This window comes from Thalassobaculum fulvum (assembly GCF_014652915.1).
GTDB lineage: Bacteria > Pseudomonadota > Alphaproteobacteria > Thalassobaculales > Thalassobaculaceae > Thalassobaculum_A > Thalassobaculum_A fulvum.
Genome location: NZ_BMZS01000001.1, coordinates 644,061 through 687,776, shown reverse-complemented (window position 1 = coordinate 687,776; position 43,716 = coordinate 644,061). Strand labels below are relative to the sequence as shown.

Sequence of the window (43,716 nt, the reverse complement as noted above, 5' to 3'; positions counted from 1 at the left end):
TCACCCTCAACGCGATGGTCCGTGACGACACCGAATTCCAGGCCGCATGATCGTCGACAACACAGTTGCCGGGTCGCGCTACGCTTGCCCGGAATGACGACGTATTGAGAGAGCGGACCGCCTACTTTCTTCTCTCGTCATTCCGGACGGACGCGCCGCCCCGGCGCGGCCGAGCCGGAACCCATGACGCGACGGGCAGCCCTCGGCTTCCCTACCGCCCCAGCATCCAGTCGCGGAACGCCACGAAGGCCGGCTCGGCGGCGCGAGCCGGGCGGTACACGAGGTACCAGCCCTTGCCTTTCGACACCGTCAGGTCGAACGGCGCCACCAGCCGGCCGGCCGCCAGGTCGTCGTCGACATAGGGCCGGATGCCCATGGCCACGCCGACCCCGTCGACCGCCGCCTGCAGGGCCTGGCCGTAGACCTCGAACACCGGCCCGGCGGCCGCGGTGCCCGCCAGCCCGGCGGCCTGCAGCCAGCGCGGCCAGTCCTCCGGCGCATGCGCCACCCGCAGCAGCGTCCCGGCGTCCAGGTCGGCCGGCCGCGACAGCGAACGGGCGGTCTCCGGGCGGCAGACCGGCAGCAGGTCGGCGGCGAACAGCGGCTCGGCGGTCAGCCCCGGCCAGTTTCCGTCGCCGAGCGCGATGCCGCAGCTCCAGTCCGGGTCGAACGGTACCGCCGCACCGCCGGTGGTGATCCGCACGTCGACCTCGGGCGCGTGCCGGCGGAAGTCGGCCAGCCGCGGGATCAGCCAGCGGATCGCGAAGGTCGGCCCGACGCCGACGGTCAGCACCCGGCGCCGGCCGGTGGCGGTCACCTGGTCGGTCAGCAGCGCCAGTTCGTCGAGGATCCGGGTCAGCCCGGCCTGATAGGTCCGGCCGGCCGGCGTCAGGCTCAGCCGGTTGGCGCCGCGCTCGAACAGGGCGAGGCCGAGCCGCTCCTCCAGCAGCTTCACCATGCGGCTGACAGCCGCCGGCGAGACGTGCAGTTCCGCCGCCGCGCCCGCGAAGCTGCCGGCCCGGGCCGCCGCCTCGAACGCCCGCACCCCGTTCAGGAACGGCAACCGGCGCATGTCACCCTCAGGAAAACTGATGCCGAGGCGAACATATCTCGGTTTGCCAGCACCCCTCAACAGGCGCAGAAGAAAGCGGAACATCGAGGAGAGCCAACGTGTCGCCACTGCTGATCGCGGGCATCTGTGCCGTCATGGTCGGGACGTCCTTCCTGTCCGGCGTGTTCGGCATGGCCGGCGGGATGGTGCTGATCGGCGTGCTGCTGACCGTGCTGCCGGTGCAGACCGCGATGGCGCTGCACGCGGTCACCCAGATCGCCTCGAACGCCTGGCGGGCGATGCTGTGGTGGCGGCACGTGCGCTGGCGGCCGGTCGCCGCCTACCTCGTCGGCTGCGCCATCGCGCTGGCAGTCTGGACGATCTGGCTGTTCGTGCCGAGCAAGCCGCTGGCGCTGCTGTTCCTCGGCGTGACCCCGTTCCTGGCGCGGCTGATCCCGGAGGGCCGGCGCCTGACGCCGCACAGCTTCCCGCACGGCGTGACCATCGGCGTCACCTGCATGAGCCTGCTGCTGCTGACCGGCGTGGCCGGCCCGCTGCTCGACCAGTACTTCCTGGGCGGCACCCTGGAGCGCCGGCAGATCATCGCCACCAAGAGCACCTGCCAGATCTTCGGGCACGGCATCAAGCTGCTGTACTTCGGCGCCCTGATCGACCAGGTCGGCACCGTCGACCCGACCCTGGCCGGGCTGGCGATCGCCTCGGCGATGCTCGGCACCCTGCTGTCGAAGAAGGTGCTGGAGGCGATGAGCGACACCACCTACCGGCGCTGGGCCGGTCACCTCATCACCGCGGTGAGCGGCTTCTACGTGATCCAGGGCAGCTGGCTGCTGGCGACGGGGTGACCGCCAAACACCTTCATCCCGGCCGTAGCGGCAGCGCCGCGGAGAGCCGGGACCCAAAGGGCGCCACTGGGTCCCGGGTCGCGCTGCGCTTGCCCGGGATGAGGTAAGATTGAGTGCTTCCGCCGCAGGCTGGGAAGGAGACCCGCGATGACCGAGACCCACGAACCGTTGATCCTCGACCTGGTGGCCTGGGTGGCCGAGCGGCCACGGCCCTATGCCGAGGTGATGGACGCCTGGCGTACCTCGTGCCCGCGCCTGCCGGTGTGGGAGGACGCGGTCGACCGCGGGCTGGTCCGCCGGATCGCTCGGCACGGCAGCGGCCCGGTGGTCGAGGCGACCGCGGCCGGCCTGGCCAAGCTGTGCGCGGCCGGTCGCCTGCCTCGCCCGACGGTCAGCCGCCCGCCACGCCCTGCGTGTTGACGTAGACCGCGTACAGCGACTGGCTGGCGGCCATGAACAGGCGGTTGCGCTTGGCTCCGCCGAAGCAGACGTTGGCGCAGCGTTCCGGCAGCCGGATCCGGCCGATCGGGGTGCCGTCGGGCGCAAACACCATCACCCCGTCCAGCTCCTCGCTGCCCATCCCCCAGCCGCACCAGAGATTGCCGTCGACGTCGCAGCGCATGCCGTCCGGCGTGCCGCCCGGGCCGGCGTCGATCAGCACCCGCTTGTTGGCGATGGCCCGACCGCCGTCGACGACGTCGTAGGCCAGGATCTTGCGGTAGGGCTGGCCGCGCGACTCGACCAGGTAGAGCACGCTCTCGTCCGGCGAGAAGCACAGCCCGTTCGGCCCCAGCACGTCGTCGGCGAGCAGGGTCGCCTCGCCGGTCTCGCCGTCGATCCGGTACACCGCCGCCGGCGTCTCCGACTCCGCCTTGTTGCCCTCGTAGTTACCGAGCAGGCCGAAATACGGGTCGGTGAACCAGACCGAGCCGTCCGACTTGACCACCACGTCGTTCGGCGAGTTCAGCCGCCTGCCCTGCCAGTTGTCCATCAGCACGGTGATCGAGCCGTCGTACTCGGTGCGGGTGACCCGACGGCCGCCGTGCTCGCAGGTGACCAGCCGGCCCTGGCGGTCGCGGGTGTTGCCGTTCGGGAAGTCGGTGGAGTGCCGGTAGACGCTGACCGCGCCGGTCTCCTCCTCCCACTTCAGCATCCGGTTGTTCGGGATGTCGCTCCACAGCAGGTAGCGGCCGTCGCCGAACCACACCGGACCCTCCGACCAGCGGCAGCCGGTGTGCAGCCGCTCGACCGCCGCGCTGAAGATCCGGTACTGGTCGAACCGCGGGTCGAGGCTCTCGATCAGCGGGTCGGGATAGCGCGGATGCGGGCGCCAGCCGGCGCTGGCGGGTGTGTCGGTGGTCATCGGCTCGGCCCCCCGGATGTGGCGCCCCGGTCGAACGCCGGGCTCGGTGCGGCGAGCCTAGGCCGCGGCGGCGGCGCTCGGCAAGCCGCCAGGGATTCGCTTGCGCCACCCCTCCGCTGGCTGTATATCCCCGCCTTCCTCTCGGACCAGCGGGTCCGGGAAGGAGCGCCGCGTCCGGGCCAAAAGGGCTGCCCGGCCGGTGCACTGTCGATCACGACAACCCAGGAGCGACGAAATGCCCAAGATGAAGACCAAGAGCAGCGTGAAGAAGCGCTTCCGGCTCACCGGCACGGGCAAGGTCCGCGCCAACGTGGGCTACAAGCGCCACCAGCTCAGCGCCAAGACCCAGAAGATGAAGCGCAAGGCCCGCGGGACCATGATCCTGTCCGAGGCCGATGCGAACATCGTCAAGCAGTTCATGCCGTACGGCGGCTGAGGGAGGCTGAGCAATGGCACGTGTGAAGCGCGGTACGACCGCCCACGCCAAGCATAAGAAGGTCATCGACAAGGCCGCCGGCTACTACGGCCGCCGCAAGAACGTCTTCCGGGTCGCCGTCCAGGCGGTCGAGAAGGCGCAGCAGTACGCCTACCGGGATCGCCGGGCCAAGAAGCGCGACTTCCGCGGTCTCTGGATCCAGCGCATCAACGCCGGCGTGCGGCAGTACGGCATGACCTACTCCGTGTTCATGAACGGCCTGAAGCTGGCCGGCATCGATCTCGACCGCAAGGTCCTCTCGGACCTGGCGATCCGCGAGCCGGAGGCTTTCAAGCAGATCGTCGACCAGGCGAAGGCGGCCCTGCCGGCCTGACGCCCGAAGACATCGACGAGCAGACGGGGACGGCCGGTCGCGAGACCGGCCGTTTCGCGTTCCGGCACCCGCTACAGTGTCTCGCTCGCCACCCGCAGCGTCAGGTGGTCGCTGGACCGGTACTGCTCGTGCTCGACCGACCGGCAGAGATGGCGCAGCAGGCGCAGCGACGCCTCGTCGGGCACGAACGCGCCATCGTCGTGCAGCTGCGCCATGGCGTCGTCGATATGCGGGCCGTCCAGCGGGGCCGACGCGATGTCGAGCTCGGCGACCCCGTCGACCGCCCGCGCCACGACGCGCACCTTGCGCGCCCCTTGGGAGTCGTCGGCGGCGTCCCGGTCGATCAGGTAGATCAACGCCTCCTCGGCCGCCAGCAGCAGCCGCTCGACCGCCGGCCGGTCCCAGCCCAGCCGGGTCGAGAACTCCTGCAGGTAGGCATGCACCTTCGGAACCGCCGCCGGCCCCAGTTCGGCCGTCACGCCGCCGCGCGCCCGGCTGCGCAGCCCGATCAGCGTCGTCAGCACGATCGCGCAGAGGCCGCCCGAGGTCATGCCGTTGTCGACGATGGCGCGCAGCCACTGCGGCAGCTGGTCGTGGAACAGCGCCTGGTCCTGGAAGCCGATCCCGAGCCAGAACGACAGCCCGACCGCCAGACCGGTCTCGTAGGTCAGCCCGGCCTCGGCCACCAGCTTGACGCCGTGGATGAACAGCAGGGTCAGCAGCACCACGATGTAGGCGCCGGCCACCGCGTCCGGCACCGACAGCAGGGCCGCCGCCAGCTTCGGCGAGAACGCCAGCACGAACAGGATGCCGCCGCCCCAGACCCCGACCCGGCGCGCCGCCACGCCGGTGATGTCGATCACCGCGATGCTGGTCGAGTAGGTGGTGTTCGGCAGGGTCCCGGCGAGGCCCGACAGCAGGTTGCCGAGCCCGTCGGCATAGACCGCGCCCTGCACGACCCGGAAGTCGATCGGCCGCCGGCGCCGCCACGACACCCGCTGCACGGCGATGGCGTCGCCGTAGGTCTCGACCGCACCGATCACGGTGACCAGCACGAACGGCAGCAGCAGCAGCCAGAAGCCGGTCCCGAACCGCAGGTCGAGCCCCGGCCAGTCGCCGGTCGGCAGGCCGATCCAGGCGGCCTCGGCCAGCCGGTCGGTCGCCACGATCCCGAAGCCGGCGGCGACCGCGACGCCGATGGCGATGCCGATCAGCGGCGCCCAAAGCCGCAGCCGGGCGCTGCCGAACAGCGCCAGCAGCACGATCGCCCCCAGGGTCGCGGCGGCGGTGACCGGCCCGGCCGCCGCCGGTGCCGAGGGATCCGGCGGCGGTCGCGAGATCATCCCGAAGGCGATCGGCATGACCGTCACCGCGATCAGCATGACCACCGTGCCGCCGACCGCCGGGGTGATGATCCGGCGCAGCGCGGCCAGCCGATAGGCCAGCAGGAACTGAACCAGCGAGGACGCGACCACCAGGGTGCCGAGCAGCGCCAGCCCGCCGTCCTCGACCGCCGCGATGCCGACCGCGATGAACGCGCCGGACGTCCCCATGAACAGGATGTGGCCGGAACCCAGCACCCCGACCCGCATAGCCTGCACCACCGTGACCAGGCCGCTGATCGCCATGGCCGAGAACACCACCCAGGTCGAATCGGCGTCGCCCAGGCCGGCGGCGCGCAGCACGATCAGCGGGGTCAGCACCACGCCGGCCAGGATCAGCGCCACGGTCTGGAACCCCAGCGCCGCCGCCAGCGCCGGCGGCGGTGCCTCGTCCGGCTCGAAGCGAAGCGTGTCTGCACGAGCCGCGTCTGCGGTCTCGGTCTGCAGCGCGGCCATGCCCCTACCCCCGGTCGCCATGCCTTCCGTCGCCGTCATCATGCCGAACCGGGGCGCCGGCCCCAATCCCGGCCGCAATCCTGGCGGCCCGACGGCAAACCATTACACCGCCCGCAGCTTCTCCACGAAGCCAGCGACCGCGGTGCGCAGCTGCTGGGCGTCGCCGACGAAGGTGCCGGCGGTCGTCGCCACCGTCCCGGCCACCGCCGTCGCCTGGTCGATGGTCGACCCGACGGTCCCGAGGCCCTCGGACATCCGGCCGGTCCGCTGGGCGCTGTCCTGGATGGTGCGGCTGATGTCGGCGGTGGTCGCGGACTGCTCCTCGGCGGCGACCGCCACCGAGGAGATGCGCTCGTTGATCTCGCCGATGATGCGCCCGATCTCAGCCATGGATTCCGACGTCGCGCGCGTCACCTCCTGCATCCGGCCGATCTGCTCGGAGATGTCGACGGTCGCCTTGGCGGTCTGGGTGGCCAGGGTCTTCACCTCGGACGCGACCACCGCGAAGCCCTTGCCGGCCTCGCCGGCCCGGGCCGCCTCGATGGTGGCGTTCAGCGCCAGCAGGTTGGTCTGCTCGGCGATGTCCTGGATCAGCGCCACGACCGCGCCGATCTGCTCGGCCGCGTCGCTGAGCTGGCCGACCGTGCCGGTCGTCGCCTCGGCCTGCCGGACCGCCGAGCCGGACATCGCCGCCGACTGCGCGATCTGGCCGGTGACCTCCTGGATCGAGGCCGTCAGCTGCTCGAGCGCGGCCGAGACGCTCTGCACGTCGGCCGAGGCCTGCTGCGCATTGTCGCCGGCCGCCCGGGCCTGCGCGCCGGCATCGCCGGCGGCCTGCTGCAGCGCCTCGGCGTCGCGCCGCATCTCCTCGGCCGACCCGGCCACCCGATGGGCGACCGTCGAGATCATCCGCTCGATCTCGTTGGCGAGGCCGGCCATGGCCTCGCGCTGGCCCTGCTCGGCCCGCCGCTCGATCGCCTCCTGCTCCTCGCGCAGCCGGGCGTTCTCGACCGCATTGGTCTTGAACACCTCGACCGCCCGCGCCATCTCGCCGACCTCGTCGCCGCTGCCGGTCGCCGGCACCGCGGTCTCGAGGTCGCCGTCGGCGAGCCGGCGCATCGCCACGGTCAGCGCCGCCAGCGGCCGGGTGACGCTGCGGGTCGCCAGGGCGGCCGCCGCCAGCCCGAGCAGGATGGCCGCGCCGAGGCCGACGGCCAGCCACCGGGTGAGCCCGGCCGACACCCGCGTCGAGTTCGCCATGTAGTCGGCCGCCTGCGCCCGGGTGATCCCGATCAGCCCGGTCATCGCCTGGTCGATCCGGGCGATCAGCGGGTCGCCCCGCTCGCGCGTCAGGGTATCGGCGGCGAGCCGCTTGCCGGCGCCGACCAGTTCGATCACCTCCGCCCGGACCGGCGCCCAGGCGGCGAACGCCTCGCGGGCCTCGACGACCAGGGCCGGGTCGCCGAGGAACCGCTCCTCGACCACCGCCATCGCGTCGAACGCCCGCTCCTCGCCCTCCGCCAGTTCCGCGGCCAGCCGTTCCAGCAGCGCCTTGTCCCGCCGCACCTCGAGGACCGCCGCCATGGCGCGCCGCATGTCCAGGATCTCGCCGTTCGCCTCGAGGGCGGCATTGGTCACCGCCAGCGAGTGCCGGTAGAGCTTCTCGGTCATCGAGAACAGCGACTGCGACGCCCAGAACGCCAGGCCGCCGATGACGAGCAGCCCCAGCAGCACCACCGCGAAGCCACCGGCGATCCGGCCGCCGACCCGCAAACCCGTAGCCCGCATCGAAACCCCCAATTTTCTTTAAAATGTCAATTATTTAGGTCATTCGGATATTATTCATGCTGCGCTGCAATATGCCAAACCGTAAGCGACGCTCGGTGTCGTGCCCGGAGCATCGCGAAACCCGGGTCGAATCCGCCATGTCATCGTATTGCCAGCTGACATTGTAAACGTTTACGCTACCCCCGCCGGCTCCCCGCCGGCACAACCGCCGGCCGGATCGAGATCGGCGGACACGGCCTTTCGTCGCCAAGGGAGAGAAACATGACGCACCGCATCCGCCTCGCCGGCGCGCTGGTCGCCGCCGGCCTTCTCGCCGCCGCCACGGTTCCCGCCGCAGCCGAGGAGATCGAGCTGCACGGTGCCGTGCAGTTCGACGACAACCACGCCTTCAACAAGGCGCTGCTGAAGTTCGAGGAGCTGACCAAGGCCTGCTACGGCAAGCCGATCAAGTTCGTCCTGCACCGGAACAGCGAGCTCGGCCTCGAGAAGGACTACTTCAACTTCATGAGCAAGGGTGTGTCGGTCGACTACGCGATCGTCTCGCCGTCGCACATGTCGACCTACTCGAAGATGGCGCCGCTGATGGACATGCCGTTCCTGTTCCGCGACCTCGACCACTGGAACAAGGTGCTCGAGCAGGACGGTCTGGCGCCGATCGCCGAGGACGTGAAGAAGCGCGCCGACGTGATCCTGATCGGCTACGCCGGCGGCGGCACCCGCAACCTGATCGTCAAGCGCCCGATCACCAACATGGAAGAGCTGAAGGGCCTGCCGATGCGCGTCATGGGCGCGCCGATCCAGACCCGGATCTTCCAGGCGGTCGAGGCCGCCCCGACGGTGATCGCCTACTCCGAGGTCTACAACGCCATCCAGACCGGCGTGATCGACGCCGCCGAGAACGAGGCGGCCGGCATCGAGCAGATGAAGTTCTACGAGGTCGGTCCGGAGATCTCGCTGACCCAGCACGCCATCACGGTCCGGCCGATCGGCTTCAGCGGCAAGACCTTCCGCCGCCTGCCCGCCGACCTGCAGGACTGCATCATGAAGTCCGGCAAGGAAGCCGGGAAGCACGGCCGCGACATCGAGTCGTCGCAGGACGCCGCCAAGCTCGCCAAGATGGAGAGCGAGGGCAAGCTGAAGACCCACAAGTTCACCGAGCGCGGCAAGCTTCTGGAGCTGGCCGAGCCGGTGAAGAAGGCCTACGCCGAGGAGCTCGGGGCCACCGAGACGCTGGAGAAGATCAACAGCATCCAGTGACGGCGGACGACCGCCGCGTCGCCGGCAACATCCGCCCAGACAGCCGTCATCCCGGACGGCTTCCCCAGGGGAGCCGATCCGGGATCCACGGGGCGACGGGTGGGTCCCGGATGCGTGCCGCCGGTGGCGGCGCGCTCCGGGATGACGACAAAAGGGGGCGCATGCCTCCCGCCATTCTCGAACCCCGAGCGTCCGCTTCTCCATGACCCGAGTTCTCGACCACATCGACCGCGCCCTGCGGATCGCGATCACCGCGCTGATCGCGCTGCTGATCGTGCCGGTGACGCTGCAGATCCTGGCCCGCTACATCGACTTCGTGCCGCGCTACATCTGGACCGAGGAGGTCGCGCGGTTCTGCTTCGTTTGGATCATCATGCTGGGCGCGATGATCGCGGTGCGCGACGACAGCCATTTCGACGTCGACGTGCTGCCGCACCCGCGGACCGCCGCCGGCGAGGGCTGGGCCCGGCTGGTGGTCCACCTGATCATGTTCGCGCTGGCGCTGTGCTTCATCTGGTACGGCAAGCAGTTCGCCGACGAGGGCCTGCTGCAGTCGTCGGAGATCGCCGACCTGCCGATGATCGCGATCTACGCCGCCTGGCCGCTGGCCGGCGTGGTGTGGACCCTGTTCCTGATCGAAAAGCTGGCGACCGACATCCGCAAGATCCGTGGCGGCGGCGCGCAGGAGGATACCGATGTCGCCGGGTGAGGTCGCCGCCATCCTGTTCGGGACGTTCGGCGTCCTGGTGATCCTGCGGGTGCCGGTGGCGTTCGCGCTCGGGCTGGCCTGCGTGCCGGTGTTCTTCCTGTCGGACCGGCTGTCGCCGACCTTGCTGTTCGACCAGATGTTCGTCTCCTACAACTCGTTCGTGCTGCTGGCGGTGCCGTTCTTCCTGCTGGCCGCCAACCTGATGAACTCGGCCGGCATCACCCAGCGACTGATCGACCTGTCGAAGGCGCTGGTCGGCCATCTGCCGGGCGGGCTCGGGCACATCAACGTGGTGGTCTCGATGCTGTTCGCCGGCATCTCCGGCTCGTCGACCGCCGACGCCGCCGGCATCGGCTCGCTGCTGATCCCGCAGATGAAGAAGCAGGGCTACGATTCCAGCTTCTCGGTCGCCATCACCGCCTGCTCGTCGGTCATGGGCGTGATCATCCCGCCGAGCATCCTGATGGTGGTGTGGGGCGGGCTGATGTCGGTGTCGATCGGCGGCCTGTTCCTGGCCGGCGTGCTACCCGGCATCCTGATCGCCGGCTCGATGATGGGGCTGGTCTACATCTACGCGATCCGCCGCGGCTATCCGGTGTACGCCCGCTCGACCATGCCCGAGGTCGGGCGCGCGATCGGCAGCGCGGTACTGCCGCTGATGACCCCGCTGATCATCGTCGGCGGTATCGTCGGCGGGTTCTTCACCCCGACCGAGGCGTCGGTGGTGGCGGTGCTGTACGCCCTGGCGATCGGCCTGTTCGTGTACCGGACCGTGACCTTCCGGACCCTGCCGAAGGTGCTGTACGACAGCGCCCGGTTCGCCGCCATCTCGTTGTTCTGCATCGGCACCGCGTCGGCCTTCGGCTGGATCCTGGCGTTCTTCCAGATCCCGAAGGCGCTGGTGACGGTGATGGCGGCCTGGGGCAGCGGCCCGGTCGAGACCGGCCTGCTGGTCGCCGCCTCGTTCCTGATCGTCGGCATGTTCATCGACGCGATCCCGGCGATCATCATCCTCGGCACCGTGCTGTTCCCGGTGGCCCAGGCGGCCGGCATGCACCCGATCCACTTCGCGATCATCGGCGTCGTCTCGCTCGCCTTCGGGCTGGTGACGCCGCCCTACGGGCTGTGCCTGCTGATCGCCAGCTCGATCGGCCAGATCAAGCTGGTACACGCGCTGAAGGACGTCGGGATCATCCTGCTGCCGATGCTGGGCGTGCTGCTGTTCGTCATCCTGTTCCCCGAGGCGATCCTGGCGCTGCCCCGCCTGATCATGCCGAAGTTCATCGGCTGACCGCCGCACCGGGCACGTTTACCGGATCTTCACGACGACCTTACACCGGGGCTTAACGAACCGGGCGTAGGGTCACGGCGCTGGTATGGCAGCGTCGGGGGGCAGGCATGAAGCGCGGGCGGCGGGCGGACGGCGAAGGCACCCTGTCGCCGGACCTCCGGAAGGTCATCCGTGCGCACCGGCTGTGGCTCGATACCGACGGCCGCCGGGGCGCCCGGGCCGAGCTCCAGGACCATGACCTGCGCGACCAGGACCTGACCGGCGTTGAACTCAGCGGTGCCGACCTGACCGGCGCGGATCTCCGCGGCGCCCGCCTCGACCGGGCCCGGTTCCGGCTGGCTCGGCTGCGCGGCGCCCACCTGGACGGCGCCACCATCCGGGCCGCCTGTTTCGACGGCGCCGATCTCGGCCTGGCGGTGTTCGACCGGGCGCAGATCGCCGACACCCGCTTCGAGCCGATCCAGATCGTCGGCGACGACGGCGGTACGGTCCGCGCCGAATGGCCGGCCCGGCTCGGCGGCGCCCGGTTCCGGCGGGCCCGGATCACCGGCTGCTCGTTCCGGGGCGCCGACCTGCAGAACGTCAGCTTCAAGTCCGCCGAAATCGTCGACTGCGACTTCGAGAATGCCCGGCTGCAGCCGCCGAAGGCCGCCCCGGCCGCCAACCAGAACGGCAAGATCGGCCTCAGCGCGTGCGATCCGCGGGCGCTGCATGCCGCCCTCGGCCTGTCCGGCGCCGACCGCGCGACCGCCGCGATCCCGTCCGCGTCCATCCAGCACTCGCCTTGACGCGCGCGACCCGCTAAAACGGCGCCCTCGACAGAGGATGTCCGACATTCGGGGACGGCATGGATAACGTGGACGCGTTGCGCGCCGAGCTGCTGGCCGAGGTGGAGCAGGCCGGCGACCTGGAAGCGCTGGAGCAGGTGCGCATCGGCACCCTCGGCAAGAAGGGCCGGATCACCGAGCGCATGAAGACCCTGGGCGGGCTCGACCCGGACGCCCGGCGGGCCGCCGGCCAGGCGCTGAATGCCGTCAAGGACGCGGTCACCGCGGCGATCGAGACGCGCCGCGCGGCGCTGGCCGATGCCGCCCTGGACGCCCGCCTGGGGCGCGAGCGCATCGACGTCTCGCTGCCGCCCCGCCCGGAGCCGCACGGCCGCATCCACCCGATCACCCAGACCATCGACGAGCTGACGGCGATCTTCTGCCAGATGGGCTTCACGGTGGCCGAGGGCCCGGACATCGAGAGCGACTACTACAACTTCACGGCCCTCAACATCCCCGAGGACCATCCGGCGCGGCAGGAGCACGACACCTTCTACCTGCAGCCGGACGCCGAGGGCCGCCGCAAGGTGCTGCGTACCCACACCTCGCCGGTGCAGATCCGGGCGATGGAGAAATCGCCGCCGCCGATCCGCATCATCGTGCCGGGCCGCACCTTCCGCTCCGACCACGACGCCACGCACTCGCCGATGTTCCATCAGGTCGAGGGACTGGTGGTCGACAAGAAGACCCATATGGGCCACCTCAAGGGCTGCCTGATCGACTTCTGCCGGGCGTTCTTCGGGATCGACGACCTGCCGGTGCGGTTCCGGCCGTCCTACTTCCCGTTCACCGAGCCGTCGGCCGAGGTCGACATCGGCTGCTCGCGCAGGGGCGGCGAGCTGAAGATCGGCAACTACGGCGACTGGCTGGAGATCCTCGGCTCCGGCATGGTCAACCCGCGGGTGCTGGCGAACGCCGGCATCGACCCGTCCGAGTACCAGGGCTTCGCCTTCGGCATGGGGATCGAGCGCATCGCCATGCTGAAATACGGCATCCCGGACCTCAGGCCGTTCTACGACAGCGACCTGCGCTGGCTGCGCCACTACGGCTTCGTGCCGATCGCCCAGCCGACCATCGCGGGAGGGCTCTGAGCCATGAAGTTCACCTTGAGCTGGCTGAAGGCCCATCTCGACACCGACGCGTCGCTGACCGAGATCACCGACCGGCTGACCATGCTCGGACTCGAGCTGGAGGGCGTCGAGGACCGCGCGGCGGCGTTCAAGCCGTTCCGCATCGCCCATGTTGTCGAGGCGGTGCAGCACCCGAACGCCGACCGGCTGCGGGTCTGCAAGGTCGACGCCGGCGACGGGGTCGTGCAGGTGGTGTGCGGCGCCCCGAACGCCCGCACCGGCATGAAGGGCGTGTTCGCGCCGTCCGGCACCCACATTCCCGGCACCGGAATCGACCTGAAGAAGGGTGTGATCCGCGGCGAGGAATCCAACGGCATGCTGCTGTCCGAGCGCGAGCTCGGGCTGTCGGACGACCACGAGGGCATCATCGACCTTCCGGCCGACGCCCCGACCGGCGCGAACTGGGCCGAATGGGCCGGGCTGGACGATCCGGTGATCGACGTCGCGATCACCCCGAACCGCGGCGACTGCCTCGGCGTGCGCGGCATCGCCCGCGACCTGGCGGCCGCCGGCGTCGGCACCCTGAAGCCGCTCGACACCTCGCCGGTCGCGGGGACGTTCCAGAGCCCGCTGAAGTGGCGGATCGACCTGCCCTCCGGCCGCGAGCACCTCGCGCCGATCGTTGCGGGCCGCTACTTCCGCGGCGTCAGGAACGGTCCGAGCCCGAAATGGATGCAGGACCGGCTGCGGGCCGTCGGGCTGCGGCCGATCTCGGCGCTGGTCGACATCACCAACTACGTGATGCTCGACCTCGGCCGGCCGCTGCACGCCTACGACCCGGCCAAGGTGACCGGCGACCTGGTGATCCGGCTGGCCCGGCCCGGCGAGAAGTACCTGGCGCTGAACGGTCGCGAGTACGCGTTCGACGAGGACATGCTGGTCATCGGCGACGACCACGGCCCGGACGATCTGGCCGGCGTCATGGGCGGCGAGCGCTCGGGCGTGTCCGACGAGACCACCGACATGTTCCTCGAGGTCGCGATCTTCGACCCGACCTCGGTCGCCGCCACCGGGCGCAAGCTCGGCCTGCAGTCCGACGCCCGCTACCGGTTCGAGCGCGGGCTCGACCAGACCTCGCCGTTCTGGGGCGCCGAGGTCGCGACCCGGCTGGTGCAGGAGATCTGCGGCGGCGAGGCCAGCGAGCTGGTGGTCGCCGGCACCGAGCCGGACTGGCGCCGGCAGATCCCGCTGCGCCACTCGCGGATCGCCGGGCTGTGCGGCGTCGAGGTGCCGGAGGACGAGGCGAGGCGGATTCTCGGCGTGCTCGGCTTCGAGGTGTCGGGCGCCGGGGAGGCCACTTCCGTCACCCCGCCGCCCTGGCGCGGCGACATCGACGGCGAGGCCGACCTGGTCGAGGAAGTGGTCCGGGTGTTCGGCTACGACGAGATCCGGCCGGTGTCGCTGGAGCGCGACGGCAGCGTCCCGCACCCGGCACTGACCCCCGAGCAGAACCGGCGCCGGCTCGCCAAGCGGGCGCTGGCCGGCCGCGGCCTGATCGAGGCGGTGACCTTCTCGTTCCTGCCGGCGAAGCACGCCGCGCTGTTCGGCGGCGTCGGGGCGGAGCGCACCCTGGTCAACCCGATCAGCGCCGACCTGGACGTGATGCGGCCGGCGATCCTGCCGAACCTGCTGGCCGCCGCGGCCCGCAACGCCAACCAGGGCTATCCCGACCTGGCGCTGTTCGAGGTCGGCCCGGAATATGCCGGCGACCGCCCGGAGGACCAGGCCTGGGTCGCCGCCGGCCTGCGCCACGGCCGCACCGGCCCGCGCGACGTCCGCAAGGCCGACCGGGCGGTCGACGTGTTCGACGCCAAGGCCGACGCGGTCGAGCTGCTGGAGGCCCTGGAGGCCCCGACCGCCAACCTGCAGGTCACCACCGACGCGCCGTCCTGGTACCACCCGGGCCGCTCCGGCTGCCTGCGGCTCGGCCCGAAGGTGCTGGCCCGGTTCGGCGAGCTGCACCCGCGGATCCTCGAGGCCTTCGACCTGCGCGGCCCGGCGGTCGCCTTCGAGGTGCTGCTGGACGTGGTGCCGATGCCGAAGCGCAAGGGCCCGCAGAAGCCGCTGCTGGAGCGCATCCCGTTCCAGGCGCTGGTCCGCGATTTCGCCTTCGTGGTCGCCGAGGACGTCCCGGCCGACAAGGTGGCGCGGGCCGCCGCCGGCGCCGACAAGGCACTGATCGACGGGGTGCGGGTGTTCGACGAGTACCGGGGCAAGGGCCTGCCGGAGGACTCCAAGTCGATCGCGATCGAGGTCACCCTGCAGCCGCGCACGGCGACCCTGACCGACGAGCAGATCGAGGCGGTGGCCAGGAAGATCGTCGAGGCGGTCGGCAAGCACACCGGCGGCACGCTGCGCGGCTGAGCCCGGGCCCCGGTCCGGATGGGCGGTTGGCGTTGCGCTCCGCCCCCCGGTGGCCGAGGATAGGCGCTGCGTGACCACCGGACACCGTCTGCCTGAAGGGGGCCGATGGGCAAGGACGCCGCAACCTCGACCGACTGGCACTACGCGAGGTGTCCCTTGGACACCGCGCCCTGGCGGCTGGGGCCGTTCGAGGATCTCGTCGGGCTCTGGCAGGACCGGCGCGGCGGACGCCGGCTGCCGGCCCGCGCGGATTTCGATATCGAGGACTTCGCGTCCTGGCTCGGCCGGGTATTCATCGCCCGGATCGAGCGCGACCCGTTCGATCTCCGCTTCACCCTCTGGGGCACGCAGCTCCGCGACTGGTGGCGGGTCGACTACACCGGCCGGACCCTCGGCGAACTGTCCTCCAGCCCGGAGGCCTGGCAGATCGAGCGGCGCTATTTCCAGGCCATGGACGACGATCCGTTCCTCGGCATCGCCTCGGGGTATCTCACGCTGCACGGACGCGAGCACGTCAAGGTGGTGGCGCTCGACCTGCCGATGTCGGACGGCGGCGACCTGACCCACGTGATGTCCGCCCACATGCAGATCGGCGTCGCCCGGACGTTGTCGAACGTCCTGCCGGACTGTCCGCTGGTCGCGGTCGCCGGCACCGAGCGCTGACGCCTCTCGCCGCCGTCAGGGCCAGGGCTGGTGCAGCCCGACCGAGAGCGCGTGGAAGTCCGGGTGCTCGGCGTCGATCCGGCCGGTGCGCATCAGCCAGTCGATGACCACCAGGTTGCAGTTGTACTTGAACTCGTCCGAGGTCTCGACGATCCGCGCCACCTCGTCGACCGGCATCAGCCGGAACTCGTGGACCTCGCCGTCGACCGGCACCGGCGTGAAGTCCTCGGGCACCTGCAGGTCGTAGGACCAGAAGGCGTGCCGGCGCAGCCCCTGCGGCACCTCCATGGTGTAGCTGACCATCGACACCGGCCGGGCGCGGGCCGCCAGGGTCTCGGGAATGCCGGCCTCCTCGGCGCATTCCTTCAGCAGGTTCTCGCGCGCCGACAGGCCGGCCGGGTGGCCGCCGGCGACCATGTTGTCCAGCCGGCCGGGATAGGTGCTCTTGGTCAGCGCCCGGCGTGCCACCCACATCCGGGTTTCGGCACCGTCGCCGACCAGCCCGTTCAGGTGGAAGCCGCGGTTGACGATGCCGAACTCGGTCGCCACGCCGCGGTCGATCTCGAACAGCGGCTCCGCTCCCAGGCGCTCGATCACCGGATAGGCCTCGCCGCGCAGCCGGCTGATCACGCCGTCCTCCGCCAGCGCGGCCAGCGCGTCGGCGACCGCCCTGGTCCGGTCCCCGGGCGTGGTCAGGTTCGGCTCCAGGTGGACGAGATCCTCGAACACGTGGAACAGCGAGCCGAACCGCATCAGCTCCAGGCTGAGCGGCCGGCGGATCCAGCCGACCTTGGCCGGCCCGACATGGAACGGCACGAAGTCGGCGAGCGAGAACGCGTTGCAGGCGCGGACGTGGTCGAGAAAGGCCATGCAGCGTCTATGCCCCGGCGGCGTCCCCGCCGCAACCCTGCCCGCCGTCGTCCCGGGCCGCACCCCAGCCCCTGCCCCTCATCCCGGACGCCCCCGGAGCCCCTGCCCCTCATCCCGGACGACCCCGGCTCTGAGCCGGGGGCGATCCGGGACCCATCCATCGGCCGCAGCATGGGTCCCGGCTCACCGCTGCGCGGCGGCCGGGATGAGGAAAATGGGGAAACGGCCGTCACGCCTCAGGCGTAGCTCTTCTCGCTGGTCAGCACGCTGGTCACGGTGACCATCTGGCGGATCGCGTGGGCGATCAGCTCGGCCTTGGCGCGGTCGAGGCCGTCGACCTGCAGGTCGATCGTCAGCTCGTCACGGCGGCGGCCGCCCAGATCGCTGTGCCAGCGCTGCGGGATCATGCCGCGCTTGGCGAACAGTTCGAGGACCCGCGGCATGACCGACGGATCGGCGCCCGCCTGGATCGAGAAGCAGGCGACGCGCGGCAGCGGCTCGGCGGAAGGGGAACGGGCGGTGGAGCGGTTCAGACGCTCGGAAAGCATGGGGAATCTCCAACGATGTCGGACGGACGAACAGCACGGTCCCGGCCCTCTACGAGGACCGGGCGGCTAATTCGCCGACCGATGCGGAGCGACGCCCGCAGCTGGAGATCCGAATTCATGGGCAAGATAATTACGCGCGGCGGGAGACCCGGTCAACCGGCATCGTCACCCCAGCAGCCGCGACAGGGCCAGGTTGAGCTGGCTCATGCGCTCGTGGTCGCCGAACGCGGAGTCCGGGTGGTAGATCATCGCCAGCCGCCGCCACCGGCGCTTGACGGTCGTCGGATCCGGCACCGCGGTCGGCGGGAATCCGAGCACGAACAGCGCGTCGGAGCGGCCGGTGATGCCGCGCTCGAGCACCGGGGTGGCGAGGTCGGAGACCAGCTGGCGGAGCGTGGCGTTCTCCTCCGCCAGGCCGTCGCGGGCCTTCTCGACCGCCGCCTCGGCCCGGCGATCGGACGCCGTCACCAGGGCGAGCTGCGCTTCGCCCTCCGCCATCTGCAGCGCCAGCGCCAGCGCCCGGCGCAGGTCGGAATCGCGGTAACCCGCCGGAAGTCGCATCTGGATCCGCGGCTTGCGCTTCAGCACCCGGCCCCGGGACGCCCCCGACCGCAGCTCGATCGCCTCGCGGTCGGCCGGATCCGGCTCGCCGGGGTCCGGAACCCGCGCCAGCTGGTCCGGCCCGACCAGCAGCAGTACCGCACGCGCGAGATCGGCCGCGCTGGCGCCGCGCCGGGCCGCCAGATCGGCCACCCGATCGCGGAACCGCGACGAGCAGGGGACGATATAGGAGGCCCCGCGGGTGCCGGCGGGAGCGGAGGCGTCGGGCATGGTCCTACCACTTGTAGAGGCTGAGGCGCGAAAAACCGCCATATCTGGCCGTCGAGGCACACGGTACTCCGCCCGGCACTTCCGCGCAACCGCGTTCGGAGTTACGGTTTTCCGAGTCCGTTCCGCTCCGTCACCAAGATCCTAACTGTTCCCTAAATTTTTTGGTTAATTCCTGCGCCGAACAGCCTGTAAACGCATATGAAACCCGTGCTTCACACAAGCTTTCATCAAATCCCGAATATTGGTTTTCATATTTTTCAATAGATTACGGAATGAAACTGCATTTGTGCATCAGAACCGCGTCGCTTCCGAACCGATCGTGTTGCAGCGCAACCTGGACCGGCCGCGAATTCCGCGCCAAGGTGATGCAGTCTCAGCTCGGAGCCCGCCGATGACCGATACCTCCACCGCCGCGGCCGCCAACCCGGCGGACCCGGACACCCGCGCCCCCGATACCCGTACCCTGGACACCCGCACCCTGGACACCCGCACCCTGGACACCCGCACCCTGGCCCGTGCCGCCCTGCCGGCCGCCGACTCCGTGCTGGAGGCCGCCCGCCGCAGCGTCGCGGCGCGCTTGGCGCCGGGCGGCCGCCTGGACGGTGCCGCGCTGGAGGCCGAGCAGACCATGGCGCACGGCTTCGCCTGGCTCGCCACCACCGTCGAAGCGCTGCGCCAGACCCTGGCCTGGGCGGACCGGCTGGTGGAGACCGGACGGTTCGGCGACGTCGAGGCGGCATTGCTGGGGGTCGCGTTCGGCGAGTATCTGGGGCAGATCGCCGGCGGCATCCCGATGGCCCAGACCGAGATCGTGCGGCCGCACGATCTCGGTCTGGAGCCGGCGGATCTGGCGCCGCTCGGTTCCGACGCCTGCCGGCGGCTGATGCGCGAGGGCAACGGCCAGGCCGCCCGGGTGGCGCTCGCCGCCCTGCTGCACGACGGTCTCGAGAGCGGCGACCCGGACGGACTCGGCGACCACGGCCTGGACGAGACCCTCGGCATGGTGCGCGAACAGTTCGCCCGGTTCGGCGGCGAGCGGGTCGAGCCGTTCGCCCACGACTGGCACCTCGAGGACCGGCTGATCCCGATCGAGGTGGTCGAGGCGATGGCCGAGCTCGGCACTTTCGGGCTGACCGTGCCGGAGGAGTTCGGCGGGCTCGGCATGGGCAAGGAGGCGCTGGTGGTGGTCTCCGAGACCCTCAGCCGCGCCTATATCGGCGTCGGCTCGCTCGGCACCCGCTCGGAGATCGCCGCCGAACTGATCCGGCTCGGCGGCACCGACGCGCAGAAGGCGCACTGGCTGCCGCGCATCGCCTCCGGCGAGATCCTGCCGACCGCGGTGTTCACCGAGCCGAACACCGGCTCCGACCTGGCCCGCCTGCGCACCCGCGCCGTGCGCGACGGCGACGGCTACCGGGTGCACGGCAACAAGACCTGGATCACCCACGCCGCCCGCACCGACCTGATGACGTTGCTGGTGCGGACCGACCCGGCCGAGCCCGGGTACCGGGGCCTGTCGATGCTGCTGGCCGAGAAGCCGCGCGGTACCGACGCCGATCCGTTCCCGGCGGCCGGCATGACCGGCGGCGAGATCCGCGTGCTCGGCTATCGCGGCATGAAGGAATACGAGATCGGCTTCGACGGGTTCGCCGTTCCGGCCTCGTCACTGCTCGGCGGGGTCGAGGGGCAGGGCTTCAAGCAGCTCATGGCGACCTTCGAGAGCGCCCGCATCCAGACCGCCGCGCGGGCCCTGGGCGTCGGCCGCAACGCCCTCGAGCTGGGCCTTCGTTACGCAGCCGAACGGATCCAGTTCGGCCAGGCGATCCGGCATTTCCCGCGGGTCGCCGCCAAGCTGGCGCGGATGGCGGCGGAGCTGGCGGCGGCGCGCGCGCTGACCCTGTACGCGGCGCGCGAGAAGGACAGCGACCGGCGCTGCGACATCGAAGCCGGAATGGCCAAGCTGCTGGCGGCACGGGTCGCCTGGGCGGCGGCCGACGACGCCCTGCAGATCCACGGCGGCAACGGCTTCGCGCTCGAGTATCCGATCAGCCGGGTCTTGTGCGACGCCCGGATTCTCAACATCTTCGAGGGAGCCGGCGAGATCCAGGCCGGCGTCATCGCCCGTGGCCTGCTGACCCCGGGCCGGAACTGATCGCAGCCCCTTCGGCGGATCCGGAGTGGAACCGATGTCGAAGCGAACCGAAGCCGACACGCAGACCGCGCACCGACTGGCCGAGTTGTGGGAGGCGAACGCCGCGCTCTGGGCGCGGGCGATCAGCGAGGGCCGCATCCCGAGCCGCCGGCAGACCGATACGGCGATCCTGACGTCGATCTCCCGGCACGGCGGCGGCCGCGTGCTGGACCTCGGCTGCGGCGAAGGCTGGCTGGTGCGTCGGCTCAGCTCGGAGGTCGGCTGCCAGGTCACCGGCATCGACGGCTCGCCCGCCCTGATCGGGGCGGCCCGTCGGGCCCATCCGGGCGGCGACTACCGCCACATGACCTATGCCGACTTCGTTGCGGCCCCGGAAGCGGTCGGCGGGTCGTACGACGCGGTGGTGGTCAACTTCGCGCTGTTCGACGACCTCGCCCACGAGCTGCTGGCCGCCGCCGCCTCGCGCCTGACCCTGGGCGGCGCCCTGATCGTGCAGACCCTGCATCCGTGGTCGAGCGCCGCCGACGACTACAGGCACGGCTGGCGCATCGAGAACTTCGCCGACATCGCGACCGAGGGCGAGGCCTGGGTGCCGGTGCCGTGGTACTTCCGCACCCTCGAGGGCTGGGTCGCCCTGGTCCGCGACGCCGGGCTGACGGTGGCGGACCTGCGCGAGCCGCGCGACGCCCAGGAGAAGCTGCTGTCGCTGCTGCTGGTCGGCCGGCGGACCCGGTGACCCGCCGGCGGCTGTCCCGCGCGCGACGATCCGCCACGCCGTTCGGTCGGTTTCGGTATCGCCGGCACCGGCCGCGGGTCTATATCTCTAAGCCATGAACACGATCTTCACCGTCTTCCTGTTCCTCGCCATGGCCGCGACCGTGGGCGCCCTGGTGTGGGGCATCGTCGCGATGGCCCGCGGCGGCGACTTCAACGCCAAGTGGTCGAACAGGATGATGCGCTACCGCGTCATCTTCCAGGCCATCGCCCTGCTGGTGTTCGCACTGCTGCTGTCGCTGACCAAGGGCTGAAGCGCTCCATGGTCCGACTGACCCGCATCTACACGCGCGGCGGCGATCAGGGCCTGACCTCGCTCGGCGACGGCACGCGGGTCGCCAAGCACTCGGCGCGCCCGGCCGCCTACGGCACCGTCGACGAGGCCAATGCCGTGATCGGCGTGGCCCGGCTGACCGCGGCGGCCGACGGCGGCGACGCGACCGACGCCATGCTGGCCCGCATCCAGAACGACCTGTTCGACCTCGGCGCCGATCTGTGCACGCCCGAGCAGGAGAGCCCCAAGTACCCGCCGCTGCGCATCGTCGCCGGGCAGGTCGCCCGGCTGGAGGCCGAGATCGACGCGCTGAACGCCGAGCTGGCGCCGCTCGACTCCTTCATCCTGCCGGGCGGCAGGCCGACCGCGGCGCAGCTGCACCTGGCGCGCACCGTGGTCCGCCGGGCCGAGCGCGAGATCACCGCGCTGGCCGAGAGCGAGCCGGTCAACCCCGAGGCGGTGCGCTACGTGAACCGGCTGTCCGACCACCTGTTCGTGCTGGCGCGCTGGGTCAACGACCGCGGCGGCGGCGACGTCCTGTGGGTGCCGGGAGGCAGCCGGTGACCGACCGCCGTCCCCCGGCGCGTCGCCGCGCTGCACAAAAACTTCCGCCGCGTCACCTTGACACGCTTGGGGGCGCTTTCTAAAGAGCGGGGTCGCCCGGCGGTGATCGGCCGAACCCCCCGTACACGATCGAGGGAACCCATGAAGGTACTCGTCCCCGTCAAGCGGGTGATCGACTACAACGTCAAGGTCCGCGTGAAGGCGGATCAGACCGGTGTCGAGCTCGCGAACGTCAAGATGTCGATGAACCCCTTCGACGAGATCGCCGTCGAAGAGGCGATCCGCATGAAGGAGGCCGGCAAGGCCGCGGAAGTCGTGGCGGTCTCGGTCGGCCCGGCCCAGGCGCAGGAGACCATCCGCACCGCGCTGGCCATGGGCGCCGACCGCGGCATCCACGTGCTGCACGACGGCGAGGTCGAGCCGCTGGCGGTCGCCAAGATGCTGAAGGCGCTGGTCGAGAAGGAGCAGCCCGGCATCGTGATCCTGGGCAAGCAGGCGATCGACGACGACTGCAACCAGACCGGCCAGATGCTGTCGGCCCTGCTCGGCTGGAGCCAGGCGACCTTCGCCTCCAAGGTCGAGATCGGCGACGGCGAGCTGACCGTGACCCGCGAGGTCGACGGCGGGCTCGAGACCGTCAAGGTCAAGACCCCGGCGATCGTCACCACCGACCTGCGCCTGAACGAGCCGCGCTACGCGTCGCTGCCGAACATCATGAAGGCGAAGAAGAAGCCGATCGACCAGTCGACCCCGGCCGAGCTGGGCGTCGACCCGGCGCCGCGCCTCGCCACCCTCAAGGTGACCGAGCCGCCGAAGCGCCAGGGCGGCGTCAAGGTCGCCGACGTGGCCGAGCTGGTGTCGAAGCTGAAGAACGAAGCGAAGGTGATCTGAGATGAGCGCGCTTGTCTTCGCCGAGCATGAGAACGGCGCCCTGCGGCCGGCGACCCTGAACGCCGTCGCCGCCGCCGCCCAGATGAGCGACCAGGTGGTCCTGCTGGTCGCCGGCAAGGACTGCGGTGCTGCGGCCGAGGCCGCGGCCAAGGTCGCCGGCGTCTCGAAGGTCGTGAAGGTCGACTCCGCCGAGTACGAGCACACCCTGGCCGAGAACCTGGCCCCGCTGATCGCCGAGCTGGCCAAGGATCACAGCCACGTGGTGGCGGCGGCGACCACCGTCGGCAAGAACATCATGCCGCGGGCCGCCGCCCTGCTCGACGTCGCGCAGGTCTCCGACATCATCGAGGTGGTCGACGCCGAGACCTTCGTGCGGCCGATCTACGCCGGCAACGCGCTGGCGACCGTGAAGTCGTCGGACGCCATCAAGGTGGTCACCGTGCGCGGCACCAACTTCGAGCCGGTCGCCGCCGAGGGCGGCTCCGCCAGCATCGAGGACGCCGGTGCGGCGGGCGACGCCGGGCTGTCGAGCTTCGTCGGCCAGTCGCTGTCGAAGTCGGACCGGCCCGAGCTGACCAGCGCCCGCATCGTGATCTCCGGCGGCCGCGGCATGCAGAACGGCGAGAACTTCAAGATGCTGGAGGAAGTCGCCGACAAGCTGAACGCCGCCGTCGGCGCCTCGCGCGCCGCGGTCGACGCCGGCTTCGTGCCGAACGAGTACCAGGTCGGCCAGACCGGCAAGGTGGTGGCGCCGGATCTGTACATCGCGGTCGGCATCTCGGGGGCGATCCAGCACCTGGCCGGCATGAAGGACAGCAAGGTGATCGTCGCCATCAACAAGGACGAGGAGGCGCCGATCTTCCAGGTCGCCGACTACGGCCTGGTGGCGGATCTCTTCAAGGCGGTGCCGGAGCTCAGCCAGGCCCTCGACTAGGCCTGGCGTTTCCGGCCGGACGGGCGCGGGGAGCAGGCTCTCCCGCGCCCGGACAGGAGGAGCAAATGCGGCGCATCGGCGTGATCGGAGCCGGCCAGATGGGCAGCGGGATCGCCCATGTCTGCGCGGTCGCCGGGCTGGACGTCCGAATGGTCGACCTGGCCGAGGACGTGCTGTCCCGCGCCGTCGCGCTGGTCGAGCGCAACCTCGGCCGGCAGGTCGCGCGCGGCAAGCTGGCCGACGCCGACATGCAGGCCGCACTCGGCCGGATCACCACCGGCACCGACTACGCGGCACTCGGCGACTGCGACCTGGTGATCGAGGCCGCGACCGAGAACGAGGAGGTCAAGCGGGAGATCTTCAAGCAGCTGGTCCCGCACCTGAGCGCCGAGGCGCTAGTCGCCACCAACACCTCGTCGATCTCGATCACCCGCCTCGCCGCCGCCACCGACCGCCCCGGCCGGTTCGTCGGCATGCACTTCATGAACCCGGTGCCGGTGATGCAGCTGGTCGAGCTGATCCGCGGCATCCAGACCGAGCAGGCGACCTTCGAGGCGGTCAAGGAACTGGCCGAGCGGCTCGGCAAGACCGTCTCGGTGGCCGAGGACTTTCCGGCGTTCATCGTCAACCGCATCCTGCTGCCGATGATCAACGAGGCGGTCTACACCCTGTACGAGGGCGTGGGCTCCGTGGAATCGATCGACACCGCGATGAAGCTCGGCGCCAACCACCCGATGGGGCCGCTGGAGCTGGCGGACTTCATCGGCCTCGACACCTGCCTGGCGATCATGCACGTGCTGTACGACGGCCTCGCCGACAGCAAGTACCGGCCGTGCCCGCTGCTGGTGAAGTACGTCGAGGCCGGCTGGCTCGGCCGCAAGACCAAGCGCGGCTTCTACGACTACGGCGGCGACACCCCGGTCCCGACGCGCTGAATCGGGCGCCGGGTCGGGCCCTGTGCCGTCCGGCAAATCCCGTTTGCCAATCCAAGAAAAATGCCCCAGCGTGACTTTGTCGATCGCTGGACGTCGTGACCGAAGCCTGTCGAGTTCAAGGACTCGGTGCGCAGAGGCGGTGCATTTTCTTGGGAGGCGGGAATGAATAGGCGCATCTGGCTCGGCTCGGTGGCGGTGGCGGCGAGCCTCGCCCTGTCGCCGGCGGCCTGGGCCCAGCAGGCCAAGCAGGACTTCACCCTGGTCAACAAGACCGGTTACGCGCTCAGCGAGGTCTACGTCTCGCCGACCAAGTCCGACGACTGGGAGGAGGACATCCTCGGCCGGGACGTGATGGAGAACGGCGACTCGGTGCATATCAGCTTCCGCCGGGCCGCCAAGTCCTGCCTGTGGGACCTCAAGGTGGTCTACCAGGACGACGACTCCGAGTCGTACTGGGAGGAGATCGACCTGTGCTCGGTGTCGCGGATCACCATCATGTACGACCGCAAGACCGACACCTCGACCGCCACCTTCGACTGAAGCGACCGACGGCGCGGCCGCCCCGTCAGCGGGGAGCCGCGCCGATCAGCGCGACGTTGCCGTGCAGGTGCAGGACCTGCGACGCCATGCCGAGCGCCTCGAACCACGCCCGGTAGTCGTCGAGCCGCGCCGGCCGGTTGGTCTCCGACAGATCCGACTCGTAGGCCGCGAAGCCGTCGGCGGTGCGCATCGCCGCGCCGTGCACCCGCTCGATCCGTCGCCAGATCGCCTGCTGGGCCGGGAACAGGGCCGGTTCGGTCAGCCGGATCCGGTCGTACAGCAGGATCATGCCGTCCGGCGCCAGCCGCTGCCGGGCCCAGGCCAGGACCGCCTGCTTCCGCTCGTCAGCGAGGTCGTGGAAGGTCAGCGCGCTGACCACGAACCGGGCCCTGTCGAACGGCAGCCGGATCGCCTCCGGGTCGCCGAGGTCTCCCTCCACGAAGGCCACCCGCTCGCTGAACCGCGCCCGCCCCTCATCGAGCGAGGCACCCTTGCGATCGACGCCGATCAGCTTGAGGTCGTGGCGGCGCGCCAGCAGCAGGTGCTCCAGGTAGCCGGTGCCGCAGCCGAGATCAAGGACCGTGTCGCCCGGCTCGGCCAGGTCGGTCACGATCTCGACGAGCACGTCGAGCTGTTCGCCGCGGGTCGGATGGCCACCAATCGGATCGTGCACGGATTCTCTCCTGAGTCTCAGAGGGTTGGGCGACGAGCTCGGGTTATCGGGATTTATTCTTGATTTTAGATAAAGTTTTTTGTATCTCCAGACTCGCCTAGAACTCCTTCAGAACGAGGGAATCATGATGACCAGAATGGTTACGGACAAGGCGCTCGCCTTGCTGACTCAATCGGTTGCCGACATCGTCGGCGACGAGACCAAGATCGCGACCGCCCTGTCGAGAGCGATTCACAGCGGAAGCCCGATGGACATGTTGATGGCCCAGGCTTCCTTCGACGACCTGGACTCGACGGTTCGCCGCCAGATCCAGGGCTACGCGCTGAAGCTGGCCGGTGGCACCATGCACTGAGCGGGCTCGGCGCCGGACCCGTCGCCGCGGAACTCCTGACACCGCGTCGGCTGTCCCCCCGGCCGGCCGACGCTCCGGCCGGGGGACACCCCCCGGGAAGGGCGCGAACCGGGCCGGCCGACAGGCCGTCACTGCGCCGCGATTTCGAGGCCGAGTTCCCGGTAGCAGCGGGCGGCGCCCGGGTGCAGCGGGACGTCCACGCCGTCCAGGGCGTTCTCCAGCCGGATCTGCCGGCCGGCGGGGTGGCCGCCGTCCAGCAGCACGCGGGTGGCATCGTTCCACAGCGCTCTGCAGATGGCGTAGACCTGCTCCTCGGGGGCGTCCGCCGACACCACCCACTGCGCACCGACCCCGATGCTCGGGATCTCCGGCGCGCCCGGCCAGTAGGTGTCGGCCGGGATCGGCGAGCGCGACAGGAACGGGTGCTTGGCCAGGATCGCCTCGACCGGCGGGCCTTCGATCGGCAGCAGGTCGACGATGCCGGGGGCCGCGAGGTCGGCCACCACGTTGGTCGGTACGCCGGCGACCAGGACGAAGGCGTCGAGCTCGTCGCGCTGGATCAGCGACGCCGCCGGCCCCGGCTTGAGATACTCGGCGACCACGTCGGTCTCCGCGACGCCGTACGCCTCCAGCACCATGCGGGCCATCAGCAGGGTCCCGGACCCGGGCTCGTCCAGCGACACCCGCTTGCCGGCCAGGTCCCCGACGCCGGTCACCCCGGCGCCGCGGCGGACCACGATCTGCATGCGCTCGGCATACAGGTTGGCGATGACGCGGAGCTTGTCCATCGGCGGCCGCCCGGCGAAGGTCCGCGACCCGTAGTAGGCGTCGTGCACCACGTCGGCCTGCGCGAACCCGGACTCGATCCCGCCGTTCTGGATCGCCTCGACGTTGGCGACCGAACCGTGCGACGAGACCGCCGCGGCGATCAGGTTCGGCACGCCGCAGCTGCCGCCCTGGCCGCACGGCCGAGACCCCGCCGGATTCGAGATCGCGTTCCCGATGATCGCCCCGATCGGGTAATAGGTGCCGTTGACCCCGCCGGTCGCGATCCGGAAGAAGGTCAGCTCCGTCTCCTGCGCGCTCGCCGCCCCGGCCGAGGCCGCCACCGCGCCCCCGAGCGCGCCCCCCAGCGCCAGCATGCGCCCCAGTCGGCCGAGCGCCCCCATCACGTCGCCTCCGGTTTGTCGAGATAGTGCAGGATCAGGGCCTTGGCCTCGGGCGAGTCCCATTCGGCATCGCCGAGCATACGGCCGACGACCCGGCCCTCGGCGTCGATCAGCACCGAGGTCGGCAGCCCCGAGGTTCCGAACGCCCGCGCCAGCTCGGACTTCGGATCGGCGGCGGTGCGCAGGGTCGCGATGCCGAGGCGCTCCAGGAACGGGGCGGCCACGTCGAGCCCCTTGCGATCGACCGAGACCAGCAGCACCTGGAACCGCTCGCCGCCGAGCGCGGCCTGCAGGCGATCGAGCGACGGCAGTTCCTTGACGCAGGGCGCGCACCAGGTGGCCCAGAGATTCAGCAGAACCAGCCGGCCGCGGTACGCGTCGAGCTTGATGGGCCGGCCGTCCGGGTCTAGGAAAGCGGTGCTCGGGGCGGGTTTCGGCTCGGCGAGCGGTTCGTAGGCGCCATAGCCCCCGGTCAGGGGCGGCGGGCCGCCGGCCGCTCCCACGGCCACCACCGCGCCCGCGAGCACCGCGGCGACCAGCGCGGCCGTCAGGCCGAGGCGCCACGGGGATCGAGCGATGCGCCAACCGGAACCCGTCATGACCGATCAATCTCCCGCCGCTAGCCAACCCGAAAGCCGGACGAACGAACTCTGGGGCGGGCGCTTCGCGTCCGGTCCCGCTGAGGTGATGGAGCGCATCAACCCGTCCATCGACTTCGACCGACGATTCTGGCGGGAGGACATCCAGGGCTCGAAGGCGCATGCCGAGATGCTGGTGGCCCAGGGCATCGTCTCGGCCGCGGACGGCGCCGCCATCGCCAAGGGTCTAGATGAGATTTGGGGCGAAATCGAGTCCGGGCGGTTCAAATTCTCGCGCGCGCTCGAGGACATCCACATGAACGTGGAGTCGCGCCTGCGCGAGGTCGTCGGCGAGCCGGCCGGCCGGCTGCACACCGCCCGCTCGCGCAACGACCAGGTCGCGCTCGACATGAAGCTGTGGTGCCGCGGCGCCATCGACGACCTGGAGGTCGAACTGAAGGCGCTGCAGGCCGCGCTGATCGACCAGGCCGAGCGGCACGCCGACGCCGTGATGCCCGGCTTCACCCACCTGCAGGTGGCGCAGCCGATCACCTTCGGCCACCACATGCTGGCCTATGTCGAGATGTTCGGGCGCGACCGCGGCCGCCTCGCCGACTGCCGCCGCCGCCTCAACGAGAGCCCGCTCGGCTCGGCGGCGCTGGCCGGCACGCCGTACCCGATCGACCGCTTCCGCACCGCCTCGGCCCTCGGCTTCGACCGGCCGACGGCGAACTCGCTGGACTCGGTGTCGGACCGCGACTACGCGATGGAGCTGATCGCCGCCGCCGGCATCTGCGCCGTCCACATGTCGCGGCTCGCCGAGGAGCTGGTGCTGTGGACCACCGCGCAGTTCCGGTTCGTCCGGCTGTCCGACGGGTTCTCGAGCGGCAGCTCGATCATGCCGCAGAAGCGCAACCCCGACGCCGCCGAGCTGGTGCGCGGCAAGGCCGGCCGGGTGCTGGGCGCCTTCACCGCGCTGTCGCTGGTCATGAAGGGCCTGCCGCTGGCCTACAGCAAGGACATGCAGGAGGACAAGGAGCCGGTGTTCGACGCGATCGACACCCTCGGCCTCTGCATCGCCGCCATGACCGGCATGATCGCCGACATGGAGGCCAATCCGGCGGCCATGCGGCGCGCCGTCGAGGCCGGCTTCCCGACCGCGACCGACCTCGCCGACTGGCTGGTGCGCGAGGCCGGCCTGCCGTTCCGCGACGCCCACCACGTCGCCGGCCGGCTGGTCAAGGAGGCCGAGACCCGCGGCTGCGGCCTCGCCGACCTGCCGCTCGACGTCATGCAGGCGGCACACCCGGCGCTCGACGAGCGGATCTACCAGGTGGTCTCGGTCGAGGCCTCGGTGAACGCCCGCACCAGCTACGGCGGCACCGCGCCGGAGCGGGTCCGCGAGCAGGTCGCCGAGGCCCGCCGGCGGTTCCTGGACGGGGGCGGGTCGTGACCCGGGTACTGGTGATGACCGCGGTGCTGGCGGCGCTGGCGCTGGCCGGCCCGATCGGCTGCGGGAAACGCGGACAGCTGGAGCCGCCGGCCGGCAAGCCGTCGACCTATCCGCGCTCCTATCCCGCCAACTAATCCCGCCGACCAACCGCCCAACCCTCACCGACGGGGACCAGCATGCAGGGCTTCGAGATCCGCGACGGGGCACTCGCCGTCGAGAACGTGCCGCTCACGACCATCGCCGAGCAGGTCGGCACGCCGGTGTTCGTGTACTCCGCCGGCGCCATCCGGGCGCGCTACCGTGCACTCTCCGACGCCCTGGCGCCGGTCGGTGCCGCGATCCACTACGCGGTCAAGGCCAACAGCAACCAGGCGGTGATCTCGCTGCTGCGCGAGATGGGCGCCGGCGCCGACGTGGTGTCGGGCGGCGAGCTGGCGCGGGCGCTCGCCGCCGGCGTGCCGGCCGACCGGATCGTGTTCGCCGGGGTCGGCAAGACCCGCGAGGAGATGGCGGCCGCGCTCGACGCCGGCATCCACCTGTTCAACATCGAGTCCGAGCCGGAACTGGAGATGCTGGCCGAGGTCGCGCGCTCCAAGGGCGCGACCGCGCGGGTCGGCCTTCGGGTGAACCCTGACGTCGACGCCAAGACCCACGCCAAGATCACCACCGGCAAGGCCGAGAACAAGTTCGGCGTGCCGATCGAGCGGGCACCGGTGTTCTTCGCCCGCGCCGCCGAGCTGGACGGGGTCGAGGCGGTCGCCCTGTCGGCCCATATCGGCTCGCAGCTGCTCGACCTGGAACCGTACCGCCAGACCTATGTCCGGCTGCGCGAGATGGCCCTGGCCCTGCGCGCCGAAGGCTACGGCCTGACCCAGCTCGACCTCGGCGGCGGGCTCGGCATCGGCTACCACGGCCAGGAAGGACCGGACCCGCAGGCACTGGCCGCGATAATCCGGGAAGAACTCGGCGACCTCGGACTGGAGCTGGCGGTCGAGCCCGGGCGCTGGCTGGTCGGCGCCGCCGGCGTGCTGCTGGCCCGGGTGATCCTGGTCAAGCAGGGCGTCACCAAGCGGCACGTGGTGGTCGACGCCGCCATGAACGACCTGATCCGCCCGACCCTTTACGACGGCTATCACCGGATCCAGCCGGTGACCGGTTGCGACCGGCCGGATGCCGGGCCGGCCGACGTGGTCGGGCCGATCTGCGAGTCCGGCGACTACCTGGCCAAGGACCGGCCGCTGCCGGCGGTCGAGGCCGGCGAGCTGCTGGCGGTGCGCGACGCCGGCGCCTACGGGGCGGTGATGTCCTCGACCTACAACGCCCGGCCGCTGGCGCCGGAAGTGCTGGTCGACGGCGACCGCTGGGCGGTGATCCGGCCGCGCCAGCCGGTCGAGGCGCTGATCGGCCTGGACCGGGTGCCGGACTGGATCGGACGCTGACCGGAAGGCGCGGTAGCGGGGCACCGGGCACCGCCGGACGGCCGATGGGCGGCCCGCCCGGCCCTTGACCGTGGCCGGGCGGCACCCGACACTGTAGGCAGTCGCGACCGCTCGACGCAGCCGTGAAAGGGGGCTGACCCGGCGGTGTTCGGTCGCCCACCGCCGTTTGCGGAGTGCTGCCGTGCGCCCCACCGAGGTCCCGTCCGACCGGACGCCGCCCCGCCCCTCCAACCGCGTTGCCCGCAAGCTGGCACTCGCGCGCGCGGTCGTCGCCTGGGAGCGGCTGTGGCCGTCGGTCTGGGTCCCGCTGACCCTGATCGCGGCATTCCTCGGACTGGCGCTGCTGGGCGCCCCCTCGGCCATCGGCGAGGCGACCGGCGGCTGGGGCCACCTGGCCCTGCTGGCCGGCTTCGCGGTCGCCATCCTGTGGACCGCCCGCCGCGGGATCGTGGCGTGGCGGGCGGCCGCCGTACCAGCCGGCCGCCGATGCCGACGCGGCCCGTCGGCTGGAGCGCGACAGCGAGCTGGCGCACCGCCCGGTGTCCAGCCTGGGCGACCGGCTGGCCGCCGGCCAGGACCCGATGGCGCAGGCGCTGTGGGAGGCCCATCGCCGGCGCCAATCCGACCGCCTGTCGGACCTGCGGGTACGGGCGCCGGAGCCGGCGATGGCGCGCCTCGACCCGTTCGGGGCCCGCACCGTCGTCGGTCTCGTCCTGGTGGCCGGGCTGGCGGTCGCCGCGACCGATCCGTTCGGCCGCCTGGCCGAGGCGTTCCAGCCGACCCTGAGCCCGCTCGCCGAGACCCCGCCCCCGACCCTCGACGTCTGGATCAACCCGCCGGCCTATACCGGCCGGCCGCCGATGCTGCTGGCCCGCGCCGGCCAGGCCGACGGGCCGGTGGCTGCGGCGGCGGCCGACAGTGTGCCGAGACGGCTGGCGGTGCCGACCGGCGCGACCCTGCTGGCCCGGGTCAACGGCGGCGACGCCGTGCCGAACCTGGCGCTGGCGACCAGGGGCGGCGAGACCGCCCGGCCGTTCGAGCGGGTCGCCGAGAAGGCCTACCAGATCGAGACCGCGATCACCGAAGGCACCGCGCTGGCGATCCGCCAGGCCGGCGACGAGCTGGCCGCCTGGACCATCAACGTGCTGCCGGACCTGAAGCCGACCGTGAGCTTCGCCGAGCCACCGCAGCCGACCGAGCGTGCCGCCCTGATGGTCCACTACAACGCCAGCGACGACTACGGCCTGGCCGGCGTCGAGGCCCGCATCCGGCGCCTCGAGTCGACCGGCGAGCCGACCGCCGAGGACCCGGTCGTGCTGGCGATGGCGCTGCCCGGCAACGGGCTCGAGGCGGCCGACGCCAAGGACTTCCACGACCTGACGCCGCATCCCTGGGCGGGCCAGCCGGTGGAGATGACGCTGGTGGCCCGCGACGAGGCCGGCCAGGAGGGCCACAGCGAGCCGGTCAAGCTGATCCTGCCGGAACGCCTGTTCAACCACCCGGTCGCCCGGGCGATCATCCAGCAGCGCAAGCGCCTGATCACCGAGCCGCGGGAGAAGACCGACATCGCCGAGGTGCTGATGTCGCTGGCGGCCCGGCCGCAGCACTACTTCGACGACGTGGTCACCTTCCTCGGCCTGCGGCTGGCCGCCGGCCGGCTGGTCATGAACGACCTCGCGCCGGCGATGATCGCCGAGGTGCAGTCGCTGCTCTGGGACATCGCGCTCCGGGTCGAGGACGGCGAGATGTCGCTGGCCGAGCGCGAGCTGCGCGAGCTCGAGCGCCGGCTGATGGACCTGTTGGCCCAGGACAACCCGGACCAGCAGGAACTCGAGCGCCTGATGGACGAGCTGAAGCAGGCGATCGACAAGTACCTGCAGGCGATGATGGAGCAGATGCAGCAGCAGCTGCAGAACGGCGACCAGCAGCAGGCACAGGAGATCGACCCGAGCCAGATGGTCGAGCGCCAGGACCTGATGGACATGCTCGAGCGGGCCCGCGAGATGATGAAGGCGGGTGCCAAGGACGCCGCCCGCCAGCTGCTGTCGCAGCTGCGCGAGATGATGGAGAACCTGCGGGCCGGCCGGCCGCAGATGATGTCGCCGGAGCAGCTGGCGGCGCAGGAGATGATGCGCCAGCTGCAGGAGCTCGCCGAGCGCCAGCAGCAGCTGATGGACCAGACCTACAAGCAGCACCAGGAAGGCTCGCCGCGCGACGGCCGCGACATGGGCCAGATGGGGCAGATGCCCGGCCAGCCGCGCGACGGCCGCGGCATGCGCCCCGGCCAGCGGCCGGGCGAGCAGGGCCAAATGGGTGACGGCCAGCCGCGCGACGCCGACCGCGGCGGCCGGCGCGGCCAGCCCGGCACCGGCAACGACGCCACGCCGGAGGCGCTGGCCCGCATGCAGGAGCAGCTGCGCCGCCAGCTCGGCGAGTTCATGCGCAAGCTGGGCGAAGGCCTCGGCCAGATCCCGCAGCCGTTCGGCGAGGCCGAGCGCGCCATGAAGGACGCCACCGACGCCCTCGGCCGGGCCCAGCCGGGCGAGGCGGTCGGCCCGCAGGGCGACGCGGTCGAACGCCTGCAGGACGGCGCCCAGGCGCTGTCCGAGGCGATGCGGCAGAACCAGCAGGCGAACGGCGGCGCGGCCCCCGACCCGAACGCCCAGGGCCAGTCCGAGGGCGACCGCCGCCAGGACCCGCTGCGCGACCGCCCGAACCAGGGCTACGCGGTCGACGAGAGCGGCGTCGAGGTTCCGGCCGAGAGCGACCTGCAGCGCGCCCGGCGGATTTTCGACGAGCTGCGCAAGCGCTCCGGCGACCGCAGCCGCCCGGAACTCGAACTCGACTACATCGAGCGCCTGCTGAAGCGGTTCTGAAGCCTCGTCGCGCCGTGGGTCCCGGCTCTCCGCGGCGGTGCCGCTACGGCCGGGATGACGTCAGGGAGGGAAAGCGACGTTCCCACTCCCTGACGTCATCCCGGACCGGACGCCGCAGGCGGAACGGCTCCGGGACCCGCGAGGCGGCGAACGCTCGGCCGACACCCCGGCCTCAGTAACCGATCCCGCCCTCCGGACGGTCGTTGGTGAAGGTCACGTGCACCCTGGCCGCGGCGTCCGACGCCGCCGCCAGCTCGGACTGGAAGCGGCCGGTGTCGCCGGGCAGCAGCTGCGGGGCCTCGGCGGTGAACAGCCAGGACTGCAGCTCCGTGCCGTGCGCGTCGAGCACGGTGCCGCGCAGCGCCGGCAGGCTGCGCAGTCCCTCGGTCGGGTTGTGGATCTCGCCGGCCACCACCAGCAGCGTCACCGCCCCTTCCTGGCGGCGCTGGACATAGACGTTCTGCAGGACCAGGCCCTCGCCCGGGACCGGCACGTGCAGGCCGACGGTGTCGTACAGGAGCGCGCTCGCCGGCCAGATCTCGACGAAGGCGTCGCGCCCGGCGAACAGCACGGCCGGAATCGCCACGGTCGCCGCCGCCAGCACCAGCAGCGGGATCGGCAGCCTGAGCTTCGGCCGCTCCGGCGGCCGCGGCCCCCGGAACCGCGAGACCCCGCCGAGCGGCGGCGGCTCCATGCCGGCGGTGTCCTCGTCCGCCCGCAGCCCGCCCTCGTCCTCGAAATCGTCCGCCGGCGGCGTCTCCTCGAAGGCCTCCTCGGGCTCCGGCGGCGGCTTCGGCCTGGCCTTGGGCTTGGGTTTCGGCTTGGACTTCGGCTTCGCCTTGGCCGGCGGCGCGTCGGCCACCGGCTCCTGGAACCACTGGTGCCCGCACTTGCTGCAACGCAGCTTCCGGCCGGTCGTCCCGATCGCCGAATCCGGCACCTTGAACTTCGATTCGCATTCCGGGCAGGTGACCCGCATTCGCCGCCTCGTCGACCGATCCGCGGCGCGGAGTATAGCGCGGGCGCCCTGCACCGCCATGGCCGCGTCGCGTCGGTTCTGCCGAGGCCCGATTTCCGAGCGGCCGCCGTCTTTCTTTCGCCACCGCATTCGTCCAGGATGCGGCCTGCCTAAGGGAAATCGGCGCCGGCCGGCGCCCGAAGCCGCAAGGGGCGAGGAGCCAGGTGGTCCGCTTCGAGAACGTGTTCATGCGCTACGACGGCGGGCCCGTCATCCTGCGCGACGTGTCGTTCGAGCTCGAGCCTGGCAGCTTCCACTTCCTGACCGGCGGCAGCGGCGCCGGCAAGTCGACGCTGCTGCGCCTGATGTACCTGGGAGCCAGGCCGGTATCCGGCCGGGTCCACCTGTTCGATCGCGACATCTCGAAGATCCGGCGCTCGGAACGTCCGGCGATGCGCCGGCGGGTCGGCGTGGTGTTCCAGGACTTCAGGCTGATCCCGCATCTCTCGGCGCTCGACAACGTGGCGCTGCCGCTCAGGATCGCCGGCACCCGCGAGGCGCTGATCCGCGAGCACGTGCCCGAGCTGCTCGCCTGGGTCGGCCTCAGCGGCCATCTCGACGCCCTGCCGGCGACCCTGTCCGGCGGCCAGCAGCAGCGCATCGCCATCGCCCGGGCGGTGATCGGCCGGCCGAGCCTGCTGCTGGCCGACGAGCCGACCGGCAACGTCGACGACCGGATCGCGATCCGGCTCCTCTACCTGTTCGAGGAGCTGAACAAGATGGGCACCACCGTGCTGATCGCCACCCACAACGAGTCGCTGGTCCGGCGGTTCGACCATCCGCGCCTGCACCTCGAAGGCGCCCGCCTGACCCGTGCGACGGTGCGCGGCGCCACCGTTTCGGCGCCGGCCGGCGCCGCGGCGCGGCCGGGCTGAGCGGGGCGGGGCCGGCCATGTGGGGACGCAACGACTTGGCGCTGGGGCGCGACCCGTCAACCCGCTTCCTGCCGGGGCTGCTGGCGGTGCTGGTGTACCTCGCCGTGCTGGCCGCGATCGGCGGGCTGACGGCGCTGGGCTTCGTCGAGGACTGGGACCGGCGGCTGAGCGGGACCATGACCGTGCAGATCCCCCCGGTGGTCGGCGCCCAGGCCGAGGCCTCGCGCGAGACCGCGGGCGAGCGCCGCGACGCCGTGCTCAGGCTGCTGCGGGTGACCCCCGGCATCGCCGACGCCCGGCCGCTGAGCGGCGCCGACGCCGCCGCCCTGCTGGAGCCGTGGCTCGGCCCCGAACTGGTCGGCACGCTGCCGATGCCGATCCTGGTCGACGTGCGGCTCTCGCCGGGCCAGCCGCTCGACCGCGACGCGCTCGCCGAGCGGCTGGAGAACGCCGCGCCCGGGACCACGCTGGACGACCACGCGCGCTGGCTGGCCGAGGCCCAGGCGATCGGCCGCTCGATCGCCGCCACCGGCCTGGTGGTCATCGTCCTGGTGTCGCTGGCGGCGGTGCTCGCCGTGGTGTTCGCGGTGAGGACCGGGCTCGGCGTGCACCGCGACGAGATCGAGATCCTGCACCTGATCGGCGCCCCCGACCGGTTCATCGCGGCCCAGTTCCAGCGCCACACCGGCCGGCTGGCCCTGGTCGGTGCGGTGATCGGCGCCGTGCTCGCGGCCGCCACCCTGGCCGCGCTGCAGTGGACCGCCGCCCGGGCGGCATCCGGCACCGGGCCGGCCGGGCTGGCGTCGCTGCTGTCGTCGATCGAGTTCGGCCTGCGCGACTGGATCGCCCTGGTCGCCCTGCCGGTCGGCGCCGCCCTGATCGCAACCGTCACCGCGCGGGCGTCCGTCCTGGTCGCGCTCGCCCGCCTGCCCTGAGCCATGGCACGCCGGCGCTACCGCTTCCGTCGCGAACCCCGGCGGCCGCGCTCCGGCATCCGCCTGGCGGTGCTGGTGGTCGTGCTGTCGCTGGCGGTCGCCTGGAGCGTCGGGCTGGTGCGCTACGCCAACCGCATCCCGATGCACAGCACACCGCCGACGACGCAGGCCGACGCGATCGTCGTGCTGACCGGCGGCAGCAAGCGGATGGAGGCCGGCGTCGAGCTGCTGACCGCCGGGACGGCGCCGGTGCTGTTCGTCTCGGGCGTCGACCACCGGGTCGATCCGGCCCGGGTCCGGGATCTGGTTCCGGGCGTCGGCGCCAGTCTCGACCAGGCCACCATCGACTGCTGCATCGTGCTCGGCTACGGCGCCTCCGACACCCTGGGCAACGCCCGCGAGACCGCACTTTGGGCACGCGCCACCGGCCGCAAGTCGCTGGTGCTGGTGACCTCGAACTACCACATGCCGCGCGCCTGGATCGAGTTCGAGCACGCGCTGCCGGAGATCGCGCTGGTGCCCTTCCCGGTGGTGCCGGCCGACGTCCGGGTGAACGCCTGGTGGCGCTGGCCCGGAACCTTCGGCCTGATCGCCGGCGAGTGGACGAAATACGTCTTCGCCCGGGTCAGGATCGCATTGGCCGAACTGGTCGCCTCGCCGAGAATCGGCGACGCGAGAACGGAATAGGAACGAATAAATTGCTCACCCGGTCGCGGGCACCTATCTTATAAGGCCGCCTCTGATCCCGAAGGTGTGAGATGCAGGATCCGGCGCCGATCAGTCGACAGATCTGGGACATGAAGTACCGGCTGCGGGTCGACGGCCAGCCGGCCGAGGCGACGCCGGAGGACACCTGGCGGCGGGTCGCCGATGCGCTCGCCGAGGCCGAGGCACCGGAGCAGCGCGAGCGCTGGGCCGCGCGCTTCTACGAGGCGATGGAGGGCTACCGGTTCCTGCCGGCCGGCCGGATCCTCGCCGGCGCCGGCACCGGCCGCTCGGTGACCCTGTTCAACTGCTTCGTCATGGGCACCATCCCCGACTCCATGGAGGGGATCTTCGACTCCCTGAAGGAGGCCGCCCTGACCATGCAGCAGGGCGGCGGCATCGGCTACGACTTCTCGACCGTGCGGCCGCGCGGCGCGCCGGTGAAGGGCGTCGGCGCCGACGCCTCCGGCCCGCTGTCGTTCATGGACGTCTGGGACGCCATGTGCCGCACCATCATGAGCGCCGGCTCGCGGCGCGGCGCGATGATGGCGACCCTGCGCTGCGACCACCCGGACATCGAGGAGTTCGTCGACGCCAAGCGCGACCCGACGCGGCTGCGGATGTTCAACCTGTCGGTCCTGGTGACCGACCCGTTCATGGCGGCGGTCGAGGCCGATTCCGACTGGGACCTGGCCTTCGAGGGCACGGTGTTCCGGACCGTGAAGGCGCGGGCGCTGTGGGACCGCATCATGGCCGCGACCTACGACGTGGCCGAGCCCGGCGTGATCTTCATCGACCGCATCAACCGGCGCAACAACCTGCACTACTGCGAGACCATCGCGGCCACCAACCCGTGCGTCACCGCCGACACCTGGGTGCACACGGCCGATGGACCTGCGCTGGTTCGGGACCTGATCGGGCGGCCGTTTACCGCCCTGGTCGACGGCAAGCCGCACAGGAGCGGGCCGCAGGGCTTCTTCGCGACCGGGACGAAGCCGGTCTTCCGCCTCGACACCGTCGAGGGGCCGTCGTTGCGGCTGACCGCCGATCACCGGGTCCGGCGAGTTGCCGTTCGGACCCGCTGGCGGATCGAGAGCGAGTGGACGGCAGCCGGCGACCTGTGCGAGGGCGACGAGATCCTGGTGCACGACCACGGCGACGCGGTCGCGTGGAGCGGGGCCGGAACCTTCGACGAAGGCTACCTGCTCGGGTTGCTGCTCGGCGACGGGACGCTGAAGAGCGACAAGGCGGTGCTTTGCGCGTGGCCCGGCCGGGCGGTCGTCAACGGTACCGTCGAGCGCCCCGGCGTGCTGGCGATCATGGTCGAGGCAGAGAGGGCGGTCCGCGGCCTGGGGCACCGCAATGATTTCGCCGGCTGGATGCCGGTTGCCGATCGCGGCGAGCGACGGCTGTCGACCGCAGCCCTCAAGCGAGTTGCCGAGCGTTTCGGAATGAGGCCCGGCGCCAAGGCCGTCGCGCCGCCGGTGGAGCGCAGCTCCTCGGACTTCCACCGCGGATTCCTGCGCGGCCTGTTCGACGCCGACGGCAGCGTGCAGGGCGATCAGACCAAGGGCGTCAGTGTCCGGCTCGCGCAATCCTCTCTCGAGGACCTCCGGGCAGCGCAACGGATGCTGATGCGGCTCGGCATCGTCGGCCGCATCTACGCGTTCCGGCGCACGGCCGGCAGCCGTGCAATGCCGGACGGTCGCGGGGGGTCGGCGGACTACAAGCACCGGGCGCAGCACGAGCTGATCGTCACCGGCAGCAACGTCATGCGCTTTGCCGAGCGTATCGGCTTCGCGGACAGCGAGAAGGCCGCTGCACTCGCCGCACGGCTCGGCGCCTACCGGCGCGCCGTGAACAGGGAGCGCTTCGTGGTCCGGGTCGCGGCGGTCAAGCCAGACGGCGAGGAAACCGTATACGACGTCACGGTGCCGGGTCCGAACGCGTTCGACGCCAACGGCCTGGCGGTCCACAACTGTGGCGAGCAGCCGCTGCCGCCCTACGGCGCCTGCCTGCTCGGCTCGATCAATCTGGCGACCCTGGTGAAGCACCCGTTCGAGCCGGACGCCGCGCTCGACGAGGCGGCGCTGGCCGAGGTGGTGCCGGTCGCGGTCCGCATGATGGACAACGTGGTCGACGTGTCGCGCTTCCCGCTGGCCGTCCAGGCCCGGGAGGCCAAGGCCAAGCGGCGCATCGGCCTCGGCGTCACCGGCCTGGCCGACGCGCTGATCTTCTGCGGCCTGCGCTACGGCTCGCCGGAGGCGGTGGCGGCGACCGAGCGCTGGATGGCGCTGCTGCGGCGCCATGCCTACCGCGCGTCGATCGACCTGGCGCGCGAGAAGGGCGCGTTCCCGCTGTTCGAGGCCGAACCGTACCTGGCCGGCGAGACGGTCGGCGAGCTCGACGACGACCTGCGCGCCGGCATCGCCGAGCACGGCATCCGCAACGCCCTGGTCACCTCGATCGCCCCGACCGGCACGATCTCGCTGTTCGCCGACAACGTCTCCTCCGGGCTGGAGCCTGTGTTCAGCTTCACCTACGACCGCACCGTGCTGATGCCGGACGGCTCGCGCCGGACCGAGGAGGTGAGCGACCTCGCCTACCGCCTGTACCGCGAGCTGAAGGGCCCGGACGCCCCGCTGACCGAGGCTTTCGTCAACGCCCAGAGCCTGACGCCGGGCGACCACGTGGTGATGCAGGCGGCGGTCCAGAAATACATCGACAGCTCGATCTCGAAGACCATCAACTGCCCCGAGGACATCCCCTTCGAGGCGTTCAAGGACGTCTACCGGCTGGCCTACCAGTCCGGCTGCAAGGGCTGCACCACCTACCGGCCGAACGACGTGACCGGGGCGGTGCTCGCGACCCGGCGCGAGGAGCCGGAGCAGGCCGTGCCGGCCGCCGAGCCCCCCGCGGACGGCGCCGTCGGGACCGCCGCGATCCTGGCCGACGGCCGGGCCGTGGTGCACCTCACCCAGCCGCTCGACCGGCCGGCCGCGCTGCCGGGCGAGACCTACAAGATCAAGTGGGCCGACAGCGACCACGCGATCTACATCACCGTGAACGACATCGTCCAGGACGGCCGGCGCCGGCCGTTCGAGGTGTTCATCAACTCCAAGAACATGGAGCACTTCGCCTGGACCGTGGCGCTGACCCGGATGATCAGCGCGGTGTTCCGGCGCGGCGGCGACGTGTCGTTCGTGGTCGACGAGCTGAAGGCGGTGTTCGACCCGCGCGGCGGCCAGTGGCTGAAGGGCAAGTACGTGCCCTCGCTGCTGGCGGCGATCGGCGAGGTCATCGAGACCCACATGATCCAGATCGGCTTCCTCAAGCGGCGCGAGGGCGTGGCCGGCGACAAGGCCCCGGTCGCGACCCGCGAGGTGGTCAATCTCGGCCCGGCGCCCGGCCAGTGCCCGAGCTGCGGGTCGGTCGCCCTGGTGCACCAGGAAGGCTGCGCAGTCTGCACCGCCTGCGGCTATTCGAAGTGCGGCTGAGGCCCGACCGCGCCACCGTCGCGTCGCGCTAACCGGGCTTTAACCGCCGATCGACGAAATTGCCCGCAAGGTGGCCGACGACGGCCCGGCCGCCGGGTCGCGTGTTGGCCGTGTCGGAGAGATGGAGGCGATCATCCGCCAGCCGCTGATGGCCTCGGAGCCGCCGGTCAACGATATCGTGCCCGACAGCCGCCACCCCCTGGTGCGCCGGTTCGCCGGGTTGTGGGAGGCGAAGCGCGGCAGCCGGCCGCTGCCGCTCCGCGAGGACTTTCCGTTCGAGGAGCTCGCGCCGTGGTTCGGCCATGTCCTGATCATGGACGTGATCGACGGCGGCCGCGATTTCCGCTACCGGATGATCGGAACCACCATCACCCAGTTCCTGGACCGCGACTACAGCGGCCGGCTGGTCTCCGAGTGCGAGTACGGCGAGGGCGACGCCCGCCGCCGGATCGAGGAGACGTTCCGCCAGCCGGTGATCGACGGCCGCCCGGTGTTCCGGTCCGGCCATGTGGTCTGGGTGGCCGACAAGACCTGGCGCACCTACGACAGCGTCCACTGCCCGCTGTCGCGCGACGGCGCCGCTGCCGACCTGACCATCGGCGTGCTCTACTTCGGGTCGGTCGCGCAATCGGCGCCGCCGGGCGCGAGCTTCCGGAACGAAGGGCTGCTGCCGGACGACTGACGGCGCCCGGAGCTGCCGGACCAGCGTTATGCACCGGAAGAGATAGCGCTTGCGGGCCGCCGCGCCGATCGGCGACGATAGCGTTATATTCGACCATGGATAACGCTTGGAGCGTCCGATGCCCCGCATCACCCCGTGCTCCCGCCGGTGGCGCAGAACCGCCGCCCTGTTCGTTCTGGCGGCCGCGGTGCTGCTCGTCCCGGCCGCGGCGCGGGCCGGCGAGGTGCATGTGGCGGTGGCGGCGAACTTCACGGCGGCGGCCAAGGAGATTGCCGCCCTGTACGAGGCCGCGTCCGGCGACAGGGCGGTTCTCAGCTTCGGCTCGACCGGACAGCTCTACACCCAGATCGACCAGGGCGCCCCGTTCGAGGTGTTTCTGGCCGCCGACCGCGAGCGGCCGCGCCGGGCGGTCGAGGAAGGCCTGGCCGAACCGGATTCGCTGGTCACCTACGCGACCGGCCGGATCGTGCTGTACAGCCGCGACCCCGGCCGGGTCACCGGCGAGACGGCGCTGCGCCAGGGCGGGTCGGGCAAGCTGGCGATCGCCAACCCGGCGACCGCGCCGTACGGCGCCGCCGCCGTCGAGGCAATGCAGGCGCTCGGCGTTTACGGCGCCCTGGAGTCCCGGCTGGTGCGGGGCAACAGCATCGCCCAGACCTACCAGTTCGTGGACAGCGGCAGCGCCGATCTCGGCTTCGTCGCGCTGTCGCAGGTGATCGGCCACCACCGCGGCTCGCGCTGGGTCGTCCCGTTCAGGCTGTACGCCCCGATCGCCCAGGACGCGGTGCTGCTGAACGCCGGCCGCGACAACCCGGCGGCGGCCGGGTTCCTGCGCTTCCTGCAGGGCCCCGAGGCGCGTGCGGTGAAGGAGAAATACGGTTACGGTGCCGCCGACTGACCTCAGGGCGTGAGACTGCATTTCAGGGGGATTGGCTTCGGCCCGACGCCATGATCGACCTCGCGGAAATCTGGCCGCCGGTACGGCTGACCCTCGAGCTCGCGGGCGTCACCACCGTGGTGCTGCTGGCGGTCGGCACCCCGATCGCCTGGTGGCTGGCCCGCTCGCGGGCGCCCTGGAAGGAGGCGGTGGCGGCCGTGGTGGCGTTGCCGCTGGTCTTGCCGCCGACCGTGCTCGGCTTCTACCTGCTGCTGATGCTGGGGCCGGACGGGCCGGGCGGCTGGATCGCCCCGCTGTTCGGCGGCCGCTCGCTGGCCTTCACCTTCGAGGGGCTGGTGATCGGCTCGGTCCTGTACTCCATGCCGTTCGTGGTGCAACCGATCCGCAACGCCTTCGCCGCCGTCGGCGACCGCCCGCTGGAGGTCGCCGCCACCCTGCGGGCCTCGCCCTGGGATGCGTTCTGGACGGTGGCGGTGCCGCTGGCCCGGCCCGGCTTCGTGACCGGCGCGGTGCTCGGCTTCGCCCACACCGTCGGCGAGTTCGGCGTGGTGCTGATGATCGGCGGCAACATCCCGGGCGAGACCAAGGTGCTGTCGGTGGCGATCTACGACTACGTCGAGACCCTGCAATGGACCCAGGCGCACGTCCTGGCCGCCGGCATGCTGGTGTTCGCGTTCACCGTGATCCTAGCGATGATGCTGCTCGAGAAGCGCATCGGGCGGCCGCGGCCGTGAGCGGGACGTGCCCCTGCGGCATCCGTCGAAGCGGCGGGTGGGTCCCGGCTCGGCCGCGCCGTCGCGCGTCCGTCCGGGATGACGTCCTGAAGAGAGGTGCGCCCGCCGCGGTCCCCACCCCTGTCGTCATCCCGGACGCGCCGCGCGCGATCCGGGACCCACGGAGCGACGGGCTGCGATGACCCCGCCCGACGCACCCGACGGCGCCACCATCGACGCCGCCTTCACCGGCCGGCTCGGTCAGTTCCAGCTCGACGTCGGATTCCAGGTGCCGATGCGCGGCATCACCGCGCTGTTCGGCCCGTCCGGCTGCGGCAAGACCACGATCCTGCGCTGCATGGCCGGGCTGCAGCGGCTGCCGGGCCGGCTCGCGCTCGGCGCCGAGACCTGGCAGGACTGCGGCCGCGGGGTGTTCCTGCAGCCGCATCGACGGCCGGTCGGCTACGTGTTCCAGGAAGCCAGCCTGTTCGACCACCTGTCGGTCCGCCGCAACCTGACCTACGGCGCTCGCCGGGCCCGCGACGGCGACGGCGGGGCGGCGCTCGACTTCGGCCAGGTGGTCGAGC

42 protein-coding genes and 2 pseudogenes (1 of these 44 cut by a window edge) are annotated in these 43,716 nt (G+C 71.3%); 33 read left to right on the top strand and 11 right to left on the bottom strand.

Annotated elements, in window-relative coordinates; all coding sequences use genetic code 11:
• Window positions 1-211 precede the first annotated feature (211 nt).
• Window positions 212-1,072: a LysR substrate-binding domain-containing protein gene (locus IE246_RS03050; RefSeq protein ID WP_189987427.1), complete on the bottom strand. Its 861-nt coding sequence runs from the start codon at window positions 1,070-1,072 to the stop codon at window positions 212-214.
• A gap of 98 nt (window positions 1,073-1,170) precedes the next feature.
• Here IE246_RS03050 and IE246_RS03045 point away from each other — a divergent pair, with 98 nt between their 5' ends.
• Window positions 1,171-1,914 (top strand): sulfite exporter TauE/SafE family protein, encoded by a 744-nt coding sequence (locus tag IE246_RS03045; RefSeq protein ID WP_189987426.1) that lies wholly within the window; start codon window positions 1,171-1,173, stop codon window positions 1,912-1,914.
• Window positions 1,915-2,061: 147 nt separating this feature from the next.
• A complete protein-coding gene (locus IE246_RS03040) occupies window positions 2,062-2,334 on the top strand; it encodes a hypothetical protein (protein WP_189987425.1) in 273 nt (90 codons plus the stop codon).
• On the opposite strand, the gene IE246_RS03035 is transcribed toward IE246_RS03040, so the two are convergent.
• Entirely contained in the window at window positions 2,306-3,277 is a 972-nt protein-coding gene (locus IE246_RS03035) for an SMP-30/gluconolactonase/LRE family protein (protein WP_189987424.1), read from the bottom strand. The two genes, IE246_RS03040 and IE246_RS03035, sit on opposite strands and share 29 nt — an antisense overlap.
• Before the next feature lie 235 nt (window positions 3,278-3,512).
• On the opposite strand from IE246_RS03035, the gene rpmI reads away from it, so the two are divergent.
• Together rpmI and rplT are read left to right on the top strand one after the other, a co-directional pair.
• Entirely contained in the window at window positions 3,513-3,713 is a 201-nt protein-coding gene (rpmI, locus tag IE246_RS03030) for a 50S ribosomal protein L35 (protein ID WP_189987423.1), read from the top strand.
• Between the two features lie 13 nt (window positions 3,714-3,726).
• Window positions 3,727-4,086: a 50S ribosomal protein L20 gene (gene rplT / locus IE246_RS03025; RefSeq protein WP_189987422.1), complete on the top strand. Its 360-nt coding sequence runs from the start codon at window positions 3,727-3,729 to the stop codon at window positions 4,084-4,086.
• A gap of 71 nt (window positions 4,087-4,157) precedes the next feature.
• Here the strand turns inward: rplT and IE246_RS03020 are convergent, their stop codons facing one another.
• Together IE246_RS03020 and IE246_RS03015 are read right to left on the bottom strand one after the other, a co-directional pair.
• Window positions 4,158-5,924, bottom strand: a complete 1,767-nt coding sequence (locus IE246_RS03020; protein WP_189987421.1) for a uracil-xanthine permease family protein — start codon at window positions 5,922-5,924, stop codon at window positions 4,158-4,160.
• 102 nt (window positions 5,925-6,026) lie between these two features.
• Window positions 6,027-7,712 carry a methyl-accepting chemotaxis protein gene (locus tag IE246_RS03015; protein WP_189987420.1) on the bottom strand — a complete coding sequence of 562 codons (1,686 nt, stop codon included), beginning with the start codon at window positions 7,710-7,712 and terminating at the stop codon, window positions 6,027-6,029.
• A gap of 261 nt (window positions 7,713-7,973) precedes the next feature.
• On the opposite strand from IE246_RS03015, the gene IE246_RS03010 reads away from it, so the two are divergent.
• The 7 genes from IE246_RS03010 (at window position 7,974) to IE246_RS02980 (ending at window position 15,953) form a co-directional block, all read left to right on the top strand.
• Window positions 7,974-8,969, top strand: a complete 996-nt coding sequence (locus tag IE246_RS03010) for a TRAP transporter substrate-binding protein (RefSeq protein ID WP_189987419.1) — start codon at window positions 7,974-7,976, stop codon at window positions 8,967-8,969.
• Between the two features lie 202 nt (window positions 8,970-9,171).
• Window positions 9,172-9,678: a TRAP transporter small permease gene (locus IE246_RS03005; RefSeq protein WP_189987418.1), complete on the top strand. Its 507-nt coding sequence runs from the start codon at window positions 9,172-9,174 to the stop codon at window positions 9,676-9,678.
• Window positions 9,665-10,969, top strand: a complete 1,305-nt coding sequence (locus IE246_RS03000) for a TRAP transporter large permease (protein WP_189987417.1) — start codon at window positions 9,665-9,667, stop codon at window positions 10,967-10,969. Before IE246_RS03005 ends, IE246_RS03000 begins: the two co-directional genes overlap by 14 nt.
• A 107-nt stretch (window positions 10,970-11,076) precedes the next feature.
• Window positions 11,077-11,757, top strand: coding sequence for a pentapeptide repeat-containing protein (locus tag IE246_RS02995; RefSeq protein WP_189987416.1), 681 nt, complete (start codon window positions 11,077-11,079; stop codon window positions 11,755-11,757).
• A 59-nt stretch (window positions 11,758-11,816) separates the two neighbouring features.
• Window positions 11,817-12,887 (top strand): phenylalanine--tRNA ligase subunit alpha, encoded by a 1,071-nt coding sequence (pheS, locus tag IE246_RS02990; RefSeq protein WP_189987415.1) that lies wholly within the window; start codon window positions 11,817-11,819, stop codon window positions 12,885-12,887.
• A 3-nt stretch (window positions 12,888-12,890) separates the two neighbouring features.
• The gene (gene pheT / locus IE246_RS02985) at window positions 12,891-15,290 is read left to right on the top strand and encodes a phenylalanine--tRNA ligase subunit beta (protein ID WP_189987414.1); all 2,400 of its coding nucleotides are present in this window, start codon (window positions 12,891-12,893) and stop codon (window positions 15,288-15,290) included.
• 105 nt (window positions 15,291-15,395) lie between these two features.
• On the top strand, window positions 15,396-15,953 hold the full coding sequence (locus IE246_RS02980) for a PAS domain-containing protein (RefSeq protein WP_189987413.1): 558 nt from the start codon (window positions 15,396-15,398) through the stop codon (window positions 15,951-15,953).
• 15 nt (window positions 15,954-15,968) lie between these two features.
• On the opposite strand, the gene IE246_RS02975 is transcribed toward IE246_RS02980, so the two are convergent.
• The 3 genes from IE246_RS02975 to IE246_RS02965 form a co-directional block, all read right to left on the bottom strand.
• A complete protein-coding gene (locus IE246_RS02975) occupies window positions 15,969-16,823 on the bottom strand; it encodes a DUF4743 domain-containing protein (RefSeq protein ID WP_189987412.1) in 855 nt (284 codons plus the stop codon).
• A 236-nt stretch (window positions 16,824-17,059) separates the two neighbouring features.
• Window positions 17,060-17,371 (bottom strand): ACT-like domain-containing protein, encoded by a 312-nt coding sequence (locus IE246_RS02970; RefSeq protein WP_189987411.1) that lies wholly within the window; start codon window positions 17,369-17,371, stop codon window positions 17,060-17,062.
• Between the two features lie 165 nt (window positions 17,372-17,536).
• Complete coding sequence (locus IE246_RS02965; RefSeq protein WP_189987410.1) at window positions 17,537-18,202, bottom strand: J domain-containing protein; 666 nt, start codon at window positions 18,200-18,202, stop codon at window positions 17,537-17,539.
• Window positions 18,203-18,593: 391 nt separating this feature from the next.
• Here IE246_RS02965 and IE246_RS02960 point away from each other — a divergent pair, with 391 nt between their 5' ends.
• The 8 genes from IE246_RS02960 (at window position 18,594) to IE246_RS02925 (ending at window position 25,266) form a co-directional block, all read left to right on the top strand.
• On the top strand, window positions 18,594-20,354 hold the full coding sequence (locus IE246_RS02960; protein WP_189987409.1) for an acyl-CoA dehydrogenase family protein: 1,761 nt from the start codon (window positions 18,594-18,596) through the stop codon (window positions 20,352-20,354).
• Window positions 20,355-20,388: 34 nt separating this feature from the next.
• Entirely contained in the window at window positions 20,389-21,090 is a 702-nt protein-coding gene (locus tag IE246_RS02955; protein ID WP_189987408.1) for a class I SAM-dependent methyltransferase, read from the top strand.
• Window positions 21,091-21,184: 94 nt separating this feature from the next.
• Window positions 21,185-21,382, top strand: coding sequence for a twin transmembrane helix small protein (locus IE246_RS02950; RefSeq protein ID WP_189987407.1), 198 nt, complete (start codon window positions 21,185-21,187; stop codon window positions 21,380-21,382).
• Window positions 21,383-21,390: 8 nt separating this feature from the next.
• Window positions 21,391-21,966, top strand: a complete 576-nt coding sequence (locus tag IE246_RS02945; RefSeq protein ID WP_189987406.1) for a cob(I)yrinic acid a,c-diamide adenosyltransferase — start codon at window positions 21,391-21,393, stop codon at window positions 21,964-21,966.
• A 141-nt stretch (window positions 21,967-22,107) separates the two neighbouring features.
• On the top strand, window positions 22,108-22,857 hold the full coding sequence (locus IE246_RS02940; RefSeq protein ID WP_189987405.1) for an electron transfer flavoprotein subunit beta/FixA family protein: 750 nt from the start codon (window positions 22,108-22,110) through the stop codon (window positions 22,855-22,857).
• A gap of 1 nt (window position 22,858) precedes the next feature.
• Window positions 22,859-23,791, top strand: coding sequence for an electron transfer flavoprotein subunit alpha/FixB family protein (locus IE246_RS02935; protein ID WP_189987404.1), 933 nt, complete (start codon window positions 22,859-22,861; stop codon window positions 23,789-23,791).
• 65 nt (window positions 23,792-23,856) lie between these two features.
• On the top strand, window positions 23,857-24,726 hold the full coding sequence (locus tag IE246_RS02930) for a 3-hydroxybutyryl-CoA dehydrogenase (protein WP_189987403.1): 870 nt from the start codon (window positions 23,857-23,859) through the stop codon (window positions 24,724-24,726).
• A gap of 162 nt (window positions 24,727-24,888) precedes the next feature.
• Window positions 24,889-25,266 (top strand): argininosuccinate lyase, encoded by a 378-nt coding sequence (locus IE246_RS02925; protein ID WP_189987402.1) that lies wholly within the window; start codon window positions 24,889-24,891, stop codon window positions 25,264-25,266.
• A 25-nt stretch (window positions 25,267-25,291) separates the two neighbouring features.
• Here the strand turns inward: IE246_RS02925 and IE246_RS02920 are convergent, their stop codons facing one another.
• Window positions 25,292-25,939 (bottom strand): class I SAM-dependent methyltransferase, encoded by a 648-nt coding sequence (locus IE246_RS02920; RefSeq protein ID WP_189987401.1) that lies wholly within the window; start codon window positions 25,937-25,939, stop codon window positions 25,292-25,294.
• A 124-nt stretch (window positions 25,940-26,063) separates the two neighbouring features.
• On the opposite strand from IE246_RS02920, the gene IE246_RS02915 reads away from it, so the two are divergent.
• On the top strand, window positions 26,064-26,291 hold the full coding sequence (locus IE246_RS02915) for a hypothetical protein (RefSeq protein WP_229836271.1): 228 nt from the start codon (window positions 26,064-26,066) through the stop codon (window positions 26,289-26,291).
• A gap of 128 nt (window positions 26,292-26,419) precedes the next feature.
• Here the strand turns inward: IE246_RS02915 and IE246_RS02910 are convergent, their stop codons facing one another.
• The gene (locus IE246_RS02910) at window positions 26,420-27,460 is read right to left on the bottom strand and encodes a TAXI family TRAP transporter solute-binding subunit (RefSeq protein WP_189987399.1); all 1,041 of its coding nucleotides are present in this window, start codon (window positions 27,458-27,460) and stop codon (window positions 26,420-26,422) included.
• Entirely contained in the window at window positions 27,460-28,059 is a 600-nt protein-coding gene (locus IE246_RS02905; RefSeq protein ID WP_189987398.1) for a TlpA family protein disulfide reductase, read from the bottom strand. The genes IE246_RS02910 and IE246_RS02905 overlap by 1 nt, the downstream gene beginning before the upstream one ends.
• Here IE246_RS02905 and argH point away from each other — a divergent pair.
• The 5 genes and pseudogenes from argH to IE246_RS02885 all read left to right on the top strand — a co-directional run.
• Window positions 28,058-29,491, top strand: a complete 1,434-nt coding sequence (argH, locus tag IE246_RS02900) for an argininosuccinate lyase (RefSeq protein ID WP_189987397.1) — start codon at window positions 28,058-28,060, stop codon at window positions 29,489-29,491. The genes IE246_RS02905 and argH overlap by 2 nt on opposite strands.
• Window positions 29,488-29,625 (top strand): hypothetical protein, encoded by a 138-nt coding sequence (locus IE246_RS02895; RefSeq protein ID WP_189987396.1) that lies wholly within the window; start codon window positions 29,488-29,490, stop codon window positions 29,623-29,625. The genes argH and IE246_RS02895 overlap by 4 nt, the downstream gene beginning before the upstream one ends.
• A 42-nt stretch (window positions 29,626-29,667) precedes the next feature.
• On the top strand, window positions 29,668-30,930 hold the full coding sequence (lysA, locus tag IE246_RS02890; RefSeq protein WP_189987395.1) for a diaminopimelate decarboxylase: 1,263 nt from the start codon (window positions 29,668-29,670) through the stop codon (window positions 30,928-30,930).
• 181 nt (window positions 30,931-31,111) lie between these two features.
• Window positions 31,112-31,381: pseudogene (locus tag IE246_RS28240) on the top strand (DUF4175 family protein); the annotation flags it as partial.
• A gap of 46 nt (window positions 31,382-31,427) precedes the next feature.
• Window positions 31,428-33,806 (top strand): annotated as a pseudogene (locus IE246_RS02885) (TIGR02302 family protein); the annotation flags it as partial.
• 172 nt (window positions 33,807-33,978) lie between these two features.
• Here IE246_RS02885 and IE246_RS02880 read toward each other — a convergent pair.
• Window positions 33,979-34,785: a zinc-ribbon domain-containing protein gene (locus IE246_RS02880; protein ID WP_189987394.1), complete on the bottom strand. Its 807-nt coding sequence runs from the start codon at window positions 34,783-34,785 to the stop codon at window positions 33,979-33,981.
• A 203-nt stretch (window positions 34,786-34,988) separates the two neighbouring features.
• Here IE246_RS02880 and ftsE point away from each other — a divergent pair, with 203 nt between their 5' ends.
• From ftsE to modC, 8 genes are all read left to right on the top strand, one after another.
• Window positions 34,989-35,699, top strand: a complete 711-nt coding sequence (gene ftsE / locus IE246_RS02875) for a cell division ATP-binding protein FtsE (RefSeq protein ID WP_373297845.1) — start codon at window positions 34,989-34,991, stop codon at window positions 35,697-35,699.
• Between the two features lie 17 nt (window positions 35,700-35,716).
• Window positions 35,717-36,634, top strand: a complete 918-nt coding sequence (locus IE246_RS02870) for a cell division protein FtsX (protein WP_189987393.1) — start codon at window positions 35,717-35,719, stop codon at window positions 36,632-36,634.
• Between the two features lie 3 nt (window positions 36,635-36,637).
• On the top strand, window positions 36,638-37,321 hold the full coding sequence (locus IE246_RS02865; protein ID WP_189987392.1) for a YdcF family protein: 684 nt from the start codon (window positions 36,638-36,640) through the stop codon (window positions 37,319-37,321).
• Window positions 37,322-37,392: 71 nt separating this feature from the next.
• On the top strand, window positions 37,393-40,836 hold the full coding sequence (locus tag IE246_RS02860; protein WP_189987391.1) for a ribonucleotide reductase barrel domain-containing protein: 3,444 nt from the start codon (window positions 37,393-37,395) through the stop codon (window positions 40,834-40,836).
• 121 nt (window positions 40,837-40,957) lie between these two features.
• Entirely contained in the window at window positions 40,958-41,518 is a 561-nt protein-coding gene (locus IE246_RS02855; RefSeq protein ID WP_189987390.1) for a PAS domain-containing protein, read from the top strand.
• A gap of 118 nt (window positions 41,519-41,636) precedes the next feature.
• Window positions 41,637-42,416 carry a molybdate ABC transporter substrate-binding protein gene (modA, locus tag IE246_RS02850; protein WP_189987389.1) on the top strand — a complete coding sequence of 260 codons (780 nt, stop codon included), beginning with the start codon at window positions 41,637-41,639 and terminating at the stop codon, window positions 42,414-42,416.
• Between the two features lie 50 nt (window positions 42,417-42,466).
• Window positions 42,467-43,150 (top strand): molybdate ABC transporter permease subunit, encoded by a 684-nt coding sequence (modB, locus tag IE246_RS02845; RefSeq protein ID WP_189987388.1) that lies wholly within the window; start codon window positions 42,467-42,469, stop codon window positions 43,148-43,150.
• 178 nt (window positions 43,151-43,328) lie between these two features.
• Window positions 43,329-43,716: the beginning of a molybdenum ABC transporter ATP-binding protein gene (gene modC / locus IE246_RS02840; RefSeq protein WP_189987387.1), read on the top strand. It continues 755 nt past the right edge of the window; the window shows 388 of its 1,143 coding nt (coding positions 1-388); its start codon is at window positions 43,329-43,331; the stop codon falls past the right edge of the window.

Coding starts and splice junctions, on each gene's coding strand:
- modB (WP_189987388.1), top strand. CDS start 42,467: ATGATCGACCTCGCGGAAATCTGGCCGCCGGTACGGCTGACCCTCGAG.
- IE246_RS03040 (WP_189987425.1), top strand. CDS start 2,062: ATGACCGAGACCCACGAACCGTTGATCCTCGACCTGGTGGCCTGGGTG.
- IE246_RS02915 (WP_229836271.1), top strand. CDS start 26,064: ATGATGACCAGAATGGTTACGGACAAGGCGCTCGCCTTGCTGACTCAA.
- IE246_RS02995 (WP_189987416.1), top strand. CDS start 11,077: ATGAAGCGCGGGCGGCGGGCGGACGGCGAAGGCACCCTGTCGCCGGAC.
- IE246_RS03020 (WP_189987421.1), bottom strand. CDS start 5,924: ATGGCCGCGCTGCAGACCGAGACCGCAGACGCGGCTCGTGCAGACACG.
- IE246_RS02860 (WP_189987391.1), top strand. CDS start 37,393: ATGCAGGATCCGGCGCCGATCAGTCGACAGATCTGGGACATGAAGTAC.
- IE246_RS02855 (WP_189987390.1), top strand. CDS start 40,958: ATGGAGGCGATCATCCGCCAGCCGCTGATGGCCTCGGAGCCGCCGGTC.
- IE246_RS02870 (WP_189987393.1), top strand. CDS start 35,717: ATGTGGGGACGCAACGACTTGGCGCTGGGGCGCGACCCGTCAACCCGC.
- IE246_RS03015 (WP_189987420.1), bottom strand. CDS start 7,712: ATGCGGGCTACGGGTTTGCGGGTCGGCGGCCGGATCGCCGGTGGCTTC.
- IE246_RS02955 (WP_189987408.1), top strand. CDS start 20,389: ATGTCGAAGCGAACCGAAGCCGACACGCAGACCGCGCACCGACTGGCC.
- IE246_RS02935 (WP_189987404.1), top strand. CDS start 22,859: ATGAGCGCGCTTGTCTTCGCCGAGCATGAGAACGGCGCCCTGCGGCCG.
- IE246_RS02965 (WP_189987410.1), bottom strand. CDS start 18,202: ATGCCCGACGCCTCCGCTCCCGCCGGCACCCGCGGGGCCTCCTATATC.
- IE246_RS02905 (WP_189987398.1), bottom strand. CDS start 28,059: ATGACGGGTTCCGGTTGGCGCATCGCTCGATCCCCGTGGCGCCTCGGC.
- IE246_RS02945 (WP_189987406.1), top strand. CDS start 21,391: ATGGTCCGACTGACCCGCATCTACACGCGCGGCGGCGATCAGGGCCTG.
- IE246_RS03000 (WP_189987417.1), top strand. CDS start 9,665: ATGTCGCCGGGTGAGGTCGCCGCCATCCTGTTCGGGACGTTCGGCGTC.
- IE246_RS03035 (WP_189987424.1), bottom strand. CDS start 3,277: ATGACCACCGACACACCCGCCAGCGCCGGCTGGCGCCCGCATCCGCGC.
- IE246_RS02970 (WP_189987411.1), bottom strand. CDS start 17,371: ATGCTTTCCGAGCGTCTGAACCGCTCCACCGCCCGTTCCCCTTCCGCC.
- lysA (WP_189987395.1), top strand. CDS start 29,668: ATGCAGGGCTTCGAGATCCGCGACGGGGCACTCGCCGTCGAGAACGTG.
- IE246_RS02910 (WP_189987399.1), bottom strand. CDS start 27,460: ATGGGGGCGCTCGGCCGACTGGGGCGCATGCTGGCGCTGGGGGGCGCG.
- modA (WP_189987389.1), top strand. CDS start 41,637: ATGCCCCGCATCACCCCGTGCTCCCGCCGGTGGCGCAGAACCGCCGCC.
- IE246_RS02950 (WP_189987407.1), top strand. CDS start 21,185: ATGAACACGATCTTCACCGTCTTCCTGTTCCTCGCCATGGCCGCGACC.
- IE246_RS03010 (WP_189987419.1), top strand. CDS start 7,974: ATGACGCACCGCATCCGCCTCGCCGGCGCGCTGGTCGCCGCCGGCCTT.
- IE246_RS02980 (WP_189987413.1), top strand. CDS start 15,396: ATGGGCAAGGACGCCGCAACCTCGACCGACTGGCACTACGCGAGGTGT.
- rplT (WP_189987422.1), top strand. CDS start 3,727: ATGGCACGTGTGAAGCGCGGTACGACCGCCCACGCCAAGCATAAGAAG.
- IE246_RS02930 (WP_189987403.1), top strand. CDS start 23,857: ATGCGGCGCATCGGCGTGATCGGAGCCGGCCAGATGGGCAGCGGGATC.
- IE246_RS02865 (WP_189987392.1), top strand. CDS start 36,638: ATGGCACGCCGGCGCTACCGCTTCCGTCGCGAACCCCGGCGGCCGCGC.
- IE246_RS03005 (WP_189987418.1), top strand. CDS start 9,172: ATGACCCGAGTTCTCGACCACATCGACCGCGCCCTGCGGATCGCGATC.
- IE246_RS02960 (WP_189987409.1), top strand. CDS start 18,594: ATGACCGATACCTCCACCGCCGCGGCCGCCAACCCGGCGGACCCGGAC.
- pheS (WP_189987415.1), top strand. CDS start 11,817: ATGGATAACGTGGACGCGTTGCGCGCCGAGCTGCTGGCCGAGGTGGAG.
- pheT (WP_189987414.1), top strand. CDS start 12,891: ATGAAGTTCACCTTGAGCTGGCTGAAGGCCCATCTCGACACCGACGCG.
- IE246_RS02925 (WP_189987402.1), top strand. CDS start 24,889: ATGAATAGGCGCATCTGGCTCGGCTCGGTGGCGGTGGCGGCGAGCCTC.
- IE246_RS02880 (WP_189987394.1), bottom strand. CDS start 34,785: ATGCGGGTCACCTGCCCGGAATGCGAATCGAAGTTCAAGGTGCCGGAT.
- IE246_RS02940 (WP_189987405.1), top strand. CDS start 22,108: ATGAAGGTACTCGTCCCCGTCAAGCGGGTGATCGACTACAACGTCAAG.
- IE246_RS02975 (WP_189987412.1), bottom strand. CDS start 16,823: ATGGCCTTTCTCGACCACGTCCGCGCCTGCAACGCGTTCTCGCTCGCC.
- argH (WP_189987397.1), top strand. CDS start 28,058: ATGACCGATCAATCTCCCGCCGCTAGCCAACCCGAAAGCCGGACGAAC.
- IE246_RS03050 (WP_189987427.1), bottom strand. CDS start 1,072: ATGCGCCGGTTGCCGTTCCTGAACGGGGTGCGGGCGTTCGAGGCGGCG.
- rpmI (WP_189987423.1), top strand. CDS start 3,513: ATGCCCAAGATGAAGACCAAGAGCAGCGTGAAGAAGCGCTTCCGGCTC.